Below are 44,429 nucleotides of genomic sequence, written 5' to 3' on the forward strand. Positions count from 1 at the left end.
CGGATACTTCGTCTTCGGTATCGAGGATTCCAGCCTCATCCTGTCGCTACTCCCCAAACAGATTCATGTCAGCGGTGTGGAAAGACTATCGACACTGGTGAAACTTCTGATCGACGAGGCTGCAATGGATCGTTCCGGACGCACGTTGGTGCTCACGCGGCTGGTTGAGGTTTTGTTGGTGGAGTCGTTGCGGCTCGGGCAAACGCCCGACGCGCCTGCGGGGTTGCTGCGAGGTCTTGGTGATGCCCGTCTTTCGGAAGCTATTCGGCAAATGCACACCGATCCCGCACGCCCCTGGACGATGGCCGATCTAGCGAAGGAGGCTGCATTGTCCCGTTCTGCGTTCTTTGATCGCTTTTCGCGCAATGTTGGCGTGCCACCCATGGAATATCTGCTGGGATGGCGCATGGCACTGGCCAAGAACCTTTTGCGCCAACAAGAAATTGACATCGCTGAAGTGGCCGAACGGGTCGGGTACGGATCGGCAAGCACATTCAGCACCGCCTTTAGCCGTTGTGTCGGCCAGCCACCTGGCCGTTATGCGCGCAATTCCGTCAACCAGCAGTCGGTGGGTTCTTAGTCTTGTTCCTGCGCGAGTGCTAAAGTATAGCAAAATCAAAGCGTTGGAAATGGCGCACCCGGTAGGATTCGAACCTACGACCTTTGGAATCGGAATCCAACACTCTATCCAGCTGAGCTACGGGTGCTTTCAAGGCGGTCGTTGAGTGACTCGCCTGATGCTGTGCTGCGGTCATAGCGCAGTCGGTCGCCGGCTTCAATCGCAAAAAGCGGGGCTCGTTGTCTTCGTGGTCATCATCATGCCCGGACAGGCTGGGCGTTTTGTGATCAGTGGCGCAGGTCATGTCACAATGCCCGCAGTTTTGCGTCTGGAGATGACCTAATTTAGGTCAAAAGCCGGCAAAAGGGGAGTGGGCGACTTGCCGGAGACTTGTGGCTTGGGTCTAAACCGTTAAGATCACGCGACTTCTTAAAAAAGGCGCGATCAACGGGCCTATCTGAAGGCAGGGGGAATTGTATAGCATGGCGCCAAAATGCCGGACATGATGACTGATGACTTGGTGCCCAACGAGAACGGGCTCGATTTTTCGATGATGGAGGATGCTGTCGGTTATAGCCTGAGACGGGCTCAGCTTGCAGTGTTCCAGCATTTCAACGAAGCTTTTTCATCCAAGGGACTGCGACCGACGGATTTTGCCGTCTTGCTGCTTCTAAAGCGCAACCAGGGGTCCAAACAGAGCGAAGTGGCCGAAGCGCTGGGCATCCAGCGTGCGAATTTCGTCGCGATTGTCGATGGGTTGGAAAACAAAGGCTTCGTCGAACGCCGGAAGTCGGAAACCGATCGCCGCGTACAGTCGCTCTATATGACGCCGGCAGGCGAGGCCTATCTCAATGAACTCATGCCGATCTGGCAGGGCCATGAGGAATGGGTTCTGGCGCAGCTTGGCGGCGTGGCCGAGCGCAATTCGGTGATCAGCCTGCTGAAGCGTCTTTACGACTGACTGCTGTCTATGGCCGCGAATCAAGCGACGGTGTCGAGCCGTCGCATGGCTTCGTCGATCAGCAGGTTGGCGATCTTCATCCGTGTGTTTGCCGGTTCACGGAAATCGGTATGCACGGTGTCGGGATGATTGTGTTTGGCGAAAAGCCGGCGTCTTTCCTGCAGGACGTCTCGGCTGTCGTGGTCCTGAAGTTGCAGGTCTTCGGCAATCTGCTCCACCGTCAGCCGTTCAAGATGCGGCGGCTTGATCGGCGCTTTCGTTTCAACCGGCTCGCCCTGCGACATCAGGAAAAGATAGGCGTCCTGCCGCAGGCCGGCGTTGACGGGGGAGGCCTCGATCTTTTCTGTGGCAAAACTGGTCGACAGGCCACTTACCCGGAAGCTCGGCTCCGGAACTTCAACCTCGTCTTCCTCTTCATCGGCCAGACGGTCGACCACCGACTGGAACAGCGATTTACCAAACAGCATGTGTGCAACCTGTTCCTGCGGACGTCCGCATTGCGGCTCCGTGCGGTCACATCAAACCATGGGTGAATGGAGCAGGGCTTGCGGCATCGGCAAATTTTGGCAGCAGGCCTCGCTTTGCGAAAAATCAGACCTGAGGTAACTCAACTCTGGGACTGGCTCTGGCTCTGTTCCTTGGTTTCTACGACCACCTTGACGTTGAGATCCTCGCCGGCGAGCCCGATGCGCATGCCGGACACCGGGGCGGCGTCGGCGTAGCAGAGCCCTGTTGCAATCCGCACATAGCGGGCGTCCGGGCAGACATTGTTGGCAGCATCGAAGCCAACCCAGCCGAGCCCCTGGAGATGGACCTCTGCCCAGGCATGGGTTGCCGTCTGGTCGGTTATGCCTTCCATCATCAGGTAGCCCGAAACATAACGCGCCGGCAGGTTCATCAGGCGGGCGGCGGTGATGAACACATGCGCGTGGTCCTGACAGACGCCGTGTCCGGCTTCCAGCGCCTGTTCGGCGGTTGTTTCCGTGCCGGTCGAGCCGGTCTCATAGACCACGGCTTCGCTCAGCTTCGCCATCAGGTCATGCATCTTGGCAAGTTCGGTGTCGCCGACGAGGCTCTTGACCAGTTCGCGCGTCAATCTGCCCGGTTTGGTCAGCGGCGATTCACGCAGGTATAGCCACAGCGGGCAATAGCCCTGATGCGGGCCGTAGACGCCGGCACGGTCTTCTGTCTCCACCTCGCCGCAGGCGATGATATGCACCGTCTTGCTGTCGCCTTCGGTGGAAACAAGATGGGTGTGGTTGCCGAACTGGTCGTTGAAACCGGCCTCGACCGTTGCTCCGTCGACCTTGATATTCCAGGACAGAACGGTCTGGCCGGGTCCGTTGACCGGCGACAGCCGCAGCCTTTGCAGAGAGTACTGCACCGGATCGTCATAGTGGTAAACTGTGGTGTGGGTGATCCGCAAGCGCATGCTTTTTGTCCTGATCCGTCAGCTGTAAAAGCGGTAACCCTCGGTAATTTCCTGACCCAACTGGTTGTTGTGTGCGATGAAATTATCGAGGAATTCATGCAGGCCCTGATCCATGATCGTGCCGATCGACGTCTTCTGCAATGTCGAGCGCACCCGCTCTGCGGTCTCGTGGGCGGCCAGCCGTTCGCCATAGTCTTTGCCGATATAGCCGAGATTGCTGACGATCTTGTCGTAACAATAGGCGAGCGAACGCGGCATCTGTCCGTTGAGGATGAGGAAATCGGCGATATTCGTTGCCTTGTATTCGCCGTCATAGACCCAGCGATAGGAGCGATGGGCCGAGACCGAGCGCAGGATTGATTCCCACTGCATGTTGTCGAGTGACGAGCCGACCTGGGTGATGGCCGGAAGCAGGACGTAATATTTCACGTCGAGAATGCGGCTGGTGTTGTCAGCCCGTTCAATGAATGTGCCTATGCGGGCGAAGTTGTAGATCTCGTTGCGCAGCATCGAGCCATGGAAGGCGCCGCGGATCAGGCCGGCGCGGCGCTTCACCGTTTCGATCACTTCCGGCAGATCGGCCGATTTGAGCTTGCGGGCGAGCATCTGCTTCATCTCGATCCAGCATTCGTTCATCGCCTCCCAGGTCTCGCGGGTGAGGGCGGTGCGGACCATGCGGGCATTGTTGCGGGCGGCATCGATCGAGGACATGACGCTGGAAGGGTTGGACAGATCGCGCAACAGGAAGTCGATCGCGTCGGAGGCCGTCACCTTGTCATGGTGCTTGTCGAAGATGTCGCGAACATCGGCGCTGAGCAGCACCGCGCCCCAGTCGTCATCGCTGGCGCCGGAGCGTGTCAGAGACATCCTCAGGCCGGCGTCGACGATGCGGGCGATGTTTTCTGCCCGCTCAATGTAGCGGAACATCCAGAAGAGTCCGTTGGCAGTTCTTCCGAGCATGACCATGTCAGTCCTCCAGTACCCAGGTGTCCTTGGTGCCGCCACCCTGGCTGGAATTGACCACGAGAGACCCCTGTTTCAGGGCCACGCGGGTCAAGCCGCCGGGGATGATCTGCACCTTGTCGGACACGAGAACATAGGGACGAAGATCGACATGGCGCGGTGCAATCCCCTTGTTGACGAGGATCGGCACCGTCGACAGCGACAATGTCGGCTGGGCGATGTAGTTGTTCGGGCGGGCTTTCAGCTTTTCGGCAAAGACCGCGCGCTCCCGCTTCGATGCGGTCGGGCCGACCAGCATGCCGTAGCCGCCGGAGCCGTGCACTTCCTTGACCACCAGTTCTTCCAGATGCTCCAGCACGTATTTCAGGCTATCGGCCTCGGAACAGCGCCAGGTCGGCACGTTTTCGAGCAGTGCCTTGCGGCCGGTATAGAACTCGACGATTTCCGGCATGTAGGAATAGATCGCCTTGTCGTCGCAGATGCCGGTGCCGGGTGCATTGGCAATGGTGATATTGCCGGCGCGGTAGACATCCATGATGCCGGGAATGCCGAGCGCCGAATCCGGGCGGAAAGTCAGCGGGTCGAGATAGTCATCATCGACGCGGCGGTAGAGCACGTCGATGGCCTCGTAGCCGCGTGTCGTGCGCATCTTGACCTTGCCGTCAATGACGCGCAGATCGGATCCCTCGACCAGTTCCACGCCCATCATGTCGGCAAGGAAGGAATGCTCGTAATAAGCGGAATTGTAGATGCCGGGGGTGAGCACCGCGACGCGCGGCTTGCCCTTGCATCCCGGAGGCGCGAGCGAGGCAAGCGACTGGCGCAGCAGATGGGGATAGTCCTCGACGCGCTGGACCTTGTTGAGCTGGAAGAGCTCGGGGAACATCTGCATCATCGTTTCTCGGTTTTCCAGCATGTAGCTGACACCGGAGGGCGTGCGGGCATTGTCCTCGAGCACGAAGAACTGGTCTTCGCCGGTACGGACGATGTCTGTGCCGACAATGTGGGTGTAGACGCCGCCGGGCGGACGAAAGCCGATCATTTCCGGCAGGAAAGTGACGTTCTTCTCGATCAGTTCGCGTGGAATGCGGCCGGCGCGGATGATTTCCTGCTTGTGGTAGATGTCGTCAAGAAAGGCATTGAGAGCAATGACGCGTTGCTCGATGCCCTGGGCCAGCTTGCGCCATTCGCGGCCGGAAATGATGCGGGGAATGATGTCGAAGGGAATGAGCTTTTCCGAGGAGTCCTCGTGGCCGTAAACGGCAAAGGTGATGCCGGTCTTGCGGAAGATGTTTTCGGCGTCTCTGGACTTCGCCAGCAGTCTTGCCGGATCCTGACTGGAATACCAGTCGTGGTAATTCTGATAGGGAACCCGCGGACCGCTATCCGCTTTAATCATTTCGTCAAATGCCAATGGCGCATCCCCTTTTTTTTCCATTTGAATACAGACCATTTACCAATGCAAGCAGCGCGCAGGCTTCTGACGAAAGAATTTCCACTTGCGGCTCCAGCCTGAAAAAACGGCAAAAGCTCAATATGTGGGCGTGCATTACGGTTGTTGGCGATGGGGCCGGCAGTCCACCTCCGGTGGTCTTGACGAAATCATGCTTCCCCGGCGCAAGTTGCTGCCTTGGTTGCTTAAATTTTAGTCAAGAATAGGCGAGAAATATTTTCTCCTATCGGGCATCAGCGGAATTCATCGCAGCATGCATCAAAAGTCTTTTGACCGGCTGATGGCGAGCGGTTAACCAGCCGGGATCGGGGGGCTGGCCGCATCTCGATATCCCCTGACCTTTGGATGCCCGCTGCATGAAATTTCACCGCCTTGCCCCTGTTCTCTTTGTTCTGCTCTGGTCGACCGGCTGGGTGGCCGCCAAATATGCGAGCCTGTTTGCCGATCCGCTGACATTTCTCGTATTGCGCTACGCCGTGGCAGCCGTGCTGTTCTATTTGGTCTGCCGGGTGAGCGGTGTCCGCTGGCCGGCAAGTCGCTCGGCGCAGGTGCATGCGGTGGTGTCAGGCATGTTCCTGCACGGTTTTTATCTAGGCATGGTGTGGTGGGCGATCGGCCAGGGCGTGCCGGCATCGCTGTCGGGCATCATTGCCGGCCTGCAGCCGCTGATGACGGGGATTGCAGCCGCCTATCTGATCGGGGAAGCCCTGTCCGGCAGCCAGAAGCTTGGCCTGCTTCTCGGCTTTGCCGGCATTGCGATTGCCGTTCTGCCGAATGTGCTGGCGCTGGACGCCGTGGCCATTCCTGTGGGTGCAGTCGTCGTCAACGTGCTGGCCATGGCCTGCGTGACCGCCGGCACAATCTACCAGAAGCGCTACCTGCATGAAGGCGATCTCCGTGCGGTCGCCACGCTTCAATATGTCGGCGCCTTGATTGTTACGGTGCCGGCAGCGCTGTTGCTTGAAGACCTGCATGTGAGCTGGGGGCTTGGCCTCTTTGCCGTGCTCGGCTGGTCGGTGCTCGGTATTTCCATGGGCGCGATTGCGCTGCTGCTCTATCTGATCCGTCGTGGCGATGTGTCGAAGGCGGCTTCGCTGATCTACCTGGTTCCGCCGCTTGCGGCCGTTGAAGCAGCTCTCTTATTTGGCGAGAGGCTGACGATACCGATGATTATCGGCACGGTGATCGTCGTGCTCGGTGTCTACTTGACCAACCGCAAGAGTGCGGCCGTTTCGGCGGGCTAAGGTGCCAAAAGAAAATGGCGCGACCGAAGCCGCGCCATATCAATTCTATACTCAGATCGCGCGAAGCTCAGGCTTCGCGGCGACGTCCGCCCGGAGCTGTGCCCGAACGCGCCGGGGGCTTGCCCTGGCCGTAGCTCTTGCCGCTACCGTTGCGATTGCCACCATTGCCGCTTTTGCGCTTGGCGCCCGGACGACCGTCGGCCTTGGGGCCGCCACGGTTCTCGCCGTCGGACTTGCCGCGGCCCTGGGCCTGGTGATTGCGGTTGCCGCCGGGAGCACCGCCGCCGCCTGCGCGACGCTGCGGGCGAGCCGGACGGCTGAGGTTCGACGGCGCTTCGCCGCTTGCGACCGGAATGTCGATGCCCATCAGGCGCTCGACATCGCGCAGCAGGCGGCCTTCATCCGGGCCGCAGAATGCGATGGCAATGCCGTCGCGACCCGCGCGGGCGGTACGGCCGATGCGGTGGACGTAAGCGTCCGGCACTTCCGGCAGATCATAGTTGAAGACGTGGCTGACGGCCGGGATGTCGATACCGCGGGCGGCAACGTCGGTGGCGATCAGCGTGCGGATTTCGCCGTCACGGAAGCCCTTGAGGGCGCGTTCGCGCTGGCCCTGGCTCTTGTTGCCGTGGATCGAGGCAACCGAGAAGCCGTTGACTTCGAGGTGCTTCATCAGCTTTTCGGCGCCATGCTTGGTGCGCAGAAAGACGATGGAGCGACCGTCCGGGTTTTCGACGAGGATCTTCTTGAGCATTTCGGTCTTGGCGTTCTGGCCGGCGACGAAGTGCACGTGCTGTTCAACCTTGTCGGCAGCCTTGCCCGGGGCCGTGACGGCAACCTTGGCGGGGTTGTTGAGGAAGGTTGCTGCGAGATCGGCGATGGAGCTCGGCATGGTTGCCGAAAACAGCAAAGTCTGGCGCTTGGCCGGAACCATCTTGGAGATCTTGCGCAGGTCGTGGATGAAGCCGAGGTCGAGCATCTGGTCGGCTTCGTCGAGGACCAGGAACGTGACCGCGCGCAGCGAGATGGCATTGCGGGCGATCAGGTCGAGCAGGCGGCCCGGGGTGGCGACGAGAATGTCGGTGCCCTTTTCCAGCTGCAGTTGCTGCTTGCCGATCGAAGCGCCACCGACGACCTGATTGATCTTGAGCGGCAGGCGACGCAGGTAGCTGCGCAGGTTGTCGCCGATCTGGTTGACCAGTTCGCGGGTCGGAGCGAGAATGAGGGTGCGGGTGGTGCGGTTGTCAGGACGCTTTTCGTCCTTCAGCAGCATTTCGATGAGCGGCAGGCCAAAAGCGGCCGTCTTGCCGGTGCCGGTCTGGGCGAGGCCAACGATGTCGCGGCCTTCGAGGACGAGCGGGATTGCCTTTTCCTGGATCGGAGTGGGCGTTTCAAAACCGAGATGCGAAAGAGTCGCGACGATATTCTTGGACAGGCCAAGATCGTTGAAATTGGTCAAAGTCATACCTTTCGGGGCGCCAAAAGCACACTGACCGGGCCGCATCGTGCGAACCGGTTGGCATTGGCGTCAAGAACCCCGCGTGATTTGGGAACTTGCAAGTTGGAAAAAAAGCTTTCCAGCGCATCGGCGGTCGTGCCGCCATTCGTTCTGTGCGCTTTTATCCTTCGTCGCGTCTCTATTGTCGCTGGGCACGCTCACGCGGCGGCCGGAAGGTGAAAGCTGAGGTGCAAATGAGCCTGTTTGCGTGAAAAGTCAAGGGAATGTTTTGCGCTGCAGCGAAAGGTTCAGAGCCGGATACTGATGCGCAGGCCACCAACGGGCCGATTGGTAATCTCTACAGAGAGATCATAAACTGCCGCGATGTCACGCACGATTGCAAGGCCTATGCCGGTGCCCGGGGTCTGAAGATCGAGGCGCGTGCCCCGTTCCATCATCGTGCGCAGTCCTGCCGGATCAGCGCCGGGGCCATCATCCTCGATGATCAGCACCGTACGCTGCTCTTGCCTGATGGCCTGGATGGAGATCTCGGTTCTGCTCCACTTGACCGCATTGTCGAGAACATTGCCCAGCAGTTCCTGAAGGTCGTGGGGATCGACACCGACAACAAGTTCGGTGGGGACCGCGATGTGCCACTTGAGACCTTCGCCACGTGGGGTTCGTCTCAACGTCTTGACGATCAGGTCCACGGCTTCAGCGATATTGGCATCCGACCTGCGTAGGCTGGCATTGGCGGCAATTCGGCTCAGGGTCAGTTCGCGCTCGACATGAGCCTGCATGACGCCTGCGAGATGGGCGAGCTCATCGGCGATCGCGACCTCGCCGCGTTCGCGAAGCGTTGCTGCGTCATTGGACAGGACGGTCAATGGGGTTTTCAGGCCATGTGCGAGATTTGCCGCGCGGCTCTTCGCTTTTTCGATCAGTTGCGCTTGTGCATCGAGCAACTGGTTGACTGCGCCGACCACACCTTTCAATTCCTGCGGAAAACGGCCTTCGAGCCGTTCCGCCTTGCGTTCCCTGATCCGGTCGAGACCGGTGGCGACGGACGAGATGGGCTTCAGGCCGAATGTCAGCTGGGCGAGCGAGGCCGCGATCAGGAAGACAGCCAGAGCCAGCATGTAGGGAATGATATCGAAGGCAAAGGCGCGGCTTGCATCGGAGACGACGCTGGCGTCGATGGCTGCGGCGATGCGGATTGCCCGTTCCCCGACGGGTGCGGCAAAGATGATCTTGCGTTCCTGCACGATCAGGTCCGTACCTTCCGGACCGGGAAGCTTGTATCGGTGGATGGTGCCGGTTTCCTGCGCGTCATCCGGCAAGGGCAGGGTGAAGTCCCACAATGACGCCGAGCGCAGTTCGCTGGCCCGTTCATCGTCCTCCACCTGCCAGTAGAGACCTCCATAAGGCTCGTCGAACCGGCGGTCGACAGGCCTGTCGGGCAGATCGAGCCTGCCGTCCTCGGCAAAGCGGAGGGCGCCGGCAATATTGTTGATGTGGCCGGACAGTTCCGCGTCGATCCGCGCCTCGAGATTGCGGGTGAAGAGCAGGACGAGCACCAGGTTTGCCATGGCGAGCGCGACCAGAACGCTGATCAGCGATACGAGCAGAAACCGGCCGCGGATCGATTGCATCATGCCGGGCCACCGCCCATGCGATAGCCATAGCCGCGGCGCGTGGTGATGACTTCGCGGCCGAGCTTGCGGCGCAGGCGGCCGACCAGGACCTCGACGGAGTTGCTGTCGCGGTCGAAGTCCTGGCTGTAGAGTTGCTCGGTCAGTTCCGCCTGCGAGACGTTGCGCTCCCGGTTGTGCGCGAGAAATGTGAGGCAGCGATATTCGAGCGGCGTCAGGTCGACCGGCAGGCCGTCGCATGTGACCGTCTTGGTTCGGGTATCGATGGAAATGCTGCCCAGACTAAGGACCGGACTGGCCTGGCCGACGCTGCGGCGGATGATGGCACGCAGCCTTGCCAGAAGTTCGGCCATCTGGAACGGCTTGGTCAGATAGTCGTCGGCACCTGCATCTATGCCCTCGACACGCTCCTGCCAATTGCCACGGGCGGTCAAGATGAGGACGGGTGTCGTTCTTGCAGCACTTCGCCAGCGTTTGAGTACCGTCAGTCCGTCCATGCCGGGAAGTCCAAGGTCGAGGATCACGGCGGCAAAGTCCTCTGCGTCGCCGGTGAACCAACCGGCTTCACCGTCCTTCTCGTGAACGACGACGAAGCCGGCCCGATCCAGATGCGCAATTACATCCCGCGCAATCAGTGCGTCGTCTTCGATGAGCAGGATCCGCATTATTCGTTCTCGATTTCCAGAATGTCACCGGAGGCCGCATCCACCTCCACTTCGATCATGCGGTTATCGTCGCGCAGGATGCGAAATTCATAGATCAGCCGGTCATCCTCGCGGTCGGGTTTGGTCGAGACGATCTGTCCGGCGACGCGGGCAAGGACGATCTGCCGTAGGGTTGCGAGTGACTTTGTGACGCCACGCTCGACATCATCCCGGATGCGCTGGCGCTCCATGTCCTGCTCGTGCCGGGGGCGGTTGTCGGCATCGGCGCTGGCTGGCGAATGCGCGGCGACCATCAGCAACAGCGTCAAGGTCGACCCTGCGATCATCATCACCACTCTCCTAAGCCATTGTACGCGTGCGTGCTCCATGTCTGTGTCATAGCACCGGCAAGCTGAAATTTCGCTGACATTTGTCGTCAGCCATCGCTCAACACAGGTCGCCTATGTTCCTTCCCAACGGTTCGTAGCGCGGTGCTCGACCGGAATAACGAAGGACCATATCGATGAAAAAGATTGTTGTTGCCACCCTGCTGATTTCAGCTTCGTTTGCCGGCATCGCCCGTGCCGAAAGCAGTGCTTCCTGTGATGTCGCCAAGGACAAATGGATGACCGAGGATGCGATGAAGGCCAAGGCCACCGAGCTTGGTTTCGACGTGCGCCAGATCAAGGTTGAGAACGGCTGCTATGAAGTCTACGGCATCAAGGACGGCAACAAGGTTGAAGTGCTGTTCAACCCGGAAACCGGCATTCAGGTCGGCGAAGACTGATGAGCGGCGTGGAGCACAATGCTTCCGCCGCCATGGCTGGCCGCTCCGAGCGGCCGGCCATGGTCAAGGTCTGGGACCCGGTCGTACGGCTATTTCACTGGGCTCTGGTGGGGTTGTTCGCCTTTTCCTTCCTGACCGGCGACGAGTGGAAGGATGCGCATGTCGTTTCAGGCTACCTGATCGGCGGTCTGGTTGCCATTCGGCTGGTCTGGGGGCTGATCGGCAGCGAGCATGCGCGGTTCACCAGCTTTCTCTACCGTCCGTCAACGATCGCGCGTTTCATAAGGGATTCGGTCTATATGCGCGCCAAGCGCTTTATCGGCCACAATCCGGCTGGTGGCGCGATGGTTATCGCACTGCTGCTGATGATCTCCGGGATCGAGACAACCGGTTATCTGATGACGACGGACGCTTACTGGGGTGTCGAATGGGTAGAGGACATGCACAAGGTGCTGGTCTATGCGACCTTGGGCCTGATCCTGCTGCATGTCACCGGCGTTGTTCTGGCCAGTCTTGAACATCGCGAAAACCTTGTGCGGGCGATGCTCACCGGTCGAAAAAGAGTCGAATAAAGTTATCTCGCACGTCAAACCTTCAAGCCAAGGGTAACCATCAGCTGGTTATCCTTGGCATTATCTTGTCGGTGTCAGAACTCGGTCCGAGATGCCCGCATAAAGAATTTCTCAGCGTCCGGCTGCCTGCATCATACGTCGTTGGTGTCGACGGAGCTGTCGGATGCTGCGAGGGTGAAGGTTTCCAGCGCAAGGCTCGTACCATTGACCAGGATTTCGAGCCGGTGTTCGCCGGGATGGTAGACGCGGGTGGTGATGGGGCGGAAGGCGTGGCGACGCTCGAATGTCAGCGACTGGCCGGCAGCCAGCGTCAGGCTTTTTGCCTTGAAGACCTTGGGGTTCAGCGTGCCGTCTTTCTTCTGGTGATGAATGGCGTAGTCGAACATCAGTGACTGTGATTGCTCAGTTGGATTGGAGAGCGAGACGGAGAAATCCAGCACGCCCGGGAAGTTCACCTGCTGGGTGGCAAGCCGGAGGTTCGCCTCGATGCCGTCGATTCTGGCGAATCCGAAATTTGCCAGTGCGGTTGCGTGGCCTTTCTTGAGCAGCGTCCGCGAAGCATGCCTGAGCAGCCAGAGCCGTTCCGGAGAGGCGCCCTTGTGGTGGCGCCCGACAAATTCGGCGACGAGATCGGGATGATCCTTGGCGATGTCGTTGAGGCTGTTGGCGACGGAACGGCGGACATAATCCTCTGGGTCGTCGATCAGGGCGGTGAGAAGCGGCAGCAGCGGTTGCGGATCGCCGACCAGCGCTGGCAGGCGCATGGCCCAGGGCAGGCGCGGGCGGGTGCCTTCGCTGGCGAGGCGGCGAACATGGTGGTTCCGGTCGCCCACCCATTGGCCGATGATAGCGAGCGCCTTCGCCTGCTCGCGGTGGATGAACGGCCTTATGCCGAACTCGGCGGTGAAATGCGGCGTCAGCGCCTTAAGCAGATCAAGGGATATCTCCATGTGCTCCAACCCATGGGCGGCAATATACTGGTTGAAGGCAAGCAGCGACCAGCCGGTCAGGCCGGGCCTCCGGTCAACCGGTAACGTAGCCATCAGGATCGGCGCCGCCACGGCAAAATTCCTGGGCAGATGCAGGCGCATGGCCTCGGCGATCAACTGGCCGCGCTGCATGAGTTCCAGACTTTCGATTCCAGGCAGGATATCGGCGAGAAATGCATCGCGCGGGAAATCGGACCAGGCGCTCGACAGGGCGTCTGCGGTGTCGCTTGCGTTTCGCGCGCCGATCAGGTGTTTCAGTGCTTCAGCCATGGTGTTTTCAGATCGCTTGCGATGTCGTCTGGCGCGCCAGTCCCGCGACAGGCCTGGATGCGAGAATGCAGACGACGATTTCAAATGCTGTATTGCCGGTCAAGCTTGCGCTCCTGTTTGTGTGGGAGCCTTGACCTAACATACGACTACTGACACCCTTCTGGCCACAGACATTACTTGGAGCGTTCCCATGCGTCCAGCAGACCGTCTTTTCCGGATCATCCAGCTGATGCGGTCCACCGGGCGGGCGATGACGGCTGCCGAAATCGCCGAGAAGATGGAGGTCGCCCAGCGGACCATCTATCGCGACATGGACCATCTTATTGCATCCGGAGCGCCGATCGAGGGCGAGCGCGGCGTGGGCTACATGCTGCGCGAGGCCTTCGATGCGCCGCCGCTGACCTTTACCTTCGAGCAGCTGGAAGCGCTTGCCTTCGGTCTGCGGGCCGTCGAAATGCTCGGCGATCCGCGGCTGGGGCAGGCGGCACGCGAAGCCAAGGACAAGATGGTCGCACTTTTGCCGAAGGAGCATGCCGAGCGGCTGGTCGGTGCACCGATCCATGCGTTTCGTGCGTCCGCGCAGCCGGAACCGCCGGATTGCCTCGGCGATGTGCGCAACGCCCTGTCGGCCAAGCGCAAGGTGTGGATCGCCTATCATTCGCTGGCCGGCGAACGCACCCAGCGCACGGTCTGGCCGCTGGCGCTGAGCGCCTTCGGGGCGATCTGGGTGATGACGACATGGTGCGAGACGCGCCAGGATTTCCGCGACTTCCGGCTCGACCGGGTCGAGGGCTGGAAGGTGCTGACGGACAGGTTCGAGCCGGGTCCACACCAGACATTTCAAACCTATTTGACGCTGCTTTCGTGACTGTCGACCGGCCGCCACAGTCGATGCCCGGTTCCAGCGGATACCGCGTAGCGATGTTTATTAGAATTTAATTGAATTGGGGTAGCATAGGATTAAACTTATTCTTGTTGAGGGTGTGCCTTGAAGAACCTGAAAGTCTCACGGAAACTGTCGATCGCTTTTTCGACGATACTGCTCATCGTGATCGTGTTCTGTGCGGTTGCATTCACTTCACTTCAACGTATCCAGATCGCCACCGCGGCCAACCAGCAGACACAGAATATCCTGAAGCTGTCCGGTCAGATCCTGTCGACACTGGTCGAGCATCAAAACGCGATGCGCGGCTATGTTGCCAGCTCCAATGCGGAGTTCATCGACCGGATGGCCAAGTATTCAAGCGGCGTTCCGCCACTGGTTGCCGAGCTTGAGCAGTTGTTGGGCCAAACCAAGACTGCTGTCGTGATTCCGGCCTTGCGCGAAGCCGTCGCGACGTTCAACGACCAGGTAGCGTCGACCGTTGCCGGTACACAAGATCCGTCCAAACTTGAGGCGATCCGCCGCGAAATCGCCAAGACCGCGCGTTTGACGCAAGTTCGCATGGTGCTTGGAGATCTCAACGAGGCTGAAATTCAGCAAGCCGACGTCCGAAATGCGCAACTGGAAGCGGCATTTCAGACGGGCATGCTGACGCTCGTCGTCGGCGGGACGCTGACCGCCATTGCCGCAATCGTCATGGGCTTCAGCCTCACCCGGGGTCTGGCGGTGCCGATCGTCGGCATGACCGGCGCGATGCGGCGACTGGCGGATGGCGACACCTCGATTGCAGTGGCGGGCATCGGTCGTGGAGACGAATTGGGCACCATGGCGGCCGCAGTCGAAGTGTTCCGCCAAAACGCGGTTGCGAATACGCGGCTAGAGCAGGAAGCAAGCCACCAGCGCACGGTTTCGGAAACCGAGAAAACTAAACGTGCTGAAGAAGACCGGAAGCGGGCAGAGGCTATGGCCCAGGCAACCACGAGCCTTGCCGGTGGCCTTGCCCAGTTGGCGCAGGGCAATCTGTCGATCCAGCTCGAGACCGAGTTCGCCCCTGAATTCGAGCAGTTCCGCTCCGATTTCAACAAGGCTGTGCTGCAGTTGTCAGAAACGCTGGTTGCCGTTTCGCAGTCGACCGATGCCATCGACGATGGAAGCCGGGAGATCAGCGAAAGCACGAACGACCTGTCCAAGCGGACCGAGCAGCAGGCAGCCTCGCTCGAAGAGACCGCAGCCGCACTGGACGAGATTACCGTCAATGTCGGGAACGCTTCGAACCGAGTCGAGGAGGCGCGGACGGCGGCTGCAGACGCCGCGCGTAGTGCAGAGAATTCCGGCCAGGTCGTGGCCAACGCGGTCGATGCCATGGGACGCATCGAACAGTCGTCGAATGAGATCGCCAAGATTATCGGCGTGATCGACGAGATCGCCTTCCAGACGAACTTGCTCGCCCTGAATGCTGGCGTCGAAGCCGCGCGTGCCGGTGAAGCCGGCAAGGGCTTTGCCGTTGTTGCCCAGGAAGTGCGCGAACTGGCCCAGCGATCGGCGCAGGCCGCCCGCGAAATCAAGAACCTCATTCGGATCTCGACAGACGAAGTTTCGACCGGGGTGAAACTGGTCAGCGAGACGGGGACGGCTCTGAAAACCATCGAGCGGTTCATCACGACGGTCAATACGCAGATGAACGCGATTGCGACTTCGGCCCGGGAGCAGTCCGTGGGTCTGGCCGAGGTCAACACGGCTGTGAACCACATGGATCAGGTCACGCAACAGAACACCGCCATGGTCGAGGAAACGAGCGCAGCGAGCGCCAGCCTTGCCATGGAAAGTGCCAAGCTTCGTGAGCTCGTCCGTCGTTTCGACCTGGGACAGCAGCGGCCGGTAGCAACTCTCTCTAGGCAGTCTTCGCATGGCACCGTTCGGCGCTATGGTTAGCGTGCCTGATACGCCTGCTCCCGCGTTGACGTCAAATAGACTAGAAGCCAAGAGGTCCGCCGGATCACTCCGTTGGCCCTCTTGGCGCTAAAACATGTTCAAGGCATAAATTTAGCGTCCCTGACAGTAAGTCAGTCAATCCAGGGGCTCAGAAATCCGTCGGCACGCCGCCTTCTTCCTTGCGTCTTGCAACGAAGGCGTCGAGTTCTTCTTCGACGGCCGGATCGATCGGCGGGCGCTCGTAGCGCGCCAGCGTTTCCTTGAAGATCCGATTGGCGTGATCGTAAGTCGTTGGCCGGCCGGCATCCGTCCAGGTCTCGAAATTGCGCCAGTCGGACAGGATCGGCGAATAGAAGGCATTCTCGTAGCGGGAAAGCGTGTGGGCGGTGCCGAAATAGTGGCCGCCGGGGCCGACGTCGCGCACGGCATCGAGCGCCAGCGCGTCCTGGCTGACATCGAGCGGTGTCAAAAATTCGGCGACCATCTGCAGCATGTCGACATCGAGGATGAACTTCTCGAAGGATGCCGTCAGGCCGCCTTCGCTCCAGCCGGCCGAATGCATGATGAAATTGCCGCCGCCCTGGGTGAGCGCCCAGAGCGAAAGCGCCGATTCGTAGGCCGCCTGGGCGTCGAGCGTGTTCGAGGCATTGGTGTTGGATGTGCGGTAGGGCACGCCATAACGCCGTGCAAGCTGGCCGCCCGCGATGACGGCCTTCATGTATTCCGGCGTGCCGAAGGCGGGCGCGCCACTCTTCATGTCGACATTCGAGGTGAAGCCGCCATACATCACCGGCGCGCCCTTGCGCACCATCTGGGTGAAGGCGATACCGCAAAGTGCCTCGGCATTCTGCTGGACCAGGGCGCCGGCAATGGTCACGGGCGCCATGGCGCCAGCCAGCGTGAACGGCGTCACGACGACGACCTGGTTGCGCGACGACATTTCGATGATGCCCTGTAGCATCGGGCCGTCGAGACGCAGCGGCGAGGACGAGTTGATGATGGTGAACAGTGACGGTTCCGTTTCCAGCTGTTCCATCGATACCCCGCGGCCGATGCGAGCGATCTCGATGCCGTCGATATTGCGCTGCTGGCCAAGCGAATAACAATGGAAGACCTTGTCGGTCAGCTTGACCATGTCGGACAGGCAATCGAGATGGCGGACGGAGGCGTGGATGTCGATCGGCTCGACCGGATAACCGCCGGTGGTGTGGATGATGTCGTAGGATTGGGCGAGCTTGACCAGTTTGCGGAAGTCTTCCTGGTTGCCGGCGCGGCGCCCGCCTTCGCGGTCGGCAACGAAGGGTGCCGAGGCGATCTGGGCGAAGACGAGGTTGTTGCCGCCGATCTGGACATTGCGGGCCGGGTTGCGGGCATGCATGGTGAATTCCGACGGTGCCGAAGCGATCAGATCCATGATCATGCCGCGATCGAAGCGGACGCGCTCGGTGCCTTCGGTGACGGTGGCACCGGCTGCCTTCATCATGGCGCGGGCCTCTGGCAGCATGATGTCCATCCCGATTTCCTCGAGAATGGTCAGCGATGCCTCGTGGATGTCGTCCAGCGTCTGCGGGTCCAGCAGTTCGGTCTTGGCGAGCCGGTTGACGAGATTGCGGTATTTCGATGCACTTGACGAACGCACGCGTTCGCCGCCGCGTCCACCGCTGCGCCGGCGCCGTTCGGAACCGCCGGAAGGGGTTTCAGTCTCGGGCAAGGCAGAGGGGGTAATGTCGCTCATGGTCAATCCATTGTGTTGATTTCGACATCATTTTTGACAGTTTCCGATCGCGATGCGCGTTGCCATTTGCGACCAATCGCTGGCTGTTCTGGAACATCGCCGTACGAGCGGCTGGTGCTTTGACCGTGATGACGTATTTTCGAAGTGTTTCATGAAGGCCGGTTACTCCACGTTTACCATTCCGCGTCATTGATCGAGGAGTACAAAAAGTTGAATCGGGGAGCCGCGTTGCTCAACCTAGTCCGCGAAAAAATCGTCGCGATCGAGCAGCCTTCCTTTGTCAAGGATAGCGAGCTTCGCTACGTTGCGGTCAACGGTGCCTACGCCCGTCTCTTCGACCTTGCTGAAAGCCGCTTCATCGGACGTACCGATCGTGAGGTTTTCGGCGCGTTTGCCGATGATATGCGCGACGATCGCGAGCGCCGTGTCGTGGTGTTTGGAGAGGATGAAAGCCTGTCCTTGCGGTCTCGGTCGGGTGAGCTGCACGGTGTTCTCCGCCTCGAGCGCTTCCTTGATGACGACAATTCCATCTTCGTCTTCGGCTTTGTCGAGCCCGCCGAAGAGGGTTCGATGCCCACGGCGGAGACCACCCGGCCCGCCGTGGGCATGCCGGCGCCGCAGGTCGGCTTTTCTGCAGCAGAAAAGACGGCCGCTGCCGGGCAGGTGCTACCTGCCGGTGCCGAGCGGCTGCACCGTCATCTCGAAAGCCTGATGATGGCCATGCCGGTGGGCATCCTCATCCTCGATGAGACGATGCGGATCGAATATGTGAATGCCGCCGTCTACCGGATGGTCGCGCTGGATGATCTTCTCGATGTCGTCGGCATGTCCTATCGCGACTACATGATGGTCGTGCACACCCGTCACAAGCGGGCAGATGGGCCGGACGAGATAACAAGGCTCGTCGAGGCGCGGGTTGCGGCGCTCAGCAGTCCAGACGATGCACCGCTGACCTATGCCAGGACGCCGGAAGGGCTGACCGTCGTTGTCAGCAACCGCAAGCTGGCTGACGGCAAGATACTGGTGACCTATACAGACATTACCGATCTTGCCGAGCGAGAGGAGGAGACCGCGCTCTACCGGGCAACGCTGGAACAGATGCCGGTGCCGGTGTTCATCCGCGATGCTGAACGCAGACTGATTTATGTCAATGCTGCCTATGAGGCGCTGCAGGATCAGCGACGCGAAGACGTCTACGGCATGAAAGAGGATGATATGTTCCCGTTGAGCGGTGCCATGCTCCGCGAGGAGCACCAGCGCATTCTCGACCACGGCGAATTTGCCGAGCGGGCGCGTGATATCGTTATCCCCGGAGGCCGGGAAATTTCCGTGATCACGCGGCTTAGCCGGATCACGACGACGTCGAGGAAGCACTATCTCGTCGGCTCGGTGATGGATGTTTCCGTGCTCAAGGAGCGCGAGCAGGCGCTGCTGCTTGCCCGTAAACGTTCCGAGGCCCTGTATGCCGATATCATCAGCATGTTGCGGATCATGCCGGTCGGCGTCGTGATTCTGAACGACGACCTGATCGTTGAATTTGCCAATGAAAAATGCCGGGAGATCTGGTGCTGGCCGGAGGACATGCCGATCGATGGCCTGTCGTTCCGTGACTATTGCGAGATCAACATCAGTCGTGGTTGGAACTGGCCGGGTCACTCCTTCGAGGAAGGCTACCAAAAGCGCGTTGCCCAGTTCAAGGCGCTGCAGGGATCGCAGACAACCGAGCTTGCCTATGAGGACGGGAAATATGTGCTGGCGAGCATTACCCGGCTGAATGACCAGAAAATCCTGCTGACCTATTCAGACCTGACCGAGATGCGCAGCCGCGAGCGAGAGATCGGCGAGGCGCGCGAACAGCTTGAACGGCTCGGGCTGTTCATGCAGGACGCAATGGCGCTGATGTCGCAAGGGCTCATCGTCATCGAAAACGACGTCATCACCGATGCCAACCAGTCATTCTCGCGTATTCTCGACCTCCCGGCCGGTTTGGCCGATCAGGGCCAGAAATGGTACAAATGCTTCCAGTTCTGCGCACAGCGCGGCGATTTCGGCGATGACCCGGCGACGCTGTTGCAGCAGTGGCAGGAGAAGCTTCGCCTGACGACCGGCTTCAGCACCACTTTCCTGGCGAATGGCAAGACCTGGGTGCAGATGGAAGTCACCTTCGGTGGCAGTGGCCACTGGGTCGTGGTGCTGACTGATGTCAGTGAGATCAAGGAGCGCGAGGCCGAGCTTGAGGTGCTGCTGGCGAAAAGCGAAGCGGCAGACAGGGCGAAGTCGGAGTTTCTCGCCAATATGAGTCACGAGATTCGCACTCCGATGAACGGCGTTCTCGGTATGGCCGAGCTCCTGTCAAAGTCGATCCTGGATACGCGGCAAAAGACCTTTGTCGATATCATCGTCAAATCCGGCAATGCGTTGCTGACGATCATCAATGATATCCTTGATTTCTCGAAGATCGATGCCGGCCAGCTTCGCTTGCGCAAGGCGCCCTTTGATCCGGTCGAAGCGATCGAGGATGTGGCGACACTGTTATCGGCGGCGGCCTCGGAAAAGGATATCGAGCTGCTGGTCTCGGGCGACCAGGCGGTCCGTCATACGGTTCTGGGCGATCCCGGCCGGTTCCGGCAGATTGTCACCAATCTGGTCGGCAATGCGATCAAGTTCACCGAAAAGGGCCATGTCCTGATCGATGTTTCGACCCGGCCACTGGGCGGTGGGGAGGAGCATGTTGCAGCTTCGCATCGAGGACACGGGCATCGGCATTGCACCGGACATGCAAATGCAGATCTTCGACAAGTTCTCGCAGGTCGATACGTCCTCGACGCGCCGTCACGAGGGCACGGGTCTTGGCCTTGCGATTACGTCCGGGTTGGTCAATCTGTTCGGTGGCTCGCTTACGCTTCAATCCGAACCCGGTCACGGTTCGATCTTCACTGTCGAGATCCCGATGCAGATCGTTGCCGATCGCAACCGGCAGAAGACCATCCCGCCGAGCGTCAAGGATGCACGGGTGCTGGTAGTTGACGACAATGCCGTCAATCGACGGATCGTCACCGAGCAACTGTCGATCTGGGGCTTCGATGGACTGGCCGTCGAGGACGGGGAAACCGCGCTGAAGATCCTGGCCGAGGCATTCAATACCGGCCTGCATATCGACGTGGTGATCATCGACTATCACATGCCGGTGATGAACGGCATCGATGTGGCGCGGGCAATCCGCAGCGACGGCCGTTTCGATGACCTTGCGCTGATCTTCCTGACATCGATGGATATGGTCGGAGACGACCAGATCTTCCAGAGCCTGAAGGTCCAGGCGCATCTGATGAAGCCGGCTCGCGCCAATCTTCTGAAGGGGGCGATCATCGATGTTGTGCGAGCCGCGCAGATCCACGGCGGCTTGCCGCTGCGGGCGCCGGCAACGCCGCCAGTGCTTCCTGCTTCAAGCCAGCCCAGCGCAGGCCTGGGGGTGGGCGAGGCCGGATACCAGCCGGTGCGTGAGCGGTTGAAGGTTCTGATCGCGGAAGACAATCAGGTCAATCAGATCGTTTTTCGCCAGATTCTCAGCAGCAGCGATATCGATTATCGCATCGTCAGCAATGGCGAGGATGTTCTGAATGCGCTGCATGATACGGGGGCGGATCTGATCCTGATGGATGTCTCGATGCCGGTCATGAACGGGCACCAGACGACCGTGATCATTCGCGCGCAGGAAAGTCGGCGCGGCTTGGGCGAACATGTGCCGATCGTCGGTATCACGGCACATGCGCTGGATAGCGATCGCGAAGCCTGCCTTGCATCCGGCATGGACGATTACCTGTCGAAGCCGATCAGCCCGGAACTGCTGATGCGCAAGATCGAGCAGTGGAGCGCAGGCTTCAGCCGATCGGCGGCCCGGCGCTAACGTCAGGCAGACCGCGTTCCGCACAGCATTTCGCGTTTTCCGGCAAAGCCGGGACGACGCTCGAGGGCGTAGCCTGCGGCGATCAGGTTTCGACGCACGAAACCGGCGGCCGCATAGGTCGCAAAACTTCCGCCCGGCACCGTATGGTCAAACACGCGCTGCATCAGTTCGGCTGACCACATGGCGCTGTTTTTCGACGGTGCGAAACCATCGAGGAACCAGGCGTCAAAAGTGAAGGTGCTGGCGCTCAAGTTTGTAAAAGCATCGCCACAGATGACGCTGAGCGTTGTCTGTTCGTCCAGTTCGACCGTCACCGTGCCGGCCGGTGCCTGCGGCCATTTCGCCACCAGCACCTGCCGTTCCGCATCTATTTCAGGCCAGCGCGACAGTGCCCGGTCGATTTCGTCTGCCTGCATCGGATAGAGTTCGAAGGAGACGAAATGCAGATGGCTGCCGGGCCGGCGATGTTCCTTCCACCGGCGCCAAGTCTCGCAGGCATTGAGGCCGGTGCCGAAACCAAGCTCGCCGATGCGGAACGCCTGCGCCGTCTGCCAACGGGCGGGCAGTCCATTGCCGGCGTGGAAGACATGGCCGCATTCAAGCCGGCCGTCTGTCTGGCAATAAAAGTGATCGCCAAAGGCGGTCGAATAGGGCATATCGCCGTCGTGCCAGGTCAGCGGTTGCGGGGTCTCGCCGGGTTCCGGCGTCATATTGGAATGGGTCATGCAATGTCCGATAAATCGGCTTCGATCTCCGGTCAATTGCAGACCGACCTGCTGATCATCGGCGGCGGCATCATGGGCCTATGGGCAGCCATGCAGGCCGAGCGACGCGGGATCCGGACATTGCTGGTCGATGGCGGACCTTTTGCCGGCGGCGCAAGCGGCGGTCTGCTCGGGGCGCTGATGCCGCATATGCCGGACAAGTGGAACGAAAAGAAGCAGTTGCAGTTCGATGCTTTGCTGTCGCTGGAAGGCGAAATCGCAGCGCTTGAAGCAGACACCGGGCTGTCTGCCGGCTACCGTCGCTCCGGTCGTCTGATCCCGCTGCCTAAACCGCATTTGCGGGCGATTGCCGAGCGGCATTCAGGCGAAGCGCTGAGCAACTGGCATCAAGGTGACGATCAGTTCTTCTGGAATGTCCTTGAATCTTCGCCTTGTGGGGCAGGATGGCCAGCGGATGAGTTTTCGGCCGGCGGACTGGTGCTGGATACATTTGCGGCGCGCGTTTCGCCGCGCGGCTTAACGCGGATGATCGCCGAACGCCTGCGCAAAACGAAATGTGTGCGGGTTGTCGAAGGCTGTGGTGTCGAGCGCATCGACGTTGCCTCAGGGACCGCAACGCTTGGTGACGGTTCGACCATCGCCTTCGGCCATACGGTGATTGCCGCAGGGCACCAGTCCTTTCCCTTGCTGTCATCGTTCGGTCCGAAGCTGGAAAAACCGCTCGGCCAGCCAGTCAAGGGGCAGGCGGCATTGCTGAGGGCGGATGTTTCGCCGGACCTGCCGCTGCTTTATCTGGACGGGCTCTATATCGTGCCGCACGAGGGCGGGCAGCTGGCGATCGGCAGCACCAGCGAGAACTGTTTCGGCGAGCCGTATTCCACGGACGGACTGCTGGACGATCTGCTCGCCCGCGCATGCCAGCTCGCGCCTATGCTGGGCGGTGCCGAGGTGATCGAGCGCTGGGCCGGACTGCGGCCGAAGGCGGTGGATCGCGACCCGATGGTCGGCGTGCATCCCGATGCCGACAGAGTGGTGGCTTTGACCGGCGGTTTCAAGGTCAGCTTCGGGCTCGCGCATGTGCTGGCGGATGCAGCGCTCGATGCGGTCGAAGGCAAGGCGATGTCCCTGCCGGAGAGTTTTTCGCTCGCCCATCATCTGCGCGTGGCCGCTGGCTGAGCCGGTCTTCTGTCCACGCCGAAACCGCAGGGTCATTGGGCGGACCCAGCTTTGCATCGATCAGTAATGATAGGGCGGATGCTTGCACGCTTCGTAATACTGTCACGCAAATCACCTAACCACTGGGTTGCAACGGCACATGCTAATGTGCCTTCAGCGCGCCAGGATGAGGTGATCGCATGCGCTATGCCATATGTTTCACACCGCCTTCCGGGGACCCCTTGACGCTGGCTGCGGCCAGCTGGCTCGGGCGTAACGTCTATTCCGGCTATCCTGTGGATCATCCGGGATTGAAAGGGCTCGGCATCCACGAAATTGCCTTTCATACCGCCATGCCAAGGCGCGTCGGCTTCCATGCAACGTTCAAAGCACCATTCAGGCTGAGCGAGGGCAGCAGCGAAACCGCATTGCTGCGCGAACTGATGCATTTCGCCGGGACAATGGAGCCAGTGGTCCTGGACGGGTTGAATGTCGGTCGGATCGGTGACGTCTACGGCCTGGTGCTGGATCGCCCATGCGCGGAGATTGACTATCTCGCGGCCTCCGTGGTCCAGGCATTTGATGGCTTCCGGGCCCCGCTGACGGAGATGGAAATCGAACGTCGCAACCCGGAGCGTCTGTCGGCGCCGCAATTTTCCAATCTGCACCGTTGGGGCCATGCCTATGTCATGGATGAGTTTCGATTTCATATGACCCTGACCGGGCCACTTCTGGCGCGCGATTTCTCGCGCATCGAACAGGCAATGCGGGCGCATTTCGATCAGTCTCTCAGCGAGCCGGTCGTGGTTTCCAATCTGGCGCTGTTCATTGAGCCGGAGCAGGGCGCTCCGTTCGTCGTGCATTCGCTGCATCCGATGGGCCGGGTGTCCAATCGCAAGACCGCCTGATCCAAGTTGCTGCTGCGCTGCAGCGAGAAACGGTCTTTTGCGTCTCGACAGAAGACCTCCGTCTGCTTAGCCTCATGGCCAAAATAGTAGAGGTGATTTGATGACGGCAGAGACTTATCCGCGCGATCTCGTGGGCTATGGCCGCAATATTCCCGATCCGAAATGGCCGGGTGGCGCGAAGATAGCGGTCCAGTTCGTGCTGAACTACGAGGAAGGCGGCGAAAGCTGCATCCTGGACGGCGATCCGGCCTCGGAAAACCTTCTGTCGGAAATCGTCGGGGCCGCCGCCTGGCCGGGTCAACGCAATCTGAACATGGAATCGATCTACGAATATGGCTCGCGCGCCGGTTTCTGGCGCCTGCACCGGCTGTTCACCGGTCTCAATGTTCCCGTCACGGTCTATGGCGTGACGCTTGCCATGGCGCGCAACCCGGACGCCGTTGCTGCAATGAACGAAGCGGGGTGGGAAATCGCCTCGCACGGTTATCGCTGGCACGAGTACAAGGACTATCCGGAAGACAAGGAACGTCAGCATATTCTCGACGCGGTTCGGGTTCACACCGAAGTCGCTGGCGAGCGCCCCTATGGCATGTACCAGGGCAAACCGTCGGACAATACGCTGAAGCTGGTGATGGAGGAGGGCGGCTTCCTCTATTCCTCCGACAATTATTCCGACGACCTGCCGTTCTGGGTGCCGGATCAGAACGGCAAACCGTTCCTGATTATTCCCTATACGCTCGACACAAACGACATGCGTTTCGCCACGCCGCAGGGCTTCAACTCGGGCGACCAGTTCTTCACCTATCTGAAGGATGCCTTCGACGAGCTTTACCGCGAAGGCCAGGAAGGGCAGGCCAAGATGATGTCGGTCGGCCTGCATTGCCGCCTTGTCGGTCGCCCGGCGCGTATCGCGGCGCTGCGCCGCTTTGTCGACTATGTGCTGTCCCACGAGGATGTCTGGGTGCCGACGCGGCTGGATATTGCCAAACATTGGCATACGCATCACCGACCGGATTGGTGACGAGGCAGTCTGCGCACCTTGGGGCAAAATGTCAGGCTGTTTGGCGCAGCAGATATGCCTGTAACAATCTACCGGATTCGCTGAGGCCCTGTGCCTCCAGCAGCCAGTAGAACTTGTCCTCGTCGATGGCCTGATCGAACAGGACCGTCAGATGGCCGTCGTCGATCTGCTTTGCCACCAGCTCCGTCGGGCAGAGTCCGATGCCAAGCCCTGCCAGGACCGAGCTTACGAGCAGATTGAAATCGGCGAAGATCGGCCCGGTATCGGCCGGCGGTTTCAGGCCTTGCCTGGTCAGCCATGTGCTCCAGGCCGCTTCGGTCTCATCATGCAGCAGATCCGCGGCAAGGAGATCCGACGGTTTGCTGATCGGGCCGACGCGTTGCAGATAATCTGTTGAGCAGGTCGGCCGCGTTGCTGCGCCAAGGATGGCAGTTGCCGGGCGATCTGGTTGCGTGCCGTGGCGGATGAGCAGGTCGGCGCCGGCCTCTTCCGGGGTTCTGGCGCTGAGCGGATAGACAATCGACACCTGGATGTCGGGATGGGCGGCACGGAACGCCGGGAGGCGTGGGGCCAGCCAATGGGTGACCATCGACGGCTGGCAGGCGAGGCTGACGCGCTTCTGGCCTGAGCGGCCCAGCAGGCGCTCGACGGTGATGGCGATATGGCCGAGGCCCTCGCTGCACGCTTCGCCGAGCTCCCGACCCTGTGCCGTCAATTGCACGCCGCGTGGGCGGCGTTCAAAAAGTGGAAGGCCAAGCCAGTCCTCGATGCTCTTGACGTGCTGGCTGACGGCCGCGGCCGACATGCCGAGTTCGTCGCCGGCATGGCGAAAACTCTGCCGCCTGGCGGCGGCCTCGAAGGCGCGAAGAGAGGCGATTGGCGGCAGCTTCATCGTTGCAAGGCTAAGCTACACTTGCTCATAAGGCAAGAAGATACACCGTTGTCAGTCGTGTGTTCCTCGGGCAGTTTCAGCGTCTGTAGAGACCGCGAATGCCTGCATCTCGCCGATACTGGAGTGTCAGAATGTCCCTTGTCCATGTTCCTGTTGCCCCATCTGATGCCGCCGCGCGCCGCGCCGCCAAGCCGGTGGTCGTCTATCCGAACGGTACGCTCAAGGCGCCGGACCTAGGGCTGCTCGAACAGGCCCGAGCCAGCATGGTCAAGATCGATGAGGTGATCGTGCCGCCGCGCGAGGGGCGGGCCTTTTCCGCGCCGAAGGGACATTTTATCCGCATCGTCAGCATGGATGGGCCACAGGTCGGTGATCTCAACCTGTGGAATGCCGATGACCTTTCCGAACGATTTTTCTCGGGCAAGACCCGGGCGCTGCATGCGACGCATGTGACGACCGGCAATCGGCTGTGGAGCACGATGCCCTCGCTGCGCCCGATGGCGACGATCAGCCATGATACGCTCGGCTGGTACGGCTTCGACGAGGATGGCGGGGGCGTGCATGATGTGATCGGCACGCGCTGCGATCCCTATACCAACCGCCTGCTCAGCGGCACGGATTATCATCACTGCTGTCATTCCAATCTCTGCCATGCACTCGCCGAAGCGAAGGGCATCACGACTCGCGAAGCGGAGCCGCATGTGCATGATGTCCTGAACGTCTTCATGTGCACCGGCTTTACCCGCGATACCCAGCAGTATTTCATGAAGGCGAGCCCGGTCAGGCCCGGTGACTATCTGGAACTGTTTGCCGAGATCGATCTGCTCGGCGCTTTGTCCGCCTGCCCGGGCGGCGATTGCAGTGCGACCCATTCCAGCGACACGTCGGCCTGCTATCCGCTGAAGGTCGAGATCTATCGACCCGAAATGGCGCTTCTGCAGGACTGGCCATTCCCGAAGCGCAGCGACTATCAATTGCAGCCATGACGGGCTGTGGTCACTGACTGTTCGCTTTGTCTGTCCCAAATCGGCGGGAGGAGAGCCGGCTGATGACAAGCGCTGCGATCGGCAGCGTGGCGGCCATCAGGGAGGTGGTGGTGAAAGCATTGCCGATCAGGGCGGCTGGTGCATCCGTGATTGGACGATCGCCGAGGGCCATCGAAAACAGCGACGCTATGGCAGATGCTCCAGTGACGAAACCAAGATTGCGCGACAGGCCGAGCAAGCCTGACACGAGACCGCGTCTTTCGTCAGCGACGGTGCCCATCACCATGGTGTTGTTGGCCGCGAGGAACAGCTGGAAGCCGGGTGTCAAAAATACAAGCGCCACGATGTATCCCGGCACGCCGATCAGGCCGGGCAAGAGGGCAAGGCAGACCAGACCGATCACGATCTGCAGCAATGCGGCTGACAGCATGAGTGGCGCCCCGAATCTGTCGGTCAGGCGTCCGGCAGGAATGCCGGCGAAGGCGGCCGTCAGTGGCCCGATTGCCATCACCAGCCCGACCATGGCGTCGTTGAGCCCAAGGCCGAAGGCAAGGAAGAACGGTCCGACGACGAGGGTGGACATCATCACGGTTGCGACCAGGAAATTGGTCGCCAGCGATGGGCCGATGATCGGATCATGCAGCAGCGGAATTGGCACGAGGGGCGAGCCGCAGCGTCGTTCGAACAGGACGAAGGCGAGCATAGCGGCAAGCGCGATCGGCAGTAACAGACGCTGGTCGACGGCAAGGCCTGCCTTCGATCCGCTCATCGCCAGAGAGTAGGTCGTAAGAGACAGGGCAAGCAGGACCATGCCGACGAGGTCGAGGCCTTTCACGGCTCTGCCGGCGGGATTGATATTTCGCGGAACCGAGAATGTCGCGACGATCAGCAGCAAGGCGGCGACGCCTGCGAGCGCGAGGAAGGCTGCGCGCCAGCCGAATGCCACCATCAGAATGCCGCCGAGCGACGGACCGAGGGCCGTGCCGACCGCCGACATTGTTCCGAGCAGGCCCATGGCCGATCCGATGCGTTCCTTGCTAATTGTATCCCGGATGATCGAGACCGGCATCGCCATCAGAGCCGCACCGCCGAGGCCCTGCACCAAACGCGCCGCGATGAGGACGGGAAGGGTCGGAGCGAAGGTGCAGGCGATTGAGGCTAGCGTAAAGACAACAAGTCCCGCAAACAGCGTACGGCCATGGCCGAACAGGTCGCCCAGCCGGCCGGCGACGACGATGCTCGCCGTTACCGCGAGGAGATAGGCAAGAACCACCCATTGAACATCGGCGATCGGTGCGGCGAAACTGCGTGACAGCGGTGGCAGGGCGACGGTTGCGATGCTGATGCCGAGCGACCCGAGCAGCATGGATCCGGCTACGCTTACCAGCACAAATGAGCGGGGCCTAGGCGTGGATGGGAGATGTGTCATGGCAGTTCCTGTTGTCGAGGAGTGGGATGACTGGTAGTCTGCCACTTCAAGTCAACTTGAGGTCAAGGATGAAATTGCTGGATATCGGAATCCTTGCGAAAAAAAGCGGCGTGCCGGCCTCGACGTTGCGCTACTACGAGGAGGTCGGCTTGATCCGCTCGGTGGGACGGCATGGCCTCAGGCGTCAGTTCGAGCCGCAGGCGCTTGTCCAGTTGGCGCTCATCTCGCTTGGCAAAACAGCCGGTTTTTCACTGGAAGACATGAAGGGCATGTTCGGCAAGGATGGTGCGCCGGATCTTCCGCGCGCGGCCCTGCATCTTCGGGCGGACAAGCTCGATATGCAGATCCGGCAACTGACCACCCTGCGCAACGCGCTGCGTCATGTCGCCGAATGCAGGGCGGAATCTCATATGGATTGCCCGAAGTTCCGCCGTCTGTTGCGGGTGTCGTCCCGGGCGACAACGGAGCGTTCGAAAGAGGCAAGGGGCGGGCTCTGAACTGCCCCCGTGTTTGTCAGCCGCGAAGTTCCCCGCCGCGAAAACGGCGGGGAACGGTGTTGCGGCTCAGTCCTTCGAAAGGCTGGCAATGTCGATGACGAAGCGGTAGCGCACATCGCTCTTGATGACGCGTTCATAGGCTTCGTTGATCTGCTGGATGTCGATCATCTCGATTTCCGGCAGGATGTCGTGCTTGCCGCAGAAGTCGAGCATTTCCTGGGTTTCCTTGATCGAGCCGATCGAGGAGCCGGCGAGCGAGCGACGCCCCATGACCAGGGAGAAGGCGTGGACCGGCACCGGGTTTTCCGGCAGGCCGACCAGGACCATGGCGCCGTCGATCTTCAGCAGGCCGAGATAGGCGTTCCAGTCGATCTCGGTGCCGACGGTGCAGACAATCAGGTCAAACGTGCCGGCGAGCTTCTTGAAGGTCTCCTTGTCGGCGGTGGCGTAGTAGTCCTTGGCGCCGAAGGCGATTCCGTCGTCCTTCTTGGACAGGCTCTGGCTGAGCACGGTGACGTCTGCGCCCATGGCGGCTGCGAGCTTGACGCCCATATGGCCGAGGCCGCCCATGCCGACGATTGCGACCTTCTTGCCGGGGCCGGCTTTCCAGTGGACCAGCGGCGAATAGAGCGTGATGCCGGCGCAGAGCAGCGGTGCTGCCTTGTCGAGCGGCAGGTTGGCCGGGATCGACAGGACATAGCCTTCCTTGACGGTGATCGTGTCGGAGTAGCCACCATAAGTCGGTGTCGTGCCATCGGCTTCAAAGCCGTTGTAGGTCGGGACGACGCCCGGCATATACTGTTCGAGATCGACGTCGCGGGTCTCGCAATGCACGCAGCTGTCGACGAAGCAGCCGACGCCGACGTGATCGCCGATCTTGAACTGGGTGACCTTGGAGCCGATGGCCGTGACGACGCCGGCGATTTCATGGCCGGGCACCATCGGGAAGGTGGAGTTGCCCCATTCGTTGCGCGCCTGGTGGATGTCGGAATGGCAGACGCCGGAATACTTGATCGTAATCACCACGTCGTCATCGTTCGGTTCGCGACGTTCGAAGGTGAACGGAACCAAGGGCTTGGAGGCATCGGTTGCGGCATAGCCTTTGGCGATGGGCATGGAATTTCCTTTCGGGGGGAATAAGATTGAGCAAGCGTAACATAGGTCGGTGCGGCAGAGGCGCAAGGCATCGCCCCTTGCGATTTCGATGAAAGTGCTTGTCTTTTTGCAAAGCTCGACAAGCTGTCGGGGCTTCGCTAATCCTTGTCGCCAGATGTGATCCGTCGGTTCAGTCGTGATCGCAGACCTCTCGACGCTTCAGGTATGATCCCGGGCATCTGCATCAGGAAACGAGGTAGAGTATGGACAGAGCGGAATTCGTCGCGCGCTTCGGTGGCGTGTTCGAGCATTCGCCCTTTATTGCCGAGCGCGCCTTCGATGCCGGCTTCATTGCCGGGCCGCTGACGGCAGGCGATGTGCATGACGGGATGGCCGCAATTTTCCGGACGTCCAGCGCTGACGAGCGGCTGGGGGTTCTGCGGGCTCATCCCGATCTTGCCGGAAAGCTGGCGATCGCAGGCGACCTGACCGAGGACAGCCGCAAGGAGCAGGCGGGCGCCGGGCTCGATCGGCTGAGCCCGGACGAACATCAACGATTCACCCAACTCAACACGGCCTATACCGAAAAATTCGGCTTTCCCTTCATCGTTGCGGTGAAGGGATTGAGCAAGGGCGATATCCTCGCCGCTTTCGAAAAGCGAATCGACAACAGCCGCGAACAGGAACTCGACACGGCCTGCCTGCAGGTCGAGAAGATTGCCCGACTTCGCCTTGAAAGCCTTATACCGGAGAATAGCTGACATGCCCGAAATCTCGACCATTGCCTTGCCCGATTTTGCTGCCGGTGCCGTCAATCTCGCCTCGGCGCGGCTCGGCGCAAAGGGTGTTGCCGTTTCCGACGAATTCTTCGCGCCGCTCGACCGCATGCTGAACGATGCGCCAGCGGAGTTCGATCCGAACCTCTACGACGACAACGGCAAGTACATGGATGGCTGGGAAAGCCGGCGCAAGCGCGTGCCCGGTCATGACTGGGCGATCGTGCGGCTCGCCATGCCCGGCCGTATTTTCGGCTTCGATGTGGATACGCGATTCTTTACCGGCAACTATCCGCCGGCCGGCTCGATCGAGGTCGCCTATGTCGAGGATGGCGATCCGACGGAGGCGACGGTGTGGACCGAGGTTTTGGCCAAGTCGCCCCTCGGGCCTTCAGCGCAGCACTTCTTCGTCAATGCCGATCAGGACAAGGTCTGGACGCATCTGCGCCTGCATATCTATCCGGACGGCGGGGTGGCGCGCCTGCGCGTCTATGGTGCTGCTCATTTCGACTGGTCGAAGGTTGAGGCCGACCAGGAGATCGATCTCGCCTATGTCTTCCATGGAGCCAAGTCGCTGGCCTGGTCGGATGCGCACTACGGTCATCCCGACAAGATCCTCGGGCCCGGTCGCGGCGAAAACATGGGCGACGGCTGGGAAACCAAACGACGTCGTGGCCCCGGTCATGACTGGGCGATCATCCGGCTTGGCCATGCGGGCGAGATCAGCCGGGTGCTGATCGACACGCATTTCTTCAAGGGTAATTATCCTGACACGTGCGAACTGCTCGGGGCCTATCTGCCCGAAGCCGGGGATACGTTCAGCGAGGCGGAAATTGCAGCCTCCGAGACGTGGAGCGCGATCCTGCCGCGGCACAAGATGGAGATGGACAAGGAACACGTGTTTGCCGGCGAGGCTATCGCTGCCGTCGGCCCGGTGACGCATGTGCGCCTCGCCATGCATCCGGACGGCGGGGTGATGCGTCTTCGGCTGTTCGGCAAGAAAGCCTAAGGCAGGCGCGATCTCTGGCCGGTGCTTGCACTGGCCATGGCCAGAAACGACAAAGCGGGCACATCGGCCCGCTCGTACGCACACATCAAAAGCCGCTCCTCAACAGGGCGGCTTTTGGCATTTCATGCCATGTCTACTGCTTGCGTGCCTCTTCAGCCTCGCGGATGGCTTCTTCGTGATACCAGCTTGCCGCACCGCTCTCATAAATCACGGGCTTTGCTGCTGTACGCAGACGCATTTCCTCAAGCCTTTGCAGGTTCCGCACCGGGAATTCGTAGATCTTCGCCGATTCCCGAACCACGTTCGTTGTCATGCTACTGCCTCTCGTTTCCACCGAGTGTTCGTCTCGATAACTCCTGCTATCACAGTTCAAACTCATATGCACATGAAAAGTGCATATTGCCTAATTTATAGGCACTAATCGCGTATTTTTCTGGGTGGTCGACAAATCATCATCTGCGCTCATCGTATCCAGGTCTCAACGGAACTCAGTGTGAGCCGTCAGGTTCCGATAGATTGAGGGTTAACTGTTAAAGAATGATCTGATTTGTTTGCTGATTTGACGCGCATCTGCGGCAAAATGCATCAGTTGTGTGACACTCCCGGCAAGTTGGCACGCTTCCTGCTTTTATCTATTCGACTCGCCGGGCAGCCGGAGAATCACCCCCTCTGTATGCGCTCTTTGGCGAGCGCTTGACTGAAGAGAGACGATCAATGACGAAGTTCAAGCTCGAGTATATCTGGCTCGATGGCTACAAGCCGGTGCCGAACCTGCGTGGCAAAACGCAGATCAAAGAATTCAACGAATTTCCGACCCTGGACCAGCTGCCGCTGTGGGGCTTCGATGGCTCGTCGACGATGCAGGCCGAAGGCCATAGCTCCGACTGCGTTCTGAAGCCGGTCGCAATCTATCCGGATCCGGCCCGCACCAACGGTGCGCTGGTCATGTGTGAAGTCATGATGCCGGACGGCGTCACCCCGCACTCGACCAACAGCCGTGCGACGATTCTCGACGACGAAGGCACCTGGTTCGGCTTCGAACAGGAATATTTCCTCTACCAGGACGGCCGTCCGCTCGGCTTCCCGGAAAACGGCTTCCCGGCTCCGCAGGGTCCGTATTACACCGGCGTCGGCTACAAGAATGTTGGCGAAATCGCACGCGAAATCGTCGAAGAACATCTCGACCTGTGCCTCGAAGCCGGCATCAACCATGAAGGCATCAATGCCGAAGTGGCCAAGGGTCAGTGGGAATTCCAGGTTTTCGGCAAGGGCTCCAAGCGCGCCGCCGACGAAATCTGGATCGCTCGCTACCTGCTTCTCCGCCTCTGCGAAAAGTACGGCGTCGACGTCGAATTCCATTGCAAGCCGCTCGGCGATACCGACTGGAACGGTTCGGGCATGCACTGCAACTTCTCGACCAAGTTCATGCGCGAAGTGGGCGGCAAGGAATATTTCGAAGCCCTCATGGCTGCTTTCGCCAAGAACTGGAAAGAGCACATCGACGTTTACGGCCCGGACAACCATCTGCGTCTGACCGGCAAGCACGAGACCGCTCCGTGGAACAAGTTCTCCTACGGTATTGCTGACCGTGGCGCTTCGATCCGCGTTCCGCATTCTTTCGCCAACAACGGCTATAAGGGCTATCTCGAAGATCGCCGCCCGAACAGCCAGGGCTGCCCGTACCAGATCGCTTCGCGCGTTCTGGCGACGATTGCCGAAGTTCCGGTGGCTGCTTCGGCTGCTGCCTGATCCATTTCGGTTCGTGATTGAAACAGCGCCGGCGATCTTCGCCGGCGCTGTTTTCGTTTCCGGCAGGGGTGCAAGGTGTGCGAACCGTCCACGCTTTCTCCGCTGTGACGATTGCTCTATATTGAGAGGGCAAGGGAGAATGGTCATGCGTCCGTCCGAGATGCTGGAGAAAAATCGGGAAGCGATCCGCGAGGCGACGAAACGCAACAACGCTACAAATCCGCGTGTGTTCGGGTCGGTTGCGCGCGGCGAGGATCGCGCCGACAGCGACATCGACATTCTGGTGGACACGCTCCCGGGCACGACGCTGTTTGATCTTGGTGGGCTGCAGTTTGAGCTGGAACAGTTGATGAAGCCGACCTCCATCCATCTGCTGGTTCCTGGAGACTTTCCAGACTCCGTGCGCCAGAGTGTGCTTGCGGAGGCGCGCGCGATATGACGCAAGAGCGCCTTATCGCCAATCTCGATGAAATGGAGCAGATTGCAAGGGAGACTGCTGGGTTCGTGGCCGGCGCCACATTCGAAAGCTTCATGACTGACTTGTTGATGCAGCGCGCGCTCGGGATGAACCTCCTGATGATCGGCGAGGCTGCAAGCCGGCTTGTCGAAGAAAGCCCAGACTTCGTCACCGACCATCCCGAGGTGCCTTGGCAGAAAATTCGTGGGATGCGTCACCGGATTGCCCACAATTATTTTCGTATTGATCTCGAAACGATATGGTCAACAGCGACATCTGCCGTGCCGGATCTTCTCAAGCTCATTGTGGAAATCCGTAACCCGAGAATGCAGGGAGAATAAACGCGCGTGCCCAGTATCCTTTCCATCCAGCCACTGACGGCTGAGGCATTCGAGCCATTCGGCGAGGTGATCGAAGCCACTCCTTCCAGCATGCGGCTTATCAATGGCGGTACGACCGAGCGGTTTCACGCGCTATCGTCGCCGGAGGTGATCGGCGAGGGCGCGCGTGTCATTCTCAATATCTTTCGCGGGCAGCCGCGTGCCTTTCCCTATGCGGTCGGCATGATGGAGAGGCATCCGCTGGGCAGCCAGAGTTTCACGCCTTTGTCGGGCCGGCCATTCCTGGTTGCGGTGTCGGTTGATGAGGGTGGGCAGCCGGGGCGCCCGCAGGTGTTTTATGCGCAAGCCCATCAAGGTGTAAACTACCGGTGCAATGTCTGGCATCATCCCCTTATGACAATCGACGAGGCCAGCGATTTTCTGGTTGCCGATCGCGACGGGCCGGGGAACAATCTCGAGGAATACTTCTTCGTCCATCCCTTCGTGATTCTGGAGCCTCGCCCATGACTGGCCTTACCACCCATGTGCTCGATACTGCGCTTGGCAAACCTGCCCAAGGGTTGAAAATCCACCTGATGCGCATGGGGGGCGATGAGGCGGAGCTGGTGAAAACCGTGTTCACCAATGATGACGGCCGGGTCGATGGCGGACCCATTCTTGCGGGAGACGAATTCCAGGCCGGGCAATACGAACTGCTGTTTCACGCCGGCGACTATTTGAAAGCCAGAGGCTTTGCGCTGGCCGATCCGCTGTTCCTCGATGTTATCCCGATCCGGTTCGGCATATCCGACACCACGGCGCACTATCATGTGCCGTTGCTGCTTTCTCCTTATGGTTATTCGACATACAGGGGAAGCTGATGCGTTTTGCAGCAATCGCCGACGTGCACGGCAACTGCCTTGCCCTTGAAGCCGTCCTTGCCGATATCGCGGCGCAAGGCGTCGAGACGGGCGATATCGTCAATCTCGGTGACAGTCTGTCGGGACCGCTGGAAGCCGGACGTACCGCCGACCGCCTGGTCGGACTTGGGTTGACGACGGTCTGTGGCAATCACGACCGGTATCTGATCGAACATGCGGCCGGCGACATGCATAGCTGGGAAGCGGATGCCTATGCGCAGCTCTCTCCTGAGCATCTCGACTGGTTGCGAGAGTTGCCGTTCTCGCGCGTCTTTCGCGACGAGATCTTTCTGTGCCATGCGACACCGACAAGTGACAATGTTTACTGGCTTGAAGCGGTGAGCGAGCAGGGCCATGTGCATCTGCGACCGAAAGCCGAGATCGAGGCTTTTGCCGAGGGTGTGCGTCAGCCGCTTATTCTCTGCGGCCATTCTCATATCCCCCGGGCGGTGCGGTTGACGGATGGGCGGTTGATCGTCAATCCCGGCAGCATCGGCGGTCCGGGCTATGACGATGACACTCCGTATTTTCACAAGGTCGAGACGGGCACGCCGCTGGCGTCCTACGCGATCTTGGAGAAGACGTCAGCCGGTTGGTCAGTCAGTTTCCGGCTGGTGCCTTATGACAACATGGCGATGTCGCGGCTGGCCGCCGAGAAGGGGCGCGCCGATTGGTCTGTGGCCCTGGCCGGCGGTTGGCTGGATTGACGGCAGAAGGCGCCTGAGCGACAGGCGTGTTGGTCAACAGGCGCCTTGCTCAACCAAGTGAGGCCGAGCCTTCAGAACGGGCTTTCGGCGATGATATTCCGGTCAACATCGGCGAGGTGACGCTTGCCACACAGCGCCATGGTGACATCCATTTCCTTCTGGATAATCTCCAATGCCTTGGTGACGCCCTGCTTGCCCATGGCGCCCAGGCCGTAAAGAAACGGGCGGCCGATATAGGTGCCCTTGGCGCCAAGCGCGATCGCCTTCAGCACGTCCTGGCCTGAGCGGATGCCGCCATCCAGATGCACTTCGATCTGGTCGCCGACGGCATCGACGATGCGCGGCAGCATGGCGATGGAGGAATGGGCGCTGTCGAGTTGGCGTCCGCCATGGTTCGAGACGATGATGGCATCTGCGCCGGTCTTCGCGGCCATCTGTGCGTCTTCGACATCCAGGATGCCCTTGATGATCAGCTTGCCGCCCCAACGCTCCTTGATCCAGGCGACATCGTCCCAGGAGAGCTTGGGGTCGAACTGTTCGTTTGTCCAGGCACCGAGCGAGGCGAGGTCGGAGACGTTCTTGGCATGGCCATGGATGTTGCGGAACGTGCGGCGCTGGGTGTGCAGCATGTCCCAGCACCAGCGCGGCCGCATGGCCATCTGGAAAAGATGTTTCGGCGTCAGGCGCGGCGGGGCCGACAGGCTGTTGCGAATGTCCTTGTGACGCTGGCCGAGAATCTGCAGGTCGGCGGTCAGAACGAGAGCCGAGCACTTGGCGGCGCGGGCGCGCTCGATCAGGTTTATCACGAAATCGCGGTCGCGCATTACATAGAGCTGGAACCAGAAGGGGCGCCTCGTCACCGAGGCAACATCCTCGATCGAGCAGATGCTCATGGTCGACAGGGTGAAAGGAACCCCGAATTCCTCTGCTGCCTGGGCCGCCAGCATTTCGCCGTCGGCATGCTGCATGCCGGTCAGGCCCGTCGGAGAAAGGGCCACCGGCATCGTCACTTTCTCGCCGATCATCGTCGTTTCCAGCGACCGATTGCTCATGTCGACCAGAACGCGCTGGCGCAGCTTTATCCGCGCATAGTCGCTCTCGTTCGCCCGGTAGGTCGATTCCGTATAGGAACCGCTGTCGGCATAGTCGAAGAATAGTTTTGGCACGCGCTTGCGCGCCAGCTTCTTCAGGTCGGCGATTTCGAGGATCGGTGCCATGCTCTGGTTCTCCGGAATGTTCCTGGTTCCGCCATATCATGGCAATGGGGCGGCTGTGAACAGGGATGAGCTCAACAGGTAAAATAATTTTACCTGTCGATATGGAGCCTTGCTTTCAGTCGCTGCGGAGATCAGGCCGGCCGGGAGCCCTGGCGGCGCAAGCGAACCATCTGGACGGTCAGTCCGACGACCAAGAGCACCGCGAGGGCGGCCTGGGCGCCCAAGAGGATGGGTGAATTCAGATCGGTGACAAAAGGGTTGCCGTCGGGTACGCGACGCAGGGTTTCGCTGACGGCGGGGACCATCAGCAGGAATGCCGTCAGGCTGAGGAAGATCGTTTCCAGATAGCGCGCCGCCCGTCCCAAGGCCGTCACATGGCCGACCCCATAGCCGGCAAGCAGGAGACATAGCGTGACCGCGCCGATGATTGGGCTTGCCGCCTGATGCGCAACGAGGAAAACGGTCAGGGAGCCGATCAGCATCGAGATGAAATAGAACGCGCCAGCCGTGGTGCGGGCAGCGATGCGTCCGTAGCGGGCGAACATGTAGATGGCAAGCGGAATGGCCGGCAAGCTGCCGAGTGTATGAAGCCATCCGAGGGGCGAGATTCCGAACATGTGCATTTCCTTTGTCTGCGTGCCGCTCCTCCATAAGGACATGAGCGATATCTCGTTGAGTCTATCTACTAATTGGTAGGTTTTGTAGGTGTTTGATGAATGTCTCCGACACGTTCAGGCTTTACCCGACAGGCGTTGCAGGATTGTCCCCTTTACGGTGCTGAAGATCTCGGGACTGCCATAGGCGCGGGCGGACAGCATGGCCCCATGAACGGTGGCAAGAAAGGCTTCCGCCTCGGCCTCGGGCGAAGCACTTAGGACGAGGACGTTTTCCGCTACGCCGCGCTGCATGGCGCGCGTCAGCCAGGCCGATAGGGTACGGAAGTGCGCCTTCACCTCATGGTGGACTTCTTCCGGCAAAAGCTGTGCTTCACCGGCCAACAGCGCGCAGACACAGAAGGGTGCGCTATTGTCCAGAATGCAGGCTTCCCAATAGCCGAGATAGGCGCGCAATTGCCCCAGCGGATCCGCGACATTGTGCTCCAGTTTCACCAAGCCTGCCTCGGCCTCCTGCCGATAGCGGGCCACAAGCGTGCGGACCAGATCGGCCTTGCTCGGGAAATGATGATGGATGCTGGCATTGCGAATGCCGACGACCTTGGCGATGTCGGCATAACTGAACCCGTTGTAGCCGCCAGCGACAATCAGGGTGCGCGCGCAATGCAGAATTTGATCCGAGGTGCTGGAAAGATTGCTCATGGATTTGCCTACCAACTAGTAGGTAAATTGTCAAGCTGCGGCGTCCGCGGCTTGGCGAGGCCCGAAGTCTGGCGGTTTTCTCAGAAATGTTCGCCCGAACGGAACGGCCCGACGCGGATGCCGGCGGCGATCAGGTAGGCAGTCGACCAGCCGATCAGCAGGAAGCCGTTGACGCCTTCAAGTGCTGCCAGCATGCGCCATTCCGGATGCGGCACCACATCGCCAAAGCCGACGGTGGAGAATGTGGTGGTGGAGAAATAAAGCGCGGTCTCGAAATCATCAACGACGCCGATCAGGGTGAAGCCCGCCGCCCAGAGCCAGACCTCGGCGGTCAGCACACCAAAGACGCCGATAACCACGGTGTTCATGGCAAGCATGCGGCTGCGATGGCCATGCAGGCGGATGCGATCGGTGACAAAGCTCATCGCGTGGGTCACCGCGATCAGCCCGATCGTGTGGATCACCACCGTCAGCGAGATCATCAGCGTTCCAAGCGCGAGGTTGATGGCCAGCATGCAAGGTTCTCCGGATGTTTGCGGTTTTCAGCGCAGTTCCTTGCGTATCACGAATTTCAGTCCGGACCAGATCTCGGTCAGCGCGCAGACCTTCACGTCGACCAGGCCGATCGGCAGGAAGACGGTGCGTAGCACGTCCTCGGTGATGGTGGTCGGGACTTTTGAGGCCTTTTTCGGCCAGGAGATCCACAACATGCCGGTCGGCTTCAGCATAACCTTCAGTTGCCCGGCATGGCCTTCAAGCCTTCCACGGTCCGTCTCGAACACGTGAATATAGTCGAGTTGTGTGCCTGCTGCCTGATCGAGATCCCCGGCATGGCGGGCATCCGGCAGTTCGGCTGCGAGATAGGCGAGGTCGTCGGGCAGTGCGACGAAAAGGGCAGCAAATTCCGGCTTTAATCCGAGTTTCTTCGGAAGAGGGGTGCCGGAATAGCCGCTTTCGCTCATCTGATCCTCACGCCGCTGCCTCCGGCTTCGACGCCTTGCCGGCGACATAGGTTTCGACCACCGAACGGTCATCTCCCAGCGTCTGCAACAGGAACAGTTCCTCGCTGAGCGAGGTGATCGTTTCCATGCGCAGCCGCATGGCGGGCGTTGCGGCTGCGTTGAGAATGACGAGGTCGGCGTCGGTGCCCGGATCCAGCGTGCCGATGCGGCCCGCTAGGTCGAGGGCGACGGCGTTACCGAGCGTCATGTGATAGAAACTTTCGAGTGGGTTCAGCCGCTCGCCGAGCAATTGCTGGATCTTGTAGGCCTCATCCATGGTCTTCAACATCGAATAGCTCGAGCCGCCGCCGATATCGGTGGCAACCGCGACGGTCACCGGCTTTTCACGGCGCTGGATCGCCTTCAGGGAAAACAGGCCCGAGCCGAGGAAGAGGTTGGAGGTCGGGCAATGGACCGCGACCGCCCCGCTGTCGGCCATGGCATCGGCCTCGCGCTCGGAGAGATGGATGGCGTGGCCGAACAGGGCCTTTTTGCGCAGCAGGCCGTAGCGAGCATAGATGTCGGTATAGTCGATGGCGTCGGGAAAGAGTTCGCAGGTGTAGCGGATTTCGTCGTGGTTTTCAGACAGATGCGTCTGGATGTGCAGGTCGGGGAACTCTTCCGCCAGCCTCTGCGTCATCGCCATCTGTTCCGGCGTCGAGGTGATGGCGAAGCGCGGGGTGATGGCGACATGGTTGCGGCCCTTGCCGTGCCAGTCCTCGATCACGGCGCGGGTCTCGTCATAACCGAGCTGCGGCGTGTCGAGCAGTCCCTGCGGGGCATTGCGGTCCATCATCACCTTGCCGCCGATCATCAGCGTGCCGCGCTTCAGGCTTTCGGCAAAGAAGGCGTCGGCGGAGGCCTTGTGCACGGAGCAATAGGCAACGGCCGTGGTCGTGCCGTTGCGCAGGAATTCGTCGAAGAAATGGGTGGCGATGCGCTGCGCATGCGCGCTTTCGACGAAGCGGCATTCCTCGGGGAAGGTGTAGGTGTTCAGCCATTCCAGCAGGTTGGCGGCATAGGAGGCGATCACCTGCATCTGCGGGAAATGCACATGGCAGTCGATCAGGCCGGGCAGGATGAGATGCGGGCGATGGTCGATTTCGGTGGCGTCCACGGCAGCCTTTTCCCGGACATCCGCATAGTTGCCGATGGCGGCAATCAGGCCGTCTCTGACCAGCACGGCGCCGTCGCCTTCATAGAGATAACTCTCGCTATCGGCGGCATGCTCAGGGGCACGGCGAAAGGAGAGGAGGCGGCCGCGGATCAGTGTTTCAGTCATTTCGTCTTGCCTTCGACCGCCGTCTCGAACCAGGCGACGAGCAGGGTGCGTTCCTTGTTCGAAAGATCGGTGATGTTGCCAGGCGGCATGGCATGGCTGCGGCCGGCCTGGATGTAGATTTCGCGAGCATGGGCGGCGATCTCGCCATCGGTCTCGAGTTTCACGCTCTTTGGCGCACGCACGACACCTTCCCAGACTGGTTCGGCGGCATGGCACATGGAGCAGCGGCTTTGTACGACGTCACGTACGGCGGAAAAATGCACGTTTTCGACAAAGGTCTTTTCCCGTGCGGAGAGCGAGACTTCGGTTTCACCGGTCAGCACCTTGGGCACGGTCGACAGCCAGATGATGACGATGAAGATCAGCACGGTGACCAGCCAGGTCCAGGTCGGCTGGCCTTTACGGGCATGGGTGGTGTTGAACCAATGGCGGATGGTCACGCCCATCAGGAAGACGAGGGCCGCGATGATCCAGTTGAACTGGGTGGCAAAGGCCAGCGGATAGTGGTTCGACAGCATGAAGAAGATGACGGGCAAGGTCAGGTAGTTGTTATGCAGCGAGCGTTGCTTGGCGATCATGCCGTATTTCGCATCCGGAGTGCGCCCCGCCAGTAGGTCTGCCACGACGATCTTCTGGTTCGGAATGATGATCATGAAGACATTGGCCGACATGATCGTCGCGGTGAAGGCGCCGAGATGCAGGAAGGCCGCGCGGCCGGTGAAGATCTGGGTATAGCCCCAGGCCATGGCGACCAGCACGATATAGAGGAAGACCATCAGGCCCCAGGTGTTCTTGCCGAGCGGTGACTTGCAGAGCAGGTCGTAGCAGACCCAGCCGACGCCGAGCGAGGCAAGCGACAGACAGATCGCCTGCCATGGTTCGATGTCGAGCACGGTGCGGTCGATGAGGAAGAGATCGGCGCCGCCATAATAGACAACGGCCAAAAGGGCAAAGCCGGAGAGCCAGGTGGCATAGCTTTCCCATTTGAACCAGGTGAGATGCTCAGGCATCGAGGCCGGCGCAACCAGGTATTTCTGCACATGGTAGAAGCCGCCGCCATGCACCTGCCATTCCTCGCCATTGACGCCGGGCGGGAAACCCGGGAGTTTCACCAGGCCGAGATCCAGCGCGATGAAATAGAAGGACGAGCCGATCCAGGCGATGGCGGTGATCACATGCAGCCAGCGCACCGCAAACGACAGCCATTCCCAGGCGATGGCGAATTCATACATGCAAAGTCCCTTTCTTCCCCGAACGAGATACCTTGCAAAAACTTTGGGATGAAGGAAAGGGCGCAGGAGAGCCCGAAGGTATTTTGTACAGGGCTTTTGTGCGGCGCACCAAATGCCACCTGTTATTTTCTGCATTAGTCCTAATATGACGATTCTGTTACGTTCTATACGTGATGCCGCCGGAACGGGTGGTTCGCGTCGAACCGGCGGCTTTTCCCCAACTGGAGATCAGCTGATGCGCAGTATCCTGACAGGTATTCTGGTTGCGTATGCGTCTTGCGTTCATGCCCATGATTCAAAGAGCGGTTGGAGCTACGACGCCTTCTGCTGCAATGGCAACGAGCATACTGGCGATTGCCAGATGATCCCCTCGCAGAGCGTCAAGGTGATCAAGGACGGCTATCAGCTGACGCTGACGCCGGGAGACCACAGGCTGGTCACGCGCCAGCATGTGTTCAACTTTCCGCAAACCACGACACGGCGGTCCGAAGACAGCGAGTATCACCTGTGCCTGTTTCCCGACGAGAACACGCCGCGCTGTTTTTATGCGCCGGACATGTCGTTCTAAGCCTGCGGTATCGGGAGCGGTGGTGCCAGCGGTGGTGGAAGCGTTGCGGCCATCTCGTCATTGCCGAGCGTCCGGTCGATCCAGGTTTGAAAGGCGCGGATCTTTGGTGAGTTGCGCCGTGCATGCGGATAGACCATCCAGATGGGAGCGTGTGCCGCGCAGGCGAGCGGAAAAGGTTGAAGCAGGCGGCCCGAGGCCAGTTCCTCACGGAAGAAGAAGGGGCTGATAATGGCCACGCCCTGTCCGGCGATCGCAGCGCTCGCTTCCAGATCCTGCGCCTCGAACGTGTTCATGCTGTTGCCCTTGAGTGCAAGGTTCTGGACGCCCGCTGCGCTGAACCATTCCTTCCACCAATGATCATCCGGGCTGATGATCGGCAATTTCATCAGGTCTGACGGCTGGTGAACGCCGCCGATGCTGTCGGCGAGCTTCGGGCTGAGCATGGGCGTGAACGTCGCGCGGATCAGTTGGTGACTGACAAGGCCCGGCCATGGCCCGTCACCCCAACGGATCGCGATATCGGCGCCATCGCGAGCGAAATCGGTCATCTTGTTGACGCGCAGCAGGCGAACGGCAATGTTCGAATGGTCGAGTTGAAACGATCCCAGATGTTTTGCCAGCCATTGGGTGGCGAAGGTCGGGATCGAGTGGATCTCCAGCGTTTCGCCTGAGGCGTGGCGGGCCGATGCGACCGCGTCGACCATCAAGCCAAAGGCCTCGCTGACCTTTGGCAGCAGCCTTGCACCCGTATCGGTCAACTCGATCTGCCGCGGTTTGCGCAGGAACAGCGTCTCGCCGATATTGTCCTCCAGCAGCTTGATCTGATAGCTGACTGCCGTCTGGGTCATGCCGAGTTCTTCTCCGGCACGGGTAAAGCTGCCCAGCCGGCCCACCGCCTCGAAGACGCGCAGGGCATTGAGCGGGAACTGCTTCGACAGTTTCATGGATAAGTTCTCTTCATGAGCCGGCGCTGGAATTGAATTGGATCTGCGCTGCAGCTACCGCCATTCTGCACCCAATGCAGCCGTGAATGCAACGGTGTATGGAGGCAAGGATGACATCGATAATCAAGTCCCAATGGCTGTTCGTCAGCACATCTTTTGCCGGCTTGCGGCGGGCGGTGCGCCGCATTCTGGCAACCGATCACATGGCGGTCGACAGCCTGCCGGAGGCCCTGCGGCAAGATATCGGCCTGGAGGAAGGGCGGCCGTCAATGAACCGTTCAAAGGCCTTCTGGTCGGCAAATCGTCGCCTGGTCGATACGATCAGGACCGGACCGCTGTGATGTAATGTCAGTCTATTCAGTGGTTTGACGGGAAACGTTCTGATTGTGATTCGAGCGCTTGATGTGATGATTCAGCCTAGCAGGGTCGACAGGAGTTCAGCCGTCACCATGGCTGCAATCACCGGCGGTCTCTTGTCCTTGACGGCGCTGCCGCCGATCGGCAGGACGAGCCGCTCGAGGTTTGCAGCGTCGGCGCCCTCGCGTATCAGCCAGCGGGAGAAGGTAGCGCGTTTGGTCGCCGAACCGATCATGCCGACATAGCGCAGATCGGGACGGGCGAGCGCCTGTTTGGCGATCAGGAAATCCAATGCGTGATCATGGGTGAGGATGACCGCAGCACCTCCTTCGCCAAGCCTGGCGATTTCCGCTTCTGGCATGGCAACACGGCGAAACGCGATACCTTCGGGCAGGTGGCCATCGATATGCGCGCGGGTGTCGATCAGCGTGACATTGAACGGAAGGGC

At 60.2% G+C, this 44,429-nt stretch carries 47 protein-coding genes, 1 tRNA gene and 2 pseudogenes; 25 read left to right on the top strand and 25 right to left on the bottom strand.

Annotation, left to right across the window (positions count from 1 at the left end):
* On the top strand, positions 1-580 hold a 580-nt coding region (locus PDO_RS11705), incomplete at its 5' end, for a helix-turn-helix domain-containing protein (protein ID WP_009109674.1).
* Between the two features lie 50 nt (positions 581-630).
* Here the strand turns inward: PDO_RS11705 and PDO_RS11710 are convergent.
* Positions 631-707: transfer RNA gene (locus PDO_RS11710), tRNA-Arg, on the bottom strand.
* A 354-nt stretch (positions 708-1,061) separates the two neighbouring features.
* Here PDO_RS11710 and PDO_RS11715 point away from each other — a divergent pair.
* Positions 1,062-1,520 carry a MarR family winged helix-turn-helix transcriptional regulator gene (locus PDO_RS11715; RefSeq protein ID WP_244426427.1) on the top strand — a complete coding sequence of 153 codons (459 nt, stop codon included), beginning with the start codon at positions 1,062-1,064 and terminating at the stop codon, positions 1,518-1,520.
* Positions 1,521-1,540: 20 nt separating this feature from the next.
* On the opposite strand, the gene PDO_RS11720 is transcribed toward PDO_RS11715, so the two are convergent.
* From PDO_RS11720 to PDO_RS11735, 4 genes are all read right to left on the bottom strand, one after another.
* Positions 1,541-1,987: a hypothetical protein gene (locus PDO_RS11720; protein ID WP_009109679.1), complete on the bottom strand. Its 447-nt coding sequence runs from the start codon at positions 1,985-1,987 to the stop codon at positions 1,541-1,543.
* 140 nt (positions 1,988-2,127) lie between these two features.
* Positions 2,128-2,952 (bottom strand): transglutaminase family protein, encoded by an 825-nt coding sequence (locus PDO_RS11725; protein WP_009109681.1) that lies wholly within the window; start codon positions 2,950-2,952, stop codon positions 2,128-2,130.
* 18 nt (positions 2,953-2,970) lie between these two features.
* Complete coding sequence (locus PDO_RS11730) at positions 2,971-3,912, bottom strand: alpha-E domain-containing protein (protein WP_037073671.1); 942 nt, start codon at positions 3,910-3,912, stop codon at positions 2,971-2,973.
* Positions 3,913-3,919: 7 nt separating this feature from the next.
* Entirely contained in the window at positions 3,920-5,329 is a 1,410-nt protein-coding gene (locus PDO_RS11735) for a circularly permuted type 2 ATP-grasp protein (protein WP_037073662.1), read from the bottom strand.
* 395 nt (positions 5,330-5,724) lie between these two features.
* On the opposite strand from PDO_RS11735, the gene PDO_RS11740 reads away from it, so the two are divergent.
* The gene (locus PDO_RS11740; RefSeq protein ID WP_009109688.1) at positions 5,725-6,612 is read left to right on the top strand and encodes a DMT family transporter; all 888 of its coding nucleotides are present in this window, start codon (positions 5,725-5,727) and stop codon (positions 6,610-6,612) included.
* 67 nt (positions 6,613-6,679) lie between these two features.
* On the opposite strand, the gene PDO_RS11745 is transcribed toward PDO_RS11740, so the two are convergent.
* From PDO_RS11745 to PDO_RS26700, 4 genes are all read right to left on the bottom strand, one after another.
* A complete protein-coding gene (locus PDO_RS11745; RefSeq protein WP_052023441.1) occupies positions 6,680-8,077 on the bottom strand; it encodes a DEAD/DEAH box helicase in 1,398 nt (465 codons plus the stop codon).
* A 281-nt stretch (positions 8,078-8,358) separates the two neighbouring features.
* Positions 8,359-9,705, bottom strand: a complete 1,347-nt coding sequence (locus PDO_RS11750) for a sensor histidine kinase (RefSeq protein ID WP_009109692.1) — start codon at positions 9,703-9,705, stop codon at positions 8,359-8,361.
* Positions 9,702-10,367 carry a response regulator transcription factor gene (locus tag PDO_RS11755; RefSeq protein WP_009109694.1) on the bottom strand — a complete coding sequence of 222 codons (666 nt, stop codon included), beginning with the start codon at positions 10,365-10,367 and terminating at the stop codon, positions 9,702-9,704. Before PDO_RS11755 ends, PDO_RS11750 begins: the two co-directional genes overlap by 4 nt.
* Entirely contained in the window at positions 10,367-10,696 is a 330-nt protein-coding gene (locus tag PDO_RS26700; protein WP_009109696.1) for a PepSY domain-containing protein, read from the bottom strand. The genes PDO_RS11755 and PDO_RS26700 overlap by 1 nt, the downstream gene beginning before the upstream one ends.
* A gap of 173 nt (positions 10,697-10,869) precedes the next feature.
* Between PDO_RS26700 and PDO_RS11765 the strand changes: the two genes are divergently transcribed.
* Both PDO_RS11765 and PDO_RS11770 read left to right on the top strand, forming a co-directional pair.
* Positions 10,870-11,133: a PepSY domain-containing protein gene (locus PDO_RS11765; protein ID WP_009109698.1), complete on the top strand. Its 264-nt coding sequence runs from the start codon at positions 10,870-10,872 to the stop codon at positions 11,131-11,133.
* Positions 11,133-11,705 carry a cytochrome b/b6 domain-containing protein gene (locus tag PDO_RS11770; protein ID WP_009109699.1) on the top strand — a complete coding sequence of 191 codons (573 nt, stop codon included), beginning with the start codon at positions 11,133-11,135 and terminating at the stop codon, positions 11,703-11,705. Before PDO_RS11765 ends, PDO_RS11770 begins: the two co-directional genes overlap by 1 nt.
* A 131-nt stretch (positions 11,706-11,836) precedes the next feature.
* Here PDO_RS11770 and PDO_RS11775 read toward each other — a convergent pair whose 3' ends face one another.
* The gene (locus PDO_RS11775; RefSeq protein ID WP_009109701.1) at positions 11,837-12,964 is read right to left on the bottom strand and encodes a DNA alkylation repair protein; all 1,128 of its coding nucleotides are present in this window, start codon (positions 12,962-12,964) and stop codon (positions 11,837-11,839) included.
* Positions 12,965-13,154: 190 nt separating this feature from the next.
* Between PDO_RS11775 and PDO_RS11780 the strand changes: the two genes are divergently transcribed.
* Both PDO_RS11780 and PDO_RS11785 read left to right on the top strand, forming a co-directional pair.
* On the top strand, positions 13,155-13,832 hold the full coding sequence (locus PDO_RS11780) for a helix-turn-helix transcriptional regulator (RefSeq protein WP_009109703.1): 678 nt from the start codon (positions 13,155-13,157) through the stop codon (positions 13,830-13,832).
* Positions 13,833-13,952: 120 nt separating this feature from the next.
* On the top strand, positions 13,953-15,779 hold the full coding sequence (locus PDO_RS11785; protein ID WP_009109705.1) for a methyl-accepting chemotaxis protein: 1,827 nt from the start codon (positions 13,953-13,955) through the stop codon (positions 15,777-15,779).
* Positions 15,780-15,927: 148 nt separating this feature from the next.
* Here the strand turns inward: PDO_RS11785 and PDO_RS11790 are convergent, their stop codons facing one another.
* Positions 15,928-17,514, bottom strand: coding sequence for a trimethylamine methyltransferase family protein (locus PDO_RS11790; RefSeq protein WP_009109707.1), 1,587 nt, complete (start codon positions 17,512-17,514; stop codon positions 15,928-15,930).
* A 144-nt stretch (positions 17,515-17,658) separates the two neighbouring features.
* Here PDO_RS11790 and PDO_RS29060 point away from each other — a divergent pair.
* From PDO_RS29060 to PDO_RS27150, 3 genes and pseudogenes are all read left to right on the top strand, one after another.
* A pseudogene (locus PDO_RS29060) lies at positions 17,659-19,923 on the top strand (PAS domain-containing protein); the annotation flags it as partial.
* A gap of 373 nt (positions 19,924-20,296) precedes the next feature.
* Positions 20,297-20,410 (top strand): annotated as a pseudogene (locus tag PDO_RS29435) (ATP-binding protein); the annotation flags it as partial.
* 54 nt (positions 20,411-20,464) lie between these two features.
* Positions 20,465-21,418: a response regulator gene (locus PDO_RS27150; protein ID WP_141649893.1), complete on the top strand. Its 954-nt coding sequence runs from the start codon at positions 20,465-20,467 to the stop codon at positions 21,416-21,418.
* 2 nt (positions 21,419-21,420) lie between these two features.
* Here PDO_RS27150 and mnmD read toward each other — a convergent pair whose 3' ends face one another.
* Positions 21,421-22,143, bottom strand: a complete 723-nt coding sequence (gene mnmD / locus PDO_RS11800; protein WP_009109713.1) for a tRNA (5-methylaminomethyl-2-thiouridine)(34)-methyltransferase MnmD — start codon at positions 22,141-22,143, stop codon at positions 21,421-21,423.
* Positions 22,144-22,146: 3 nt separating this feature from the next.
* Here mnmD and PDO_RS11805 point away from each other — a divergent pair, with 3 nt between their 5' ends.
* From PDO_RS11805 to puuE, 3 genes are all read left to right on the top strand, one after another.
* Positions 22,147-23,319 (top strand): NAD(P)/FAD-dependent oxidoreductase, encoded by a 1,173-nt coding sequence (locus PDO_RS11805; protein WP_009109715.1) that lies wholly within the window; start codon positions 22,147-22,149, stop codon positions 23,317-23,319.
* A 179-nt stretch (positions 23,320-23,498) separates the two neighbouring features.
* Positions 23,499-24,206, top strand: a complete 708-nt coding sequence (locus tag PDO_RS11810) for a DUF1045 domain-containing protein (RefSeq protein WP_009109717.1) — start codon at positions 23,499-23,501, stop codon at positions 24,204-24,206.
* Positions 24,207-24,306: 100 nt separating this feature from the next.
* Positions 24,307-25,227, top strand: a complete 921-nt coding sequence (gene puuE / locus PDO_RS11815; protein ID WP_009109721.1) for an allantoinase PuuE — start codon at positions 24,307-24,309, stop codon at positions 25,225-25,227.
* 31 nt (positions 25,228-25,258) lie between these two features.
* Here puuE and PDO_RS11820 read toward each other — a convergent pair whose 3' ends face one another.
* Positions 25,259-26,119, bottom strand: coding sequence for a LysR substrate-binding domain-containing protein (locus PDO_RS11820; RefSeq protein ID WP_009109723.1), 861 nt, complete (start codon positions 26,117-26,119; stop codon positions 25,259-25,261).
* A gap of 131 nt (positions 26,120-26,250) precedes the next feature.
* On the opposite strand from PDO_RS11820, the gene PDO_RS11825 reads away from it, so the two are divergent.
* On the top strand, positions 26,251-27,105 hold the full coding sequence (locus PDO_RS11825; protein WP_009109725.1) for an urea carboxylase-associated family protein: 855 nt from the start codon (positions 26,251-26,253) through the stop codon (positions 27,103-27,105).
* 10 nt (positions 27,106-27,115) lie between these two features.
* Here PDO_RS11825 and PDO_RS11830 read toward each other — a convergent pair whose 3' ends face one another.
* Positions 27,116-28,534, bottom strand: a complete 1,419-nt coding sequence (locus tag PDO_RS11830) for an MFS transporter (protein WP_009109727.1) — start codon at positions 28,532-28,534, stop codon at positions 27,116-27,118.
* Positions 28,535-28,602: 68 nt separating this feature from the next.
* Between PDO_RS11830 and PDO_RS11835 the strand changes: the two genes are divergently transcribed.
* Complete coding sequence (locus tag PDO_RS11835) at positions 28,603-29,031, top strand: helix-turn-helix domain-containing protein (RefSeq protein WP_009109729.1); 429 nt, start codon at positions 28,603-28,605, stop codon at positions 29,029-29,031.
* 66 nt (positions 29,032-29,097) lie between these two features.
* On the opposite strand, the gene PDO_RS11840 is transcribed toward PDO_RS11835, so the two are convergent.
* The gene (locus PDO_RS11840; RefSeq protein ID WP_009109731.1) at positions 29,098-30,147 is read right to left on the bottom strand and encodes an NAD(P)-dependent alcohol dehydrogenase; all 1,050 of its coding nucleotides are present in this window, start codon (positions 30,145-30,147) and stop codon (positions 29,098-29,100) included.
* A gap of 242 nt (positions 30,148-30,389) precedes the next feature.
* Between PDO_RS11840 and uraD the strand changes: the two genes are divergently transcribed.
* Both uraD and alc read left to right on the top strand, forming a co-directional pair.
* A complete protein-coding gene (gene uraD / locus PDO_RS11845) occupies positions 30,390-30,887 on the top strand; it encodes a 2-oxo-4-hydroxy-4-carboxy-5-ureidoimidazoline decarboxylase (protein WP_009109733.1) in 498 nt (165 codons plus the stop codon).
* 1 nt (position 30,888) lies between these two features.
* Entirely contained in the window at positions 30,889-31,911 is a 1,023-nt protein-coding gene (alc, locus tag PDO_RS11850) for an allantoicase (protein ID WP_009109735.1), read from the top strand.
* Positions 31,912-32,044: 133 nt separating this feature from the next.
* Here alc and PDO_RS11855 read toward each other — a convergent pair whose 3' ends face one another.
* Entirely contained in the window at positions 32,045-32,224 is a 180-nt protein-coding gene (locus tag PDO_RS11855) for a DUF2735 domain-containing protein (RefSeq protein ID WP_009109737.1), read from the bottom strand.
* Between the two features lie 401 nt (positions 32,225-32,625).
* Here PDO_RS11855 and PDO_RS11860 point away from each other — a divergent pair, with 401 nt between their 5' ends.
* The 6 genes from PDO_RS11860 (at position 32,626) to PDO_RS11885 (ending at position 36,064) form a co-directional block, all read left to right on the top strand.
* A complete protein-coding gene (locus PDO_RS11860; protein WP_009109739.1) occupies positions 32,626-33,660 on the top strand; it encodes a glutamine synthetase beta-grasp domain-containing protein in 1,035 nt (344 codons plus the stop codon).
* A gap of 145 nt (positions 33,661-33,805) precedes the next feature.
* Complete coding sequence (locus PDO_RS11865; RefSeq protein ID WP_037073667.1) at positions 33,806-34,099, top strand: nucleotidyltransferase family protein; 294 nt, start codon at positions 33,806-33,808, stop codon at positions 34,097-34,099.
* The gene (locus tag PDO_RS11870; RefSeq protein WP_009109744.1) at positions 34,096-34,458 is read left to right on the top strand and encodes a HepT-like ribonuclease domain-containing protein; all 363 of its coding nucleotides are present in this window, start codon (positions 34,096-34,098) and stop codon (positions 34,456-34,458) included. Before PDO_RS11865 ends, PDO_RS11870 begins: the two co-directional genes overlap by 4 nt.
* Positions 34,459-34,464: 6 nt before the next feature.
* On the top strand, positions 34,465-34,965 hold the full coding sequence (locus PDO_RS11875; protein WP_009109747.1) for an ureidoglycolate lyase: 501 nt from the start codon (positions 34,465-34,467) through the stop codon (positions 34,963-34,965).
* On the top strand, positions 34,962-35,318 hold the full coding sequence (uraH, locus tag PDO_RS11880; protein ID WP_009109750.1) for a hydroxyisourate hydrolase: 357 nt from the start codon (positions 34,962-34,964) through the stop codon (positions 35,316-35,318). The genes PDO_RS11875 and uraH overlap by 4 nt, the downstream gene beginning before the upstream one ends.
* Positions 35,318-36,064: a metallophosphoesterase family protein gene (locus tag PDO_RS11885; protein ID WP_009109752.1), complete on the top strand. Its 747-nt coding sequence runs from the start codon at positions 35,318-35,320 to the stop codon at positions 36,062-36,064. Before uraH ends, PDO_RS11885 begins: the two co-directional genes overlap by 1 nt.
* Before the next feature lie 71 nt (positions 36,065-36,135).
* Here PDO_RS11885 and PDO_RS11890 read toward each other — a convergent pair whose 3' ends face one another.
* From PDO_RS11890 to puuD, 7 genes are all read right to left on the bottom strand, one after another.
* Positions 36,136-37,281: an alpha-hydroxy acid oxidase gene (locus tag PDO_RS11890; protein ID WP_009109754.1), complete on the bottom strand. Its 1,146-nt coding sequence runs from the start codon at positions 37,279-37,281 to the stop codon at positions 36,136-36,138.
* A gap of 131 nt (positions 37,282-37,412) precedes the next feature.
* Positions 37,413-37,898: a hypothetical protein gene (locus PDO_RS11895; RefSeq protein WP_037073669.1), complete on the bottom strand. Its 486-nt coding sequence runs from the start codon at positions 37,896-37,898 to the stop codon at positions 37,413-37,415.
* 114 nt (positions 37,899-38,012) lie between these two features.
* Positions 38,013-38,597 (bottom strand): TetR/AcrR family transcriptional regulator, encoded by a 585-nt coding sequence (locus PDO_RS11900; protein ID WP_009109758.1) that lies wholly within the window; start codon positions 38,595-38,597, stop codon positions 38,013-38,015.
* 80 nt (positions 38,598-38,677) lie between these two features.
* On the bottom strand, positions 38,678-39,112 hold the full coding sequence (locus PDO_RS11905; RefSeq protein WP_009109761.1) for a potassium channel family protein: 435 nt from the start codon (positions 39,110-39,112) through the stop codon (positions 38,678-38,680).
* 27 nt (positions 39,113-39,139) lie between these two features.
* Complete coding sequence (locus PDO_RS11910) at positions 39,140-39,559, bottom strand: hypothetical protein (RefSeq protein WP_009109763.1); 420 nt, start codon at positions 39,557-39,559, stop codon at positions 39,140-39,142.
* Positions 39,560-39,566: 7 nt separating this feature from the next.
* On the bottom strand, positions 39,567-40,880 hold the full coding sequence (gene guaD / locus PDO_RS11915; RefSeq protein ID WP_009109765.1) for a guanine deaminase: 1,314 nt from the start codon (positions 40,878-40,880) through the stop codon (positions 39,567-39,569).
* Positions 40,877-42,112, bottom strand: coding sequence for a urate hydroxylase PuuD (puuD, locus tag PDO_RS11920; protein WP_009109767.1), 1,236 nt, complete (start codon positions 42,110-42,112; stop codon positions 40,877-40,879). The genes guaD and puuD overlap by 4 nt, the downstream gene beginning before the upstream one ends.
* Positions 42,113-42,347: 235 nt before the next feature.
* On the opposite strand from puuD, the gene PDO_RS11925 reads away from it, so the two are divergent.
* The gene (locus PDO_RS11925; RefSeq protein WP_009109769.1) at positions 42,348-42,680 is read left to right on the top strand and encodes a hypothetical protein; all 333 of its coding nucleotides are present in this window, start codon (positions 42,348-42,350) and stop codon (positions 42,678-42,680) included.
* Here PDO_RS11925 and PDO_RS11930 read toward each other — a convergent pair.
* Positions 42,677-43,624, bottom strand: coding sequence for a LysR substrate-binding domain-containing protein (locus PDO_RS11930; RefSeq protein WP_009109771.1), 948 nt, complete (start codon positions 43,622-43,624; stop codon positions 42,677-42,679). The genes PDO_RS11925 and PDO_RS11930 overlap by 4 nt on opposite strands.
* A 110-nt stretch (positions 43,625-43,734) precedes the next feature.
* Here PDO_RS11930 and PDO_RS11935 point away from each other — a divergent pair, with 110 nt between their 5' ends.
* A complete protein-coding gene (locus tag PDO_RS11935; protein WP_009109773.1) occupies positions 43,735-43,965 on the top strand; it encodes a hypothetical protein in 231 nt (76 codons plus the stop codon).
* Positions 43,966-44,036: 71 nt separating this feature from the next.
* Here the strand turns inward: PDO_RS11935 and PDO_RS11940 are convergent.
* A partial coding sequence (locus PDO_RS11940; protein ID WP_009109775.1) for an XdhC family protein occupies positions 44,037-44,429 on the bottom strand: 393 nt, incomplete at its 5' end.

Source organism: Rhizobium sp. PDO1-076 (assembly GCF_000247475.1).
Lineage (GTDB): Bacteria > Pseudomonadota > Alphaproteobacteria > Rhizobiales > Rhizobiaceae > Allorhizobium.

Bases quoted from the DNA above. Each gene is read 5' to 3' on its own strand.
- PDO_RS11925 (WP_009109769.1), top strand. From the start codon at position 42,348: ATGCGCAGTATCCTGACAGGTATTCTGGTTGCGTATGCGTCTTGCGTT.
- alc (WP_009109735.1), top strand. From the start codon at position 30,889: ATGCCCGAAATCTCGACCATTGCCTTGCCCGATTTTGCTGCCGGTGCC.
- PDO_RS11885 (WP_009109752.1), top strand. From the start codon at position 35,318: ATGCGTTTTGCAGCAATCGCCGACGTGCACGGCAACTGCCTTGCCCTT.
- PDO_RS11810 (WP_009109717.1), top strand. From the start codon at position 23,499: ATGCGCTATGCCATATGTTTCACACCGCCTTCCGGGGACCCCTTGACG.
- PDO_RS11860 (WP_009109739.1), top strand. From the start codon at position 32,626: ATGACGAAGTTCAAGCTCGAGTATATCTGGCTCGATGGCTACAAGCCG.
- PDO_RS11935 (WP_009109773.1), top strand. From the start codon at position 43,735: ATGACATCGATAATCAAGTCCCAATGGCTGTTCGTCAGCACATCTTTT.
- PDO_RS11900 (WP_009109758.1), bottom strand. From the start codon at position 38,597: ATGAGCAATCTTTCCAGCACCTCGGATCAAATTCTGCATTGCGCGCGC.
- PDO_RS11870 (WP_009109744.1), top strand. From the start codon at position 34,096: ATGACGCAAGAGCGCCTTATCGCCAATCTCGATGAAATGGAGCAGATT.
- PDO_RS11720 (WP_009109679.1), bottom strand. From the start codon at position 1,987: ATGCTGTTTGGTAAATCGCTGTTCCAGTCGGTGGTCGACCGTCTGGCC.
- puuE (WP_009109721.1), top strand. From the start codon at position 24,307: ATGACGGCAGAGACTTATCCGCGCGATCTCGTGGGCTATGGCCGCAAT.
- PDO_RS11805 (WP_009109715.1), top strand. From the start codon at position 22,147: ATGTCCGATAAATCGGCTTCGATCTCCGGTCAATTGCAGACCGACCTG.
- PDO_RS11780 (WP_009109703.1), top strand. From the start codon at position 13,155: ATGCGTCCAGCAGACCGTCTTTTCCGGATCATCCAGCTGATGCGGTCC.
- PDO_RS11750 (WP_009109692.1), bottom strand. From the start codon at position 9,705: ATGATGCAATCGATCCGCGGCCGGTTTCTGCTCGTATCGCTGATCAGC.
- PDO_RS11825 (WP_009109725.1), top strand. From the start codon at position 26,251: ATGTCCCTTGTCCATGTTCCTGTTGCCCCATCTGATGCCGCCGCGCGC.
- PDO_RS11930 (WP_009109771.1), bottom strand. From the start codon at position 43,624: ATGAAACTGTCGAAGCAGTTCCCGCTCAATGCCCTGCGCGTCTTCGAG.
- PDO_RS11725 (WP_009109681.1), bottom strand. From the start codon at position 2,952: ATGCGCTTGCGGATCACCCACACCACAGTTTACCACTATGACGATCCG.
- PDO_RS11820 (WP_009109723.1), bottom strand. From the start codon at position 26,119: ATGAAGCTGCCGCCAATCGCCTCTCTTCGCGCCTTCGAGGCCGCCGCC.
- PDO_RS11835 (WP_009109729.1), top strand. From the start codon at position 28,603: ATGAAATTGCTGGATATCGGAATCCTTGCGAAAAAAAGCGGCGTGCCG.
- PDO_RS11830 (WP_009109727.1), bottom strand. From the start codon at position 28,534: ATGACACATCTCCCATCCACGCCTAGGCCCCGCTCATTTGTGCTGGTA.
- mnmD (WP_009109713.1), bottom strand. From the start codon at position 22,143: ATGACCCATTCCAATATGACGCCGGAACCCGGCGAGACCCCGCAACCG.
- puuD (WP_009109767.1), bottom strand. From the start codon at position 42,112: ATGTATGAATTCGCCATCGCCTGGGAATGGCTGTCGTTTGCGGTGCGC.
- PDO_RS11890 (WP_009109754.1), bottom strand. From the start codon at position 37,281: ATGGCACCGATCCTCGAAATCGCCGACCTGAAGAAGCTGGCGCGCAAG.
- PDO_RS11855 (WP_009109737.1), bottom strand. From the start codon at position 32,224: ATGACAACGAACGTGGTTCGGGAATCGGCGAAGATCTACGAATTCCCG.
- PDO_RS11895 (WP_037073669.1), bottom strand. From the start codon at position 37,898: ATGTTCGGAATCTCGCCCCTCGGATGGCTTCATACACTCGGCAGCTTG.
- PDO_RS26700 (WP_009109696.1), bottom strand. From the start codon at position 10,696: ATGATGATCGCAGGGTCGACCTTGACGCTGTTGCTGATGGTCGCCGCG.
- PDO_RS11765 (WP_009109698.1), top strand. From the start codon at position 10,870: ATGAAAAAGATTGTTGTTGCCACCCTGCTGATTTCAGCTTCGTTTGCC.
- PDO_RS11755 (WP_009109694.1), bottom strand. From the start codon at position 10,367: ATGCGGATCCTGCTCATCGAAGACGACGCACTGATTGCGCGGGATGTA.
- PDO_RS11715 (WP_244426427.1), top strand. From the start codon at position 1,062: ATGATGACTGATGACTTGGTGCCCAACGAGAACGGGCTCGATTTTTCG.
- PDO_RS11865 (WP_037073667.1), top strand. From the start codon at position 33,806: ATGCGTCCGTCCGAGATGCTGGAGAAAAATCGGGAAGCGATCCGCGAG.
- PDO_RS11770 (WP_009109699.1), top strand. From the start codon at position 11,133: ATGAGCGGCGTGGAGCACAATGCTTCCGCCGCCATGGCTGGCCGCTCC.
- PDO_RS11740 (WP_009109688.1), top strand. From the start codon at position 5,725: ATGAAATTTCACCGCCTTGCCCCTGTTCTCTTTGTTCTGCTCTGGTCG.
- uraH (WP_009109750.1), top strand. From the start codon at position 34,962: ATGACTGGCCTTACCACCCATGTGCTCGATACTGCGCTTGGCAAACCT.
- PDO_RS11775 (WP_009109701.1), bottom strand. From the start codon at position 12,964: ATGGCTGAAGCACTGAAACACCTGATCGGCGCGCGAAACGCAAGCGAC.
- PDO_RS11745 (WP_052023441.1), bottom strand. From the start codon at position 8,077: ATGACTTTGACCAATTTCAACGATCTTGGCCTGTCCAAGAATATCGTC.
- PDO_RS11910 (WP_009109763.1), bottom strand. From the start codon at position 39,559: ATGAGCGAAAGCGGCTATTCCGGCACCCCTCTTCCGAAGAAACTCGGA.
- PDO_RS11840 (WP_009109731.1), bottom strand. From the start codon at position 30,147: ATGCCCATCGCCAAAGGCTATGCCGCAACCGATGCCTCCAAGCCCTTG.
- PDO_RS11730 (WP_037073671.1), bottom strand. From the start codon at position 3,912: ATGCTCGGAAGAACTGCCAACGGACTCTTCTGGATGTTCCGCTACATT.
- PDO_RS11790 (WP_009109707.1), bottom strand. From the start codon at position 17,514: ATGAGCGACATTACCCCCTCTGCCTTGCCCGAGACTGAAACCCCTTCC.
- uraD (WP_009109733.1), top strand. From the start codon at position 30,390: ATGGACAGAGCGGAATTCGTCGCGCGCTTCGGTGGCGTGTTCGAGCAT.
- guaD (WP_009109765.1), bottom strand. From the start codon at position 40,880: ATGACTGAAACACTGATCCGCGGCCGCCTCCTCTCCTTTCGCCGTGCC.
- PDO_RS11905 (WP_009109761.1), bottom strand. From the start codon at position 39,112: ATGCTGGCCATCAACCTCGCGCTTGGAACGCTGATGATCTCGCTGACG.
- PDO_RS27150 (WP_141649893.1), top strand. From the start codon at position 20,465: ATGCAGATCGTTGCCGATCGCAACCGGCAGAAGACCATCCCGCCGAGC.